Raw genomic sequence first — 56,101 nt, 5'->3', positions numbered from 1 at the left:
CGCAGCTCCTCCACCAGGCGCTCCACCTCGGCGAAGGCCGTGGACTTGTCGTCGGCCGTCACCGGCACATGGTGGTAGGCGATCCCGTGCCACTCCACCAGGCCGCGCATCGCCTCATGGTTGGAGATCACCGCGGCGATATCGCAGTCGAGCTCGCCGGCGGTCCAGCGGTAGAGCAGGTCCACCAGGCAGTGGGACTCCTTGGACACCATCAGCACCACCCGCGGTCGGCTTCGGGTATCGGTGAGCGCCCAGGTCATCTCGAACTCGGCGGCGATGGGGGCGAAGGCCTCGCGCAGCGCCTCGGGGGGCATGCCGATGGAGTCGGCCAGGATCTCGTAGCGCATGAAGAAGCGCCCCGTCTCGAGGTCGGAGTGCTGGCTCGCCTCGGTGATCGAGCCGCCGTGGCCGGCGATGAAGCCGGAGACGCGGGAGACGATCCCCACGCGATCGGGGCAGGAGACCACCAGGCGGTAGTAGTGCGACATGTCGTGCTCCAGGCTCTGCGGGACGGGCGCGACAGTGTAGCGAAAACAGCGGGTTCCGGCATCCGGCGCGGCGCCGCGCGTTGTGGGCGCCGGCGGGCATCCCGTATAGTGAGACCACCATGACCCAGGACGCCCCCGCCGCGATGCACAAGCCCCGAGTCGAGATTCGCCCCCGCCGCCGCCCTCCCCTGCGCTTCCTGCCGCTGGGCGGCTGCGGCGAGATCGGCATGAACCTGAGCCTCTACGGCTTCGGGGCGCGAGAGGAGGACGAGGCCTGGATCGCCGTGGACTGCGGCATGATGATCCGCCAGGACCTGCCCGACACGCCGCTTCAGGTGCCCAACCAGGCCGGCCTGGACGCCCTGGGCATCGTGCCCCGGGCGCTGGTGATCACCCACGGCCATGAGGACCATATCGGCGCGGTCGCCTGGCTGTGGCCGACCTGGGGCTGTCCGATCCACGCCACGCCACTGGCCGCCGGCCTGCTGCGGGCCAAGTTCCAGGAGCGCGGCCTGGCCACCGATGCCATCCGGGTGATCGAGCCCGGCGAGGCGATCGAGGTGGCCCCCTTCACCCTGCGCTTCCTGCCGGTGCCCCACTCCATCCCCGAGAGCTGCGCCCTGCTGATCACCGCTGGCGAGCACCGGGTGCTGCACACCGGCGACTGGAAGCTCGACCCCGACCCGCTGCTGGGGGCGCCGATCGACCCCGCCACCTTCCGCGCCCTGGCCCCGCTGGACCTGGTGGTGGGCGACTCCACCAATGCCCCGCTGCCGGGAGAGTCGCGCAGCGAGGGCGAGGTCGCCGAGGCCCTCGAGCACACCATCGCCCACTGCGAGGGTCGCGTGGTGGTCTCCTGCTTCGCCAGTAACCTGGCGCGGGTGCTCGCCATCGGCCGTGCCGCCGAGCGCTGCGGGCGGCGGGTCAGCCTGATGGGGCGCTCCATGGAGCGCATGGTGGCGGTGGCCCGGGGGCTTGGCTACCTCGACGACTTCCCGCCCCTGGTGCCCAGCAATGACCTGGGCTACCTGCCCCCCGAGGAGGTGCTGGTGATCGCCACCGGCAGCCAGGGCGAGCCCCGCGCAGCACTGCAGCGCCTCGCCCGCGGGCGCCATCGCTCGCTGGAACTGGGACCCGGCGACAGCGTGATCTTCTCGGCCAAGGCGATCCCCGGCAACGAACTGCTGATCGAGCGACTCAAGGCGGGCCTTCGCCACCTGGGAGTCGCTATCCTCGACGAGTTCAACCATCCCGAGCTCCACGCCTCCGGTCACCCCGCCCGGGAGGAGCTGCGCACTCTCTACGGCTGGGTGCGCCCGCGCCACCTGCTGCCGGTGCACGGCGAGCCACGCCACCAGCAGGCCCACCGCGAGATCGCCGAGTCCCTGGGCATCCGGGCCCCGCTCTCCCCCGCCAATGGCGACCTGATCCGCTTCGACGGTGACGGCCTGACCCTCGAGGCCCGCCACCCCCAGCCGCCGGTGATCGTCAGCCAGGACGCGGTGGCCCCGCTGCCGGGGCTGGGCGGACGCCGCGACGTGGGCGGCCGCCACGGCAGCCTCTACCTGGCGGTCTCGGTGGCCGCCACCGAGGCGGGGGGCTGGACGCGCATCGGCCGCCTGATGCTGGATGGCGGCGACGCGCCCCCCTTCGACGAGGACGACTTCGCGGACTGGCTGGACGCGGCGCTCGCCGAACTCAGCGCCGAGACCCTGGCCGACCTGCGCCTGGCCCTGCAGCCGCGGCTGATCGGCTGGTTCGCCGACCACCTGCGTCGCCTGCCCGAGATCCATCTGCAGCTGCTGGCGGTGGAGATGCCGGTGGTCGGCAGCCCGGGATGACCCGCCGATTCGGCGCCTCAAGACACGAAGAAGCCGCTCCGAGGAGCGGCTTCTTCATGGCACCCTTGTTCAAGGTCATGGGTGGCATGGTTGACGCCACCCGGTGCGGCCGGTGTAAGGACAAGGCGCTCGACTTGATAGGCGTCAGGCCTTGCTGGCGTTCTTGGGCGGACGTCCGCGCTTGCGGCGCGGCGGCTCCTCGACCAGGTCATTGACCGAGAGACCCGCCTCGGTGATCGCCTCGAGGATCTCCGAGCGCTTGCGCTCCTTCTCGGCCTCCTCCTCCTGGCGCTGGCGTTCCTCGTCCTTCTTCTGCTCGATGACCTCCTCGACCACCTCGGCGAGCTTGTGCAGCTGCTCCATGCTGAGCTGGCGTGCCGCGGCACGGGCCACGTTCTTGTTGCGAGCGATGCGCTCCAGGGTGTCGCTGGACATCAGTCCCTCCTGAGCCGGATAGTCGAGACGGTTTCGGTGTGGTTGCGTAAGCAAAAGTATATGCTGTTACACCGAATTGGCAAGGAAGTCGGGAACGATTTCTTCACCGAAAACACCGCATAAATCACACCGATAATCCGCCGCCAGGAACGCGAAACGGCGCCCGAAGGCGCCGTCGATGTGGGCGGAAACCGGCGTTCGTCGGGCTCAGCCACCGGTCATGTTCATGAAGCGCACCACCTGCACGTCGCCATCGGTGGAGAAGTGATGGCGCTCGGGCTTGAGCGACATGGCGGCGACGATGGCCCGCTTGAGTGCCTCGATATCCCCGGGGTGGGCACGCAGCACACGGCGCAGGTCCACGGAGTGCTCGTTGCCCAGACACAGCAGCAGGCGCCCCTCCACGGTGACCCGGACCCGGTTGCAGCTGGCGCAGAAGTTGTGGCTGTGGGGCGAGATGAAGCCGATCCGCGAGTCGCTGTCGGCCATGCGGAAATAACGCGAGGGACCCGGCGTGGTTTCGGTGGTGGGGGTCAGCGGATAGCGCGCCTCGATCATCGCTTGCACCTCGTCGCTGGAGCAGTAGGTCTCGGCACGGCTATGGTCAGAGACATCCCCCAGCGGCATCTCCTCGATGAAGCTGATATCGAGCCCCTCCTGCCGGGCGAAATCGACCAGGTCGAGCACCTCGTCGTCGTTGCGGCCCTTGAGGATCACGGCGTTGAGCTTGATGCGCTCGAAGCCCGCCTCGCGGGCCGCGCGGATGCCATCGATGACGCGCGCGAGATCCCCGGTGCGGGTGAGACGACGGAAGCGTTCGGGATCCAAGGAATCGAGGCTGATGTTGAGCCGCTTGAGCCCGCCTTCGCGCAGCCTGTCGGCATACTTCGGCAGGCTGGCGCCATTGGTGGTCATGGCGAAGTCCTTGAGCCCGGAGAGGCCGCCGACCTGCGCCACCAGGCTGTCGATGTCGCGGCGCACCAGCGGCTCGCCGCCGGTGAGGCGTATCTTCTCGACGCCCAGCTCCACGAAGGCACGCGCCACCAGCGCCAGCTCCTCGAGGGTCAGCACCTGGGCCCGGGGCAAGAAGGTCATCTCCTCGCTCATGCAGTAGACGCAGCGGAAGTCGCAGCGGTCGGTGACCGAGATGCGCACATAGTTCACCCGGCGTCCGAAGTCATCGATCAGTTCGCGAGGCAGGGTCGTCATGGGGTCGTCTCCCGTGTCAGGGTTCCCAGCGTCGGGCATCGGCGTGGTCGCTGTCGCGCTCCGACACCCAGTAGTCGCCGTCGCTGGCGTGCTCCTTCTTCCAGAAGGGGGCACGCGTCTTGAGGTAATCCATGATGAAGTCGCAGGCCTCGAAGGCCGCGCGGCGATGCGCGCTCGCGACCACCACCAGTACGATAGGGTCTCCCGGGGCCAGGCGTCCAACCCGGTGGATCACGCTGACGCCGTCGAGGGGCCAGCGCTCCTGCGCTTCCTCGACGATCTCCGCGAGGGCCGCCTCGGTCATCCCCGGGTAGTGCTCCAGGGTCAGGGCCGCCACCTCGGGGCGCTCGTTGAAGTCGCGTACCAGGCCGGTGAAGCTGACCACCGCGCCGATATCGGTGCGTCCGGCGAGCAGCGCACGCTGCTCCTCGCCGGCATCGAAGGGGGCCTGCTGGACGCGGATCATGCCTCAGCCCCCCGTCACCGGCGGGAAGAAGGCGACCTCGTCCTCGTTGGTCACCGGGGTGGTGTCGCCGGCCATCACCTGGTTGACGGCGCACAGCACCCGCCCCTCGTCGAGACGCGAGAAGCGCGGGTCCAGCGCCTTGAGGGCCGCCTTGAGCCCGGCCACGTCCTGGCGCTCAAGGCTGTCCAGGGGCACGCTCACCTCGCCGATGCCGAGGCGCTCGCGCAGCTCGGCCAGGCACTTGACGCGGATGCACGGCGAGGCGATGTCGCAGCGGCTGCCCAGGCTCACCTCCCCCGCCTGTCCCTCGCCGGTGACGATGGGCGCCGGGCGCGGCTCGACGGCCTCGCGGCGATAGTCGCCGGAGCGTCCGCCGCGCTTGGTGTCGAGGTGGATGGCGCCGATCTCCATCGACTTGTCCACCGCCTTGCACATGTCGTAGAGGGTGAGGCAGGCCACCGAGACCGCCGTCAGCGCCTCCATCTCCACACCGGTGCGCCCGTTGAGGCGGCAGCTGGCGGTCACCTCGACGCAGCCCTCGGCCTCGTCGAGGCGGAAGTCGACGGCCACCCTGGAGAGCGCCAGGGCGTGGCACAGCGGGATCAGTTCATGGGTGCGCTTGGCGGCCTGGATGCCGGCGATGCGGGCGGTGGCCAGCACATCGCCCTTGGGCAGGCCACCCTCGGCGAGCAGCGCCAGGGTCTCCGGGCGCATGTGGATGCGGCCCGAGGCGGTCGCCTCGCGCCGGCTCTCGGGCTTGTCGGCGACGTCGACCATGTGGGCCTCGCCGCGGGCGTTGAGATGGGTCAGTGACATGGGAAACGGCACCTCATGGCAGTCGGAACAGGGGTTGGATGGTGACGGCCTCGCCCGCCGCCACCGCGCCGCGGGCGTCGTCGATCTCGATCAGGCAGTTGGCCTGGACCATGGAGGAGAGGATGCCCGAGCCCTGGGCGCCGGTGTCGCGCACCACCAGCCGACCCTCGCCGTCGCTGGCGTAGACGCCGCGCAGATAGTCGACACGCCCCTCGCGGCTGCGCAGCGGGACCTCGGCGATCGCCGAGAGCCGCCGCGGCCAGGCACCGTCGCGCCCCTGCAGCTTGGCCAGCAGCGGCGCGGCGAACTGCAGGAAGGTGACCAGGCTGGCCACCGGGTTGCCGGGCAGGCCCAGGAAGGGCACGCCCCGCTCGCCGAGCCGGCCGCAGGCGAGCGGTCGTCCCGGGCGGATGGCGATCTTCCAGAAGCCCAGCTCGCCGTGCTCGAGCAGCGCCGCCCGGGTATGGTCGGCATCCCCCACCGAGACCCCGCCGCTGGAGAGCACCAGGTCGGCCTCGGCGGCGGCCCGGGCCAGGGCCGCGGCGATGGCGTCGCGACGGTCGGGCAGGATGCCGAGGTCGAGCACCTCGCCGCCGTGCTCCTCCACCAGCGCCATCAGCGCGAAGCGGTTGGCATCAAAGATGCCGGCGGCGGGCAGCGGCTCGCCCGGGGCGGTGACCTCGTCGCCGGTGGAGAACAGCGCCACCCGGGGACGGCGCACCACCGCGGCCCGGGGCGCCCCCAGCGAGGCCAGCAGGCCCAGCTCGGCGGCGCACAGGCGCGTGCCGGCGGGCAGCGCCACCGCGCCGCGGGCGATGTCCTCGCCGGCGCGGCGCACGTTCTGGCCGCGGCGCACCCGCTCGGGATGCTCGACCCGGACCCACACCTCGCCGTCGGCGGCGGTCTCGAGATGCAGCTGCTCGCGCATGATCACGCTGTCGGCACCCTCCGGCAGCGGTGCCCCGGTGGTGATGCCGGCGCACTCGCCGGGGGCCAGGGCGTACCCGGCGCCATGGCCGGCGACGATCTCGGCCACCCGCCGGAAGCCCGCGGCGGGCGGTCCCGCCTCGGGCCAGGCCAGGGCGACGCCGTCCATGGCGGCATTGGTGTTCTGGGGCACGTCGATGGGCGAGAGCACGTCCTCGGCCAGCACCCGCCCGCGCAGCGCGGGCAGCGCCACCCGCTCCGCCGGCAGCGCCCCCGGCACCAGCGCCAGCACCGCGGCACGGGCCTCCTCCACGGGCAGCATGCGCTCCCCCAGTTCGAAGCAGGAGAGGCTCATGACGGGCTCCCCTCCCTCACCGACCGCGGCTGGCGCTCGGCCGGCCAGCGCGCAGGCCAGGCGGCGATCCACTCGGTCAGGCCGGCGTGGTCGTTGAGGTCCAGCCCCTCGACCCCCTCGGGCAGGAAGATGGGGGCATCGCTGGCCACGGCGCGTACCCAGGGGTCCTCGCTCGCCCGCAGGGACTTGCCCAGCGCCGGGCGGTGGAGCTCCAGCTTGGGCAGCGGCCAGGCCTTGAAGCCCTCCACCAGCACCAGGTCGGGCCGCTGGGGCGCCACCATGGCGAGCAGCGCCGCCAGGTCCGCTTCCGGCTGGTCGGGGGTCTCCATCATCAGCGCCAGCCGTGACCGGGAGGCCACCAGCATGGGGCTGGCGCCGGCCTGGCGCAGGCGATGGCTGTCCTTGCCGGGCTGGTCCACATCGAAGCTGTGGTGGGCGTGCTTGATCACCGCCACCCGCAGGCCGCGGGACCGCAGGCGGGGCAGCAGCGCCTCGAGCAGGGTGGTCTTGCCGGTGCCGCTCCAGGCGGCGATGCCCAGCAGCGGCAGGCTCTCGTCCAGGGTCAGGGAGGCGACAGGCTCGCTCATCGGTCGATGGGCTCCTCGGCGAGGGCGCGCTCCAGGCGGCGCTTCTCGTCGTCGGTGTTGAGGTTGGCGAAGGCCGCGGGGCCCGCGGCGAAGTCGACCCGCACCCAGGCGTGGCGGGCGTACCAGCGGTCGATCTTGCGCTCGCCCTCGGCCAGGGCCGCGGCCAGGTCATCCGCCAGGGCGGTACGGATCAGCGCCACCACCGGGTGCAGGCGCTCGCCGTCACCGGCCACCGCGATGTCGGCGTCGCCGATGCCCGCCACCAGGCGGGTGACCAGGTCGGCGGGGAGTGCCGGCGTGTCGCAGGGCACCACCAGCAGCCAGGGGGTGTGGGCCGCGCGCAGGCCACTGTAGATGCCCATCAGCGGACCCTGGTAACCACCCTCGGCGTCCTCGATCACCCGATCGGCATAGGCGGCGTAGGCGTCATGGCTGCGATTGGCGTTGACCAGCAGCTCGCCCACCCGCCCCGCGAGGCGCTCGCGCACATGGGCCACCAGGGGCCTGCCGGCGAAGGGCACCAGCCCCTTGTCGACGCCGCCCATGCGGCGCCCCTGGCCACCGGCCAGGATCAGGCCGGTGAGGTCGTGTTGCGGGATCATGCGGGCCTCCTTCTCGAGCCCTCATGATGCCTGACGCGACGGCCCGGTGCCACGCCAGATGCCAACGCAAGTCATTGTCATGACGCGGGTCAAGCGAGCGCTCCCGTGACCCACCCGCCCTTATCGACGCTGCCGCCAGCGGGTATCATATGTGCAGTTTTCTTGACAGGACGTGCCATGCAAGCGGAAAGCGGATTCGACGTGGGAGGCCGCCTGCGCCAGCTGCGCCTGGCGCGGGGACTTTCCCAGCGCGAGCTGGCCAAGCGCGCCGGCGTGACCAACAGCACCATCTCGCTGATCGAGCAGAACAGCGTCAGCCCCTCGGTGAGCTCGCTGAAGAAGATCCTTGACGCCCTGCCGGTGTCGATCAGCGCCTTCTTCGCCGGCGACGAGCCCAGCGCCCCCAAGGCGTTCTACCGCGCCGAGGAGCTTACCGAGATCGGCGACGGGCGGCTCTCCTTCCGCCTGGTCGCCGCCCGGCGCCCGGAGCGCGGCATGTCGATCATCCATGAGCGCTACCCGCCTGGGGCGGACACCGGCGAGGAGATGCTGGAGCACGAGGGCGAGGAAGGCGGCGTGGTGGTGGCCGGCGAGATCGAGATCACCGTCAACGGCGAGAGCGAGGTGCTCAGGGCGGGCGACGCCTACTACTTCGACTCCCGCCTGCCCCACCGCTTCCGCAACCTCGGCGAGGCGGAGTGCGTCATCGTCAGCGCCAACACCCCCCCCGGCTTCTCCGACGGCGGCCAGGAGCTGCACCACGTCTAAGGTCCCGCCGCACACCTCTCAGGCGGGCTCCGCCGCCGGCCGGCGGCGCGGGCTCGCCAGGATGCGCCGCAGCACGAGCCAGGCGGCGACTCCCGCCAGCAGGTTGCCGACCGCCGCCCCGACGGCGAGCCCGAGGAGCCCACCGAGCCAGGCCCCCAGCGCCAGGCAGGGCAGGTAGAAGGCGAAAAGCCGCGCCCCCGACATCAGCATGGCCCGCAGCGGCCACCCCAGGGCATTGCCCGCCGAGACCACGATCATGCACACCCCCAGCGCCGCGTAGCTCGGCAGCAGGAAGCGGATCAGCAGCGCCAGGTCGTCGCGCACCTCGGGGTTGCCGGCGAGCGCCTGGGCCACCCAGGGCGCGGCCACGGCCATCGCCAGCCCCAGCGCCAGCTGCCAGGCCACGATCACCCTGAGCGCCAGGCGCATCAGACGGTGCACCTGGGCCCAGTCGCCGGCGCCGTAGCAGCGCCCCAGCCACGGCGGCAGCGACATGGTCATCGCCAGCACCACCATCAGCGACAGCGTCTCCAGGCGGCTGGCCAGGCCCCAGGCCGCCACCTGGGCCTCGCCGAGGCTGGCCACCACGGCAATGGCCAGCATCGCCGCCAGCGGCGGCATCAGCTGGCTGACCATGGCGGGCCCGGCAATGCCGGCGAAGGGCCGCGCCGAGGCCTTGAGCTCCTCGGCGAGCCCGCTGCCGGCCAGCCAGTCGGTCTGCCACAGCCGCCGACCCAGCACAGCGAGGCCCACGCCGAAGGCGAGGGTGGTGGCCCAGGCGGCGCCGGGCAGCCCCAGCCCCTCCCAGGGGCCTACCCCGAAGATCAGCAGCGGGTCGAGGACCAGGTTCACCAGGCTGGTCACCACCATCATGGTGCCCGGCAACCGGGTGTTGCCGTGGGCGCGGAAGAGGCTGTAGCCGAAGTAGAGCGCCGCCCCCATCCAGGCGGCCAGCAGCTGGGGCGCCCAATAGCCGCGGATCAGCTCGCGGGCCGACGCATCGGCGCCCAGCGCCGCGAACACCGGCCCCTGCAGCGCCCACAGGGCGAGAGTCAGCAGCGCGATGACGCCGGCCCCCAGCATCAGCACTAGACTGCCCAGGCGGCGCGCCCGGGCCTGCTCCCCGGCCCCCAGCGCCCGGGAGATCAGCGCGGCGATGGCGATGCCCATGCCCACCTGAACGCCGATGATCAGGAAGCTCAGCGGGAAGGTGAAGGACTGGGCGGCCAGCGGCGCGGTGCCCAGGCGCGCAATGAAGGCGCTGTCCACCAGCTGGAAGCCGAGCAGCGCCAGCACGCCGATGGCCATGGGCCAGGTCTGGCGCCACAGGGTCACGCCGAGGGAGTCGGAAGGGTCGGATCGAGTCACGCAGGCTCCGGAAACAGAAGGTAGGGGCGGGATTCTACGCCACTACGCCGCGTCTCTCAGCTGCTGAGCGACGGCGGCGGGGCCGCCGGACCGGCCAGGAGGCGCTCGATCTCCGTCGCCGCCATCGGCGCATAGAAGTAGTAGCCCTGCACCAGGTCGCAACGCATCTCGCGGATCAGCGTCAGCTGCTCGGCATTCTCCACCCCCTCGGCCACCACCTCCAGGCCCAGCCGGTGGCCGATGAAGACGGTCGCCTCCATGATGGCGCGATCCTCGGGGCGCTCCGGCGCGTCACGCACGAAGGTGCGGTCGATCTTCAGCGCGGTCACCGGGAAGTGCTTGAGGTAGCTGAGCGAGGAGTAGCCGGTGCCGAAGTCGTCGATGGCGATCCGGAAGCCACGGTGATGGAGCCGCTCGAGGCCCTCGAGCACGTGGGCGTCGGCCTCGATCAGCACGTTCTCGGTGAGCTCGAGGCCGATGTGGCGGGGCCCCAGGCCGAAGCGCGAGAGGCAATCGTCGAGGCGCGCGAAGAGGTCGGCGCCGTTCATCTGGCTGCCGGAGAAGTTGATGTCGATACGCTCGAGCGCCAGGCCCGCCTCGCGCCAGGCCGCGCGCTGTCGGCAGGCCTCCTCCATCACCCAGTCGCCGATGCGATGGATCAGGCCGGAGCGCTCCGCCAGGGGAATGAACTCGGCCGGCGACACCGGCGCCCCCTCGGCGGGGAACCAGCGGAGCAGCGCCTCGAGGTTCTCCACCCGGCCGCTGACCGCCGAGACCTGGGGCTGGTAATGGAGCATCAGCTCGCCGTTCTCCAGGGCCCGCTCGAGCCGGTCGGAGAGGCGATGCTGGTGGAGCAGCTCGTCGTGCAGGCGCTGGTCGAAGTAGATCACCTGGCCGCGCCCCTTCAGCTTGGCGCGATTCTTGGCGACGTCGGCATTGCGGATCAACTCCCCCGCGCTCTCGCCGTTGGCCGGGAAGACGCTGACGCCCAGGCAGGCGGTGAGCTTGCGGGTGGTCGCCTCCAGGGCGAAGGGGGCCCGCATCACCTCCTGGACCTTGAGCACCAGCCGGGGGATATCCCCCTCGTGGGGCACGCCCGGGAACGCCAGCAGGAACTCGTCGCCGGAGACCCGGGACATCAGGTCCGAGACGCGCAGCCGCTCACCGAGCCGGGTGGCCAGCTGCACCAGCAGCTGATCGCCCTGTCGGTAACCGAAGGCGTCGTTGATCTCCACGAAGCGGTCGACATCCAGGTAGACCAGCACCACCAGGTTGCCCTGCTGACGGGCGTCCGCCAGCGCCTCGCAGAGCTGCGCCTCGAAGGTCTCGCGATTGGGCAGATGGGTCAGGTGGTCGAAACGCCTGGCGAAGTCCAGCTCGCGGTGGGCACGCTTCTGGTCGGACAGGTCGACGTCCACGCAGAACATCAGCGGCTCGTCGCTGTGCTCGTTGAGCATCACGTGGTGGGAGAAGACCGGCACCGACTCGCCGCTGCTATGGCGAAGCTCGAGCTCCTCGGCGGGGATCTCCACCCCCTCCTCGACCCAGGCACGGTGGGCCGCGATCACCCCCTCGCGCATGGCGTCGGGGATGATCAGGTCCTCCAGCAGGCGCCCCTGCACCTCCTCGGTGTCGTACCCATAGAGCCGGGTGCTGGCCTCGTTCCAGTAGATGACCCGGCGATCACGATCGTAGCCCTGCACCGCCACCCTGGGGAGGCTCTCGAGCAGGGCACGGAAGCGCAGCTCGCTCTCGCGGTACTGGCGGCGAACCCGTTCCACCTCCCCCGAGGCGGCAAGATCCGCCTCCTTCCGCCGGGGATCCCGGCGGAACAGTGGGAGACGCGGACGCCTCAGCCAATGCCTGAGGCGGAATCGGGGTCCACGCATTGCGGCTCTCGTCAGGGCGGTGGCCGTATCACGTCATGGCCAGGCGCGAGGTTGTCGTGAATCTCCTACACGCAGTCGAGGGTATCGCATCGGCGCCTTCCCGCCCAACGCCTCTTTCCACGCGCTTTCCTACACTGCTAGCTCGTCGCCGACTCGCCGTCGCCGTGTTACCGGCACGCGCGGGCCGGCGACGACATCCCTCCGGCCTCACGGCCGGCATTCCGGGGCCCGCTGGCCCCCACACGCAGGAGAGTCACCATGAAACTCGATACCCTCAAGCACGGCTATGGCATCAGCTCGCTGCCCTTCGCCCCACCCGCCGACTACTGGCCTGCGCGGGTAGCGGAGGAGCTGGCCCGCCAGCACTGGAGCCTGGCCGATGTCCACGGACGCATCGATCTGGCGGCCTGGCAGGGCTTCCTGGCGGACCTGCCGCGCGACCCCTACGTGAACCGACGCTGGAAGCGCATGTCCTGGCTGGGCCTGACGCCCAACGGTGGGGTCGAAAGCCTGGGCGAGTGCCCCATGGCGCAGGGCGGCGCCTTCAACGATGCCGAGAGCATGGCCGACCGCCTGCGCTACTACGCACCGCTGAACGACGCCTTCCTCGCCCGCCCGGACGTCAAGGCCTTCGTGCAGGGCTGGGCGGCGCTGTGGGGCATCGCCCCGGGGGAGCCGATCCTGATGCAGATCACCGGCGTACGCGGCGAGGGGCAGGTGGACCCGCTGCAGGGTCAGGGCATCCATGCCGACGGCTGCCAGGCGCTGAGCATCATGGTGGTCAACCGCGACAATGTCACCGGCGCCGAGAACCACCTCTACACCGACAAGGCCGGGCGGTCACCGGTCGCCGATGCGACCCTAGCCCCCGGCGAGGTGCTCCACCTGCGTGACGATCGCGTCTTCCACAGCGTGGACGGCATCCGCCAGCTGGACGAGACGCGCCCCTTCGAGCGCTTCATCATCATCATCAACAGCCGCTTCGTGGACGAGTTCCAGAACCGCATCCTGCGGCGACACTTCCCCGACGCGGTACTCTACTCGGGCCACTGAGCCGGGATCGAGGCAGGCGCCGACCTGCCCCGATCGGGCCTTTCCCCCACCGCAAAGAACCGCTCCCGGCCAGGCCGGGAGCGGTTCGTCGTGATGGGCGTTACCCGCAGGGGGACGCTTACTGGCGCACGCCCTCGAAGGTGACGTAGAGCTCGAGCTGGTGCATCACCTCGGGGAAGTCGCTCATGTCGATGCCGTAGTCGGCCAGGGTCAGGGTGGTGCTGCCCTCGAAGCCGGCGCGGTAGCCGCCCCAGGGGTCCTCGCCCTCGCCCAGCAGGGTGACCGGCATCTCGATGGCGTTGGTCTCGCCATGGAGGGTCAGCTCGCCGGAGAGCACGCCCTGGTTCTCGCCGGTCGGCTCGAAGCCGGTGGAGGTAAAGGTGGCGGTGGGGTACTCGCCGGCGTCGAGGAAGTCGCCGCTCAGGAAGTGCTTGTCGCGCTCGGCATGGTTGGTGTTCAGGCTGTCGACCTGGACCTCGACCTCGGCGCTGGACGCCTCGAGGTTCTCGGGGTCGTACTGGAAGCTGCCCTCGAACTCCTCGAAGCTGCCGAGGATGTAGGAGTAGCCCAGGTGGTTGATCTTGAACTGCACGAAGGCGTGCTGGCCGTCGGTATCGATGGCGTACTCGGCGGCCTGGGCCTGGCTCACGCCCACCAGGGCGGTGGCGCTCAGGGCGGCGGCGATGGCGGTCTTCTTGAACATCTCTCTCTCCTTTCGGGTGGTCGGAACGGTGGGTGAACGACGAGGCGGGCCGTCAGCGACGACCCACCCGGGGGTCCAGCATCCGGGTCAGCACCGGATGACGGTCGATGAGATGGTGCTTGAGGGCCGCGGCGGCGTGGCCGGCGGCCAGCACCATCAGCGCCAGGGCGGCATACCAGTGGATCGTGCCGGCCAGGGTCTCCTGGTTGGGCAGCCCGGTGATCAGCGCGGGCACGCTGAAGGCGTCGAAGACGCTGATGCCGCGACCATCGGCGGTGGAGATCAGGTAGCCGCTGACCAGCACCACCAGCATCAGGACATAGAGGGCGAGGTGGCCGAGGTGGGCAGCGAGGCGCTCCAGGCGATGGCCCAGGGCCCGCGGAGTGGGGTTGACCAGCCGCCAGGCAAGCCGCGCCAGGGTGGCGAAGAGCACCAGCATGCCCAGCGAGCGGTGCCACCAGGGCCCCAGGTTGTACCAGGGGTCGTAGTAGCCCAGCCCGGTCATCCACCAGCCCAGCACGAAGAGGCCGACGATCAGTACCGCCAGGATCCAGTGAAGCAGGATGCTGACGAGGCCCCAGCCCTTCTCGGTATTACGCCACATGCTCGTCCCTCTGATGAATCGATGGGCAAAGCCTACCCGAGGCGACCTTTCGAGTCCGCTGAATAATGCCGAACCAACCGTTCGGAAAAACCACATGCGTAGACGACGACGCCCGCCCCGCCGGGGGCGGGACGGGCGTCACGGATCGTGGGCAGCCACACTCAGGCCAGGGCGTCGAGGCCCCGCGCCAGGTCGCCACGGATGTCCTCGAAGGCCTCCAGGCCCACCGCGACCCGGATCAGCCCCTCGGTGATGCCGGCGGCGGCCTTCTGCTCGGCGGAGAGCCGCCCGTGGGTGGTGGTGGCGGGATGGGTGATGGTGCTCTTGACGTCACCCAGGTTGCCGGTGATGGAGAGCAGCCGGGTGGCATCGATCACCGACCAGGCCGCCTGCCGACTGCCCTCGGCGCCGCTGCCTTTGACCTCGAACCCCAGCACCGCCCCGAAGCCCTGCTGCTGGCGGGCGGCCAGGGCGTGCTGGGGATGGCTCTCGAGGCCACTATAGTGCACCCGGGCCACCGCGGGGTGCGCCTCGAGCCACTCGGCCAGGGCGCGGGCGTTGTCACAGTGGGCGCGCATGCGCAGCGCCAGGGTCTCGAGCCCCTTGGTGAAGATCCAGGCGTTGAAGGGGCTCAGGCAGGGCCCGCAGGTGCGTACCACCCCGAACACCTCCTCGAGCTCGCGGTCGCGGCCGACCACGGCGCCGCCGATCGCCCTGCCCTGGCCATCCAGGTACTTGGTGGCGGAGTGGATCACCAGGTCGGCGCCGAGCGCGAGCGGTTGCTGCAACGCCGGGGTCAGGAAGCAGTTGTCGATGGCCAGCAAGGCGTCTTGGCGATGGGCGATCTCGGCGAGCGCCGCGATATCCACCACCTCGGAGAGCGGGTTGGACGGCGTCTCGGCGAACAGCAGCCGGGTGGCCGGCGTCATCGCCGCCTCCCAGGCGTCGAGGTCCGAGAGCTCCACGTAGCGGGTGGTGATGCCGAGCTTGCCCAGGTACTTGTCGAAGAGGCTCACCGTGGAGCCGAACAGCGAGCGCGAGGCGACGATCTCGTCGCCGGCCTTGAGCAGCGCCAGGGCCGTGGAGAGGATCGCCGCCATCCCGGAGCTGGTGGCCACGCAGCGCTCGCCGCCCTCCAGCGCCGCCAGGCGGCGCTCGAAGGTGCGCACCGTGGGGTTGGTGAAGCGCGAGTAGATGTTGCCAGGCTCCTCGCCGGCGAACTTGGCCGCCGCCTCGGCCGCACTGCCGTAGACGAAGCTCGAGGTCGGGAAGATCGGCTCGGCGTGCTCCTGCTCGGCGGTGCGCTCGTGGCCGGCGCGGATCGCCAGGGTCGCCAGCGCCCAGTCCGGCTCGTAGGGTACGTTCGGATCCATGGCGGCCTCAGTCCTCGATGTCGTCGTCGAGATTGTGGGTGCCCACCAGGGCGTGATCCCCGGCGCTCTGCTGCTGCTTGGCGTCGTCGTTGCGCGAGGCCTCCAGTGCCGCCAGGTAGGCGTCGTCGATGTCGCCGGTGACGTAGTCGCCGTCGAAGACCGAGCAGTCGAAGGCGTCCAGGTTGGGATTCACCTCGCGGCAGGCCGCCTTGAGGTCCTCGAGGTCCTGGTAGAAGATCCGGTCGGCGCCGATCAGCTCGCCCACCTCGGCCTCGCTGCGGCCGTGGGCGATCAGCTCGCCGGCCGCCGGCATGTCGATGCCGTAGACGTTGGGGTAGCGCACCGGGGGGGCGGCGGAGGCGAAGTAGACCTTGCGGGCCCCCGCCTCCCGGGCCATCTGGATGATCTGCTTGCAGGTGGTCCCACGCACGATGGAGTCGTCCACCAGCAGCACGTTCTTGCCCTTGAACTCGACGCCGATGGCGTTGAGCTTCTGGCGCACCGACTTCTTGCGCTGGGTCTGGCCCGGCATGATGAAGGTCCGCCCGATGTAGCGGTTCTTCATGAAGCCCTCGCGGTAGGTCACCCCCAGGTGCTGGGCGAGCTCCAGCGCCGAGGTCCGCGAGGTGTCGGGGATCGGGATCACCACGTCGATGTCGTGTTCCGGCCACTCGCTCTGGATGCGGTCGCCCAGCTTGCGGCCCATCTGCATGCGGGTGCCGTAGACGTAGGCACCATCGAGGATGGAGTCGGGGCGAGCCAGGTAGACGTGCTCGAAGATGCATGGCGCCAGGCGCGGCGCATCGGCGCACTGCTGGGTGTGGATCTGGCCATCCATGTCGACGAAGATCGCCTCGCCGGGGGCAAGGTCGCGATGCAGCTCGAAGCCGCCCACGTCCAGCGCCACCGACTCGGAGGCGATCATCACCTCCTGGCCGGCGCCCTCGTCACGGGTGCCGAACACCACCGGACGAATGCCGTGGGGGTCTCGGAAGGCCACCAGGCCCACGCCGTTGATGATCGCCACCGCGGCATAGCCACCCTGGCAGCGACGGTGCACGCGGCGCACCGCGTCGAAGACGTCGCCGGGGGTGAGGTGGAGCCCCTGCTTGCCCAGCTCGTGGGCGAAGACGTTGAGCAGCACCTCGGAGTCCGAGCTGGTGTTGATATGGCGCAGGTCGGAGGAGAACAGCTCCTGCTTGAGGCGGTCCGAGTTGGTCAGGTTGCCGTTGTGGGCCAGCGCGATGCCGTAGGGGGAGTTGACGTAGAAGGGCTGGGACTCCGCCTCGCTGGAGGAGCCGGCGGTGGGATAGCGCACGTGGCCGATGCCGAGGTTGCCCTTCAGGCGTGCCATGTGGCGGGTATGGAAGACGTCCCGCACCAGGCCGTTGCTCTTGCGCAGCAGGAAGCGGCCCTCATGCCAGGTCATCATGCCGGCGGCGTCCTGCCCGCGATGCTGTAGCACCGTCAGGGCGTCATAGATGCCCTGGTTCACCGCCTGCTTGGCCATCAGGCCCACGATACCGCACATTCCACCTTACCTCGCTTGCCTTGAGCTTGCTTTCATGGGGTCGGGCGGCCGGGGCCGCCGCGACGCAATCGTCAGGGGTCGACGGCGGCGTCATCCGCGCCGTCGCCGGGGAGGACCGCCTCCAGGGAGGCGGGCGCCTCGGGGATACGGCCGTCCCAGGCCTCGAACTGGCTCACCGCCCAGTCGCGCAGCTGCTCCAGGTGCGGGCGCGTCACCGCGCCCTGCCACGCCTCGAGCCGGGCCAGGGGCGTGAGGCCGATCACGATGGTCACCAGCACCAGCACCGCCGCCCCCTTGGCCACCCCGAAGGCGGCACCGAGCAGGCGGTTGACCAGGCCCATGCCGACCCACTCCACGGCGGCCTGGAGCAGGCGGATGACGATGCCGCAGGCCAGCACCACGCCGAGGATGACCAGCACGAAGGCCAGCACCAGGCGTCCATCGGGGCTGTCGATCACCCCGGCCAGCAGGTCGGCCAGCGGCTGGGCCAGCACCCTGGCCGCCAGCAGGGCGACGACCCAGGCCGCCAGACCCAGTGCCTCGCGCACCAGGCCGCGCAGCAGCCCGGTGATGCCGGTGACGGCCAGCAGCGCGATGAACAGCCAGTCGAGCCAGGTCAGGGCCATCACTCCCTCACCCGCACCAGCAGGCCCTGCAGGTTGACCCTTGCCTTGACCTCGGCGACGGCACGCTCGCCGGCCTCGGCGCTGGCGTAGGGGCCCACGTAGACGGTGGTGAGCTCATCGCCACGCGGGCGGCTGTAGGCGTCGAAGCCCTCGTCGCGCAGCCGCGCCAGCAGCCGTTCGGCGTTGGCCGGCTCACCGAAGCTGCCGACCTGCACCGCCCACTCGCCCTGGGCGACGGCCTCGGGCACGGCGTTCTCTCCGCCCTGCGACGGCTCACCGCTCGCCTGGGCGAGGCGCTCATCGGCGGCCCGAGCCAGCTCGGCGATGGGGTCGACGCCTTGCGCCTCGGCGGGCTCGGGCGCCGTGGCCTCGGCGGCGGCCGGAGGCTCGGCGGCCTCGTCCTCCGCGCTCGGCTCGGGCCGGCCTGCCTCGGCACCTGTCGCAGGCGAGGGGGCCTCGTCCGGCGCCGTCGCGTCGCCGTCGCCCAGGCTCGCGGGCGGCACCGGCGCCGGCACGTCGTGGCGCTCCACCTCGATGGGGGCCTCGATGCGCTGGCTCGGCTCCGGGCGCTCGCCGCGGGGTGCCGGCTCGTCGAAGAGCATGGGCACGAAGATCACCGCCAGGGCGATCAGGATCACCGCGCCGCTCAGGCGCTCTCGCATGCCGTACTTCACGGGGCTACCTCCCTGGAGCTGGTGTCCGTGTCAGTCTGACCCGCCGGGGTCGACGGCGCCAGCCAGCCCAGCACCTCGCCCACGGTGAAGAAGGAGCCGCACACCAGCACCCGGTCCTCGGGCGCCAGGCGGCCGGCCAGCCAGGCTGCCGCCGCGGCGGGCGAGTCGGCGCGATGCAGCACCACGGCACCCTGCCCCTCGAGGCAGTCGGCGAGCGCCTCGGCGCCGCGCCCCCGCTCGCCGTCCAGGGTCGCGGTGACCCAGGCATCCACCACCGGCGCCAGGGCGGCGATGACGCCCTCGGCATCCTTGTCGGCGAGCATGCCCAGCAGGCCAAGGGTGCGCCCGGCGCTGGGATGCGCCGCCAGGCGGTCGGCCAGGTAGGCGGCGGCATGGGGGTTGTGACCCACATCGAGGCACCACTGGCCGACCCACTGCATGCGCCCGGGCAGGCGGACCTCGTTGAAGGCCCGGCGGCAGGCTTCCGGCCGAAGGGTAACGCCGGCGCACCGCAGGGCCTGGAGCGCCGTGGCGGCGTTGTCCAGCGGCAGCCCGGGGTCGGGTAGGTCGGTGATGCTGCTGGGGTCAGTCCCCAGCAGGGGCTCTTTCGTAGCCTGTGCGCAGGTCGACGCATCTTGCGTCTCAGCCGGGGGCTGATCCCTAAGGCTACGGAAGGTCCATCCCGTGCCGTCGCCGTCGCGCCCGAAGGCCTCGCCCAGGGCATGGACCTCGGCGGCCAATTCATCGGCGACCCGGCGCACGCTGCGTGGCAGGTCTCGGCTGCCCAGCACCGCGGGGCGGCCGGCTCGCAGGATGCCGGCCTTCTCGCGGCCGATTCCCTCCAGGTCCGTACCCAGGAAGGCGGCATGGTCCTGGGCCACGGTGGTGATCACCGCCACGTCGGGGTCGATGACGTTGACCGCATCCAGCCGCCCGCCGAGCCCCACCTCCAGCAGGGCCAGGTCAGGCACCCGCCGGGCGATGGCCCACAGCGCCCCCAGGGTGCCCACCTCGAAGTAGGTGAGGCTGACGGGCTCGCCGTCGAGACGCGCCCGTTCCACGGCGGCGAACCCGGCGATCAGGGTGGCGTCGTCGGCCTCCTCGCCGTCCAGGCGCAGGCGCTCGTTGTAGCGGATCAGGTGCGGGGAGGTGTAGGTCGCCGTGGTCAGGCCGTGGGCGCAGGCCAGCGCCTCCAGCATGGCCACCGTGGACCCCTTGCCGTTGGTGCCGGCCACGGTGATCACCCGCCCGGCCAGGGGCCGGGCGAGCAGTCCCATGCGCCGGGCGACCTCGGCCACGCGCTCGAGGCCGAGGTCGATGCCCAGGGGGTGGGCGGCCTCGAGCCGTGCCAGCCAGGCGTCCAGGGTGGTGGGCAGCGCCTCGCTCATGGGCGCGTCAGCGCCGCTCGTCGTCGGACGGGGCCGGGTCTGCCGCGGCCGCATCGCCCTGGCGGGGTGCCTCGGGCGCCATGGCCTCGTCGGTCGCTTCCGGCGCCTCGACCTCGGCCCGCTCGGCGGCCTCGACCAGGTCCGGCTCGGCCGCCGCGAGCGCGGGCTCGCCGACCGCCGGCTGGCCGGTCAGCTTGCGCAGCACACGACCCAGGGTGTCGCGCATCTCGCGGCGGTGCACGATCATGTCCACCGCGCCATGGTCGAGCAGGAACTCGCTGCGCTGGAAGCCCTCGGGAAGCTTCTCGCGCACCGTCTGCTCGATCACCCGCGGACCGGCGAAGCCGATCAGGGCGTTGGGCTCGGCCACGTTGAGGTCGCCGAGCATCGCCAGCGACGCCGAGACGCCGCCGAACACCGGGTCGGTGAGCACCGAGATATAGGGCACGCCGGCCTGCTTGAGCTTCTCCAGCGCCGCCGAGGTCTTGGCCATCTGCATCAGCGACAAGAGCGCCTCCTGCATGCGTGCCCCGCCGGAAGCGGAGAAGCAGATCAGCGGGATGCCCTCCTCCAGGGCCACGGTGGCGGCGCGCACGAACTTCTCGCCCACCACGGTACCCATGGAGCCGCCCATGAAGGAGAACTCGAAGGCCACCGTGACCACCGGCAGGCCGTCCAGGGTGCCGCGCATGGCGATCAGCGCGTCCTTCTCGCCGGTCTCCTTCTGGGCCGCGGCCAGGCGGTCCTTGTACTTCTTGGAGTCGCGGAACTTGAGGCGGTCGACGGGTTCCACCTCGGCGGCGATCTCCTCGCGGCCCTCGCGGTCGAGGAACCAGTCGAGGCGCTTGCGTGCCGTCAGACGCAGGTGGTGGTCGCACTTGGGGCAGACGTTGTGCTGCTTCTCGAGCTCGGGCAGGTAGAGCACCGCCTCGCACTTGGGACACTTGCGCCACAGGCCGTCGGGCACGCTTGCGCGGCGATCGTGGCGCTGGATACGCCCGATGGAGGGCACGATCTTGTCTAGCCAGCTCATGTCAGAAAGGGTCCGTGTCGGGTCGGCGCCCGGCGCGTGCCGGGCGCATGGAAGATAGCGTGACGAGGCTCAGCCGCTCAGGGCGTCCAAGGCCTGGCGCATCTCGCCGAGGACCGCCTTGAGCTCGGCGGGCACCGCCTCGGGACGCTCGGCGTTCTCGGCGATGCGGCCGACCAGCGCCGAGCCGACGATGACGCCGTCGGCCACCTTGCCCACCTCGGCGGCGGAGGCACCGTCGCGGATGCCGAAGCCGACGCACAGCGGCAGGTCGGTCATGCGCCGCAGCGGCGCCAGGTGGTCGGCCACATCCGCCGCGTTCAGCGTGGCGGAGCCGGTGACCCCCTTGAGCGAGACGTAGTAGAGGTAGCCCTCGCCATGGGCGCATATTGTAGCGGCCCGCTCCTCGGAAGTGGTAGGGGCCACCAGGAAGATCGAGGCGAGTCCATGCGACTTGAGCAGGGGGCCGAGCTCCTCGGCCTCCTCGGGGGGCATGTCCACCGCCAGCACGCCGTCGACGCCGGCCGCGGCGGCCTGCTCGGCGAAGGCGGAGAGGCCCAGGCGCTCCATGGGGTTGAGGTAGCCCATCAGCACCACCGGGGTGGTGGCGTCGGTCTGGCGGAACTCGCGCACCATCTCGAACAGGTGGCTGAGGCGCACGCCGTGCTTGAGCGCGCGCTCACAGGCCTTCTGGATCACCGGGCCGTCGGCCATGGGGTCGGAGAAGGGCACGCCCAGCTCGATGATGTCGGCACCCGCCTCCACCAGGGCGTGCAGGTAGCCCACGGTGTGCTCGGGGGCGGGGTCGCCGGCGGTGATGTAGGGGATGAGGGCGCGGCGGCCCTGGGCCTTGAGCTCGGCGAAGCGTTGGTCGATACGATTCATGGTCTGGGCCGTCATCTAGAATTCGATCCCGTCGAGCTTGGCGACGGTCATGATGTCCTTGTCGCCACGACCGGAGAGGTTGACGACGATGTTCTGGTCGGGGCGCATCGTCGGCGCCAGCACCTTGGCGTAGGCCAGGGCGTGGGCGGACTCCAGCGCCGGCATGATGCCCTCGACGCGGGTCAGCTCGCGGAAGGCCGCGAGCACGGCGTCGTCGTTGGCGGCCACGTAGTTGACCCGGCCGACGTCCTTCCACAGGGCGTGCTCGGGGCCCACACCGGGGTAGTCGAGGCCCGCCGAGATGGAGTGGGTGTCGGAGACCTGGCCGCCCTCGTCGGACATCAGGTAGGTGCGGTTGCCGTGGAGCACGCCGCGGGGCGCCCCGGAGGCGAGCGGCGCGGCGTGGCGGCCGGTCTCGACGCCGTCACCGCCAGCCTCGACCCCGTACATCGCTACCTCGTCATCCTCGACGAAGGGGTAGAAGAGCCCCATGGCGTTGGAGCCGCCGCCCACGCAGGCCACCAGCGCATCCGGCAGCCGGCCGAACTCCTCGACGGACTGGCGACGCGCCTCACGGCCCACCACGGCGTTGAAGTCACGCACCAGCATCGGATAGGGGTGGGGGCCGGCCACGGTACCGATGATGTAGAAGGTGTTGTCGACGTTGGTGACCCAGTCGCGCAGCGCCTCGTTCATGGCGTCCTTGAGGGTGCGGGTGCCGGACTCCACCGGGATGACGTTGGCCCCCAGCAGGCGCATGCGGTAGACGTTGAGCTTCTGGCGCTGCACATCCTCGGCGCCCATGTAGACGTCGCACTCGAGTCCCAGGCGCGCCGCCACGGTGGCGCTCGCCACGCCGTGCTGGCCGGCGCCGGTCTCGGCGATCACCCGCGGCTTGCCGCTCTTCTTGGCCAGCAGCGCCTGGCCGATGGTGTTGTTCACCTTGTGGGCGCCGGTGTGGTTGAGGTCCTCGCGCTTGAGCCAGATCTGTGCCCCGCCGAGCTGCTTCGACCACCGCTCGGCATGATAGAGCGGCGAAGGACGACCCACGTAGTGGGCCAGGTCATAGTCGAATTCCGCCTGGAAGGCCGGGTCGTCGCGAAGACTCAGGTAGGTCTTCTCCAGCTCGTCCAGGGCGAAGCTCAGGGTCTCCGAGACGAACCGGCCGCCATAGGGGCCATAGTGGCCGCGGGCATCCGGCAGTCGGGTCAGGTCACTGAACTTGCTCACGAAAGACACCTCACAGGTCGCCATTGGGGGGCTTGGGGGATGACAGGCAGTGCCGGGCGCGGTGCACCCGCGACGCTCAGGGGCGGCGGGCGTCGCCCTCGCGCACCGCGGCCATGAAGGCCGCCATGCGTTCGGCATCCTTGACGCCGGGGGCCGCCTCGATGCCGCCGGAGACATCCAGCGCGAAGGGCGCCACGGCGGCGATGGCGTCGGCGGCATTCGCCGCGCTCAGGCCTCCGGCGAGGATAACAGGTTTTGCCAGGCTTGCGGGGATTCGCGACCAGTCGAAGGTGGCCCCGGTGCCCCCCGGCACCCCCGGTCGGTAGGCATCGAGCAGCAGCGCCCGGGCGCCGGCATAGGCATCGACGGCCGCCGGCAGGTCGAGGCCATCGCGCATGCGCAGCGCCTTGATCCAGGCTCGCTCGAAGCGAGCACACTCGGCCGGCGCCTCGTCGCCGTGGAACTGCAGCAGGTCGAGGTGCGCGGCACAGCGCTCGACCAGCGCCGGGTCCTGGTCGACGAAGAGCCCCACCCGAGTCACGAAGGCCGGCACGCGTTCGGCCAGCGCGGCCAGACGGGCCTCGTCCACGGCACGCTTGCTGCCGGGCCACAGCACGAAGCCCAGGGCGTCGGCGCCGGCGGCCACCGCGGCATCCACGTCCTCGGGGCGGGTCAGGCCGCAGAACTTCACGCGGGTGCGCCTCATGTGGCCTCCCCTTCCGCCGCCACCGGACGGCCGCGGCGGAACGCGACCCAGGGACAGTCGGGGAGCGGGCGCTCCCCGGTCCACTCGCCGAGGAAGGCGAGCAGGTTGGGGCCCAGCGGCTCGGCGGGCAGGCCCCAGGCGTCGTCGTAGAGGGAGTCGACGAAGTGCAGACCACAGGCCGGCGCGGTGACGTCGGCGCGGGTGCGATCCCTGAGCGCCATCAGCTCGGCCAGGTAGTCGTCGCCGGCCTCGCCACGGCCGACCGTGACCAGGGCGCCGGCGATGTTGCGGATCATGTGGTGCAGGAAGGCGTTGCCCTGGACGTCGATCACCACCAGCGGGCCGTGGCGATGCACCTCGATGAAGTGCAGGTGCCGCCAGGGGGTCTTCGACTGGCAGCCCGCGGCGCGGAAGCTCGAGAAGTCGTGCTCGCCCACCAGCGCCTGGGCGGCGCGGTGCATGGCGTCGGCGTCCAGCGGGTCGCGGCACCAGGTGACGTTGGCGCGCTCCAGCACCGGGCGGCTGGGCTGGTTGAGCAGCACGTAGCGGTAGCGCCGTGCCAGGGCCTTGAAACGGGCGTGGAAGTCGTCGGGCACCTGGGTGACCCAGCGCACGGCGATGTCCCGCGGCAGGTTGGCGTTGACCCCGAACACCCAGGCCTTTTCGGAGCGCGGCGCCGGGACGTCGAAGTGGATGACCTGGCGGGTGGCATGCACGCCGGAGTCGGTGCGTCCGCTGGCATGCACCGTCACCGAGGCGCTGGCCACCCGGGCGAGCGCCGTCTCCAGGGCGCCCTGCACCGAGGCGGCGTGCTTGAGGCGTTGCCAGCCGCAGTAGCCGCTGCCGTCGTATTCGACCGCCATGGCCAGGCGTCCGGCCAGGGGGGTCCTGTCGTCGAGGGGGTGAAACAGGGTCATGAAGGGATCAGGGTTCCAGTCGTCTGCGCAGCGCCAGCGCCTCGTCGCGGATGGCCGGGTCGTCGCTGCGGGAGAGCTCGTCGAGCAGCTCCCGGGCGTGCCCGGCCTCGCCAGCCTCGACCAGCCGATGGGCCTCGGCCAGGCGGTCGGACGGGGTCGCGGCGGAGAAACCGCCATTATCCGGCTCCAGGGGCGGGAAGGAAACCTCCTCGACCTCCCAGGCCTCGGGCAGCGGCCTGTCGGGGGCCGAAGCGCCCTGGTCGCCGCCCTGATCGTCGCCATCGGGCTCGGCATCGGGCCGCGGCAGGCTCTCGCCGGTGTCGAAGCCGGCCCCCTTCTCGGCCAGCCCCAGCCCCTGCGGGGCGAAGTCGACGCTGGGCTGCATCGGCGTCTCCTCCCGCGGGGCCACGGAGGTGTCGAGGCTGGGCGGGCGGTAGTCGATCACCTCGCGACCATCGTCGCCCTGACGTGTAGGCACCTCGGGAAGCGCCTCCTCCTGCTCTTGCCCGGCAGCGGGCGCCTCCGCGGCGGCCGCCTCGCCCTGCCCTGCCGGGGGCGTCACGCCAGGGTCGCCGTCGGCCGTGGTGGCCTCGTCCGCCCGCCGGGTGTAGACGACATCGTCGGGGGCGGCATCATCGGAGGCGGTCTCGTCCGCAACCTCGGGCTCGGGGCGTCGATAGGCAGAGGGATCCGCCGGGGTGACGGGCGGCGCCACGCCCATGGGGTCCTCCGCCGCGGATGCCCTGGGCTCCCCGTCCGGCGTATCGTCACGCGGCTCGGCGCCGCGGGCATTCGCCCCCTGGGCTGACGGGTCCTCGGGGTCGACCTCGGCACCTTGTTGGGCATGCTCCTCGCCGGCCTCGTCGAAACGCCGCGGCGGCAGGGCAGCGGCCTCCACGAAGTGGGCGCGATCCCCGCGCGGCTCGGCCGCGGCCTGGCCGGACGCCGCCACGGAGAGCCCGTGGCGCGCCATCAGGCCCTCGGCCTCCTCGATCACCGCCGGGTTCCCGCCCTCGTGCAGCCGCGCCAGCTCGCGTTCGGCGGCCTCGCGGCTGCCCTGCTCGAGATGCACGCCCAGCAGCTTGAGGCGCAGGTCATCGCGCTCCGGCTCGCGTGCCAGGCTTGCCTCGAGCAGCTCGCGGGCCTGGTCATAGCGGCCGTAGGCGATGAAGATGTCGGCCTCGTTGATCGCCTCCGCCTGGGGCAGGCTGGCGCGGACCGAGCGCTCGACAGGCGCCTGCTCGTCCGCTGCAGCCGGCTCACCGGGCGTCGCCGCGGCGGCGCCCGGGGCGGAGGCCCCGGGCGTGGCCACCCGTACCTGACCGGCCGAAGCCTCCTCGCGCTCCTCGCGACCCCGGCGCCGGCGTACCGCCAGCCACAGCGCCAGCAACGCGGCGAGGCCGGCGCCGCCCAGCATCAGGTTGCGGTCCACCTGCCCCGGGAAGAACGCGCCCCACCAGGCAGCCTCCTGGCCCTCCTCGGCGGGCGCGGCGAGGCCACCGGCCCCGGCACCCTCGGCACCGCCGGCACCGGCACCGAGCCGGGCCAGCTGGTCGCGCAGGGCGTCGAGCTCCTGGCGCATGTCGCCAAGCTCGTCGCGCAACTCATCGCGCTCGGCCTGCACCGCCTCGAGCTCCGCCTGACTCTGCTGCCAGCGGCTCTCGAGACGCAGCAGGCGCTGGTCCTCGGTGAGCTCGCCATCGCCGAACAGCGCCGCCAGGAGCTCGGGGTCGACCTCGACCCTGGCCTCCCCGGCGTCCCCCTCGGCGGCGAGCGTCTCGGTCGCCTCCGACTCGGCGGCAGTCTCGGCATCGCCAGCCCCGGTGCCACTCTCCCCCGCCTCGGCCGACGCCCGGGTCTGCTCCGCCGCCAGCTCGGCATCGGTCAGCAGGGTCAGGCGCGGCTCGGGGCCTTCGGCATCGGTTCCGGCCTCGCCAGGTTCGCTCGCCGTGGCCGGCTCGGCGTCGGTGGCCGATGGAGGCTCGGCATCCGGCGCGGCAGCCTGAGCCACGGAAGTGTCGGTCGACGCCTGCTGGGCGGAGGCCACCGCGGTCGCGGCCGCCTCATCGCCCCCCAGCGGCACCCGCGCGGGAGCACCGCCGCCACGGTTGGCCCAGGCCTGGTTCATGGCAGTGACGATACGATCGGCCTCGGCCTGGGAGCGCGCGGCGATGCGCTCGCGATCCGGCACCGCCAGGGTGAAACCGGCACGCATGGCGTTGATGTTGCCCGAGGGGAAGACCTCGGGGTTGGCCGCCACCAGCGCCACCATCATCTGGTTCATGCTGATGCCGCTGTCCGGCCGCAGGCGTCCGGCCACCGCCCAGAGGGTATCGCCGCTGCGCACCCAGGCGGGGTCGCCGGCGGGCGAGCCGCCACCGGGTGCTGGCGCGCGGGTCGCGGCGGCCCGGCGCGCCTCCCGGGACGGGGTGGGGGCAGGCGCCGCCACCTGACGGGAGGGCGCCACCAGCGCCGGCATCTCGTCGTAGTTGGGCGGGTCGAGCAGCAGGGTCACCTCGCGTACCTGCTGCCCGGTGGGCCAGTCGAAGCGCAGCAGCAGGTCGAGCCAGGGCTCGCGCACCGGCCGTTCGGTGGTGAGGTCCACCACCAGGTCACCCTGGCGACGGGCGACCTCGGCCCGAACGCTGGCGGCCAAGGGGGTGCGAGCCAGGCCGGCGGCGGCATAGGCCCGCTCGTCTGCCACGGTGACGTTGAGCAGGCCGGGCTGGATGCCGCCGGCATCGGTCAGGGGAATCGTGGCGCGCAGGGGCGCATTGAGGGTGGAGCGCACGTCCGTCTCCCCCAGCCCCAGGCCGAGCGCCACGGGGCTGGCGGCGGAGAGCGAGAGCAGCATGGCGAGTGTCAGCTTGCGTTTCATGAGATTCCCTTGCAGACGTCGGCGAAGCCTGACGCGTCGCGTCGGCCGAGGCGGTGCCGTTATGTCATCTTCTTCTTACCGCCTATGTATCATAAATCCGATTCCGCTGCGCTCAGAGGCGTCATGCCGGATCTCCTGACATTCAACGTAAGCCATTGATCCAGAGCAAGCGAATCGGCGACGGAGGCCCCAACGCAAGGCGGGGCGCCTCCCAGGGGAGGCGCCCCGCCGCAACGGCCCGGCGTTCCCGCCGATTACTGCTGCTTGAGGATCGCGATCATGCGCTTGAGCGGCTCGGCGGCCCCCCAAAGCAGCTGGTCGCCGACGCTGAAGGCGGAGAGGTACTCGCCGCCCATGGCCAGCTTGCGCAGGCGACCCACCGGCACGCTGAGGGTACCGGTCGCCGCCGCCGGGGTGAGGTCGGCGATGGTGGCCTCCTTCTCGTTGGGGATCACCTTGACCCAGTCGTTGTGCTTGGCCAGACGGTCCTCGATCTCGTCGATGGGGACGTCCTTCTTCAGCTTGATGGTGAAGGCCTGGCTGTGGGAGCGCATGGCGCCGATGCGTACGCAGAGGCCATCGATGGGGATCGGGTTGTCCTGGAGGCCGAGGATCTTGTTGGTCTCCACGCTGCCCTTCCACTCCTCGCGGCTCTGGCCGTTGTCGAGCTTGGTGTCGATCCACGGCAGCAGGCTGCCGGCCAGGGGGGCACCGAAGTTGTCGGTGGGAAACTCGCCCGAGCGCATCGCCGCGGTGACCTTGCGGTCGATGTCGAGGATGGCGCTGGCGGGATCGGCCAGCTCATCGGCCACGCTGTCGCGCAGGCCGCCCATCTGGTTGAGCAGCTCGCGCATGTGCTTGGCGCCGGAGCCGGAGGCGGCCTGGTAGGTCATGGAGGTCATCCACTCGATCAGGTCCGCCTCGAACAGGCCGCCCAGGCCCATCAGCATCAGGCTGACGGTGCAGTTGCCACCGACGAAGGTCTTCGCCCCTCGGGCCAGCTGGGCATCGATGACGTGGCGGTTGACCGGGTCCAGGATGATGGTGGCGTCATCCTCCATGCGCAGGGTGCTGGCGGCGTCGATCCAGTAGCCCTTCCAGCCCGCCTGGCGCAGGTCGCCATAGACCTTCTTGGTGTAGTCGCCACCCTGGCAGGTGACGATGACATCCAGCGCCTTGAGGGCCTCGAGGTCGAAGGCATCCTTGAGCGGAGGCACGTCCACACCCACGTCGGGACCCGCCTGGCCGACCTGGGAGGTGGTGAAGAAGACCGGCTCGATGCCCTTGAAGTCATCCTCTTCCACCATGCGCTGCATCAGCACCGAACCGACCATGCCGCGCCAACCGACGAAACCGACTTTCAACATGTGAAGTCCTCCAGAAATCGAATGTGAGCCCTATTATACAGAAACCGGGCCCGCCACGCAGGCGAGCCCGGAAACCGCTTTCCCATCAACCAGTTGGGAGTACCGTCAGAGCGCCTCGAAGGCGGCCAGCACGGCGTCGCCCATCTCGCGGGTGGAGACGGTGCGCGTGCCCTCGGAGGCAATATCGGCGGTTCTCAGGCCGTCGTCCAGCACCTTGCCCACCGCCTCCTCGATCTGCCGGGCCAGGGCCGGGGCGTCGAAGGAGTAGCGCAGCATCATCGCCACCGAGAGGATGGTGGCAAGCGGGTTGGCGACGTTCTGCCCGGCGATGTCCGGGGCGCTGCCATGGCAGGGCTCGTACATGCCCTGACCGCTCTCGTTGAGCGAGGCGGAGGGCAGCATGCCGATGGAGCCGGTGAGCATGGCCGCGGCGTCGGAGAGGATGTCGCCGAACATGTTGCCGGTGACCACCACGTCGAACTGCTTGGGCGCGCGAACCAGCTGCATGGCGGCGTTGTCGACGTACATGTGGGAGAGCTCGACGTCCGGGTACTCCGGCGCCAGGCGCTCCATCACCTCGCGCCACAGGATGGTCACCTCCAGCACGTTGGCCTTGTCCACGGAGCAGAGCTTCTTGCCACGCTTCTGCGCCATCTCGAAGGCGACGCGGCCGATGCGCTCGATCTCGCTCTCGGAGTAGACGTAGGTGTTGAAGCCGACCCGCTGGCCGTCGCGCTCCTCGATGCCGCGCGGCTGGCCGAAGTAGATGCCGCCGGTGAGCTCGCGCACGATCATGATGTCGAGGCCGGCCACCAGCTCGCGCTTGAGGCTCGAGGCCTCGGCCAGCTGCGGGTAGGTGATCGCCGGGCGCAGGTTGCCGAACAGGCCCAGCTGCTTGCGCACGCCGAGCAGCCCCTTCTCCGGGCGCTTGGCAAGGTCCTCGATCCTGTCCCACTTGGGACCACCCACCGCACCCAGCAGGATGCCGCGGGCGGCCTTGGCCTTCTCCAGGGTCTCGGCAGGCAGCGGCTCGCCGTGCACATCGTAGGCGGCGCCGCCCAGCAGCCCCTCCTCGACCTCGACATCGAGACCGCGGGCCTGGCAGGCCGCCAGGATGCGGCTGGCCTGGGCGGTGATCTCGGGACCGATGCCATCACCCGGCAGTACCAGTATCTTCTGCGTCATTGCTTCTTCCTTGTATTGCCACCCCATGGTCGGGGCTTTCCCGGCGACAAGCCTGCGAGGAGGCGCTGTGAATACTTCCCTGTACGCTACCGACGCCATCCCTGGCGTAGGACCTCCTCTTCGGCTTGTCCCCGGCGCCCCTCGCCATGGCAAGGGCAGCCAGATCTAAGTCATCAGGCCTGGGCGCTATCGCGGAACAACCAGGGCCGCGCCGCACGGTGCTTGGCCTCGAAGGCGCGAATGGCGTCCTCGTCCTGCAGGGTGATGCCGATATCGTCGAGCCCCTCGAGCAGGCAGTGCTTGCGGAAGGGATCCACCGCGAACTCGATGACCTCACCCGAGGGCGTGGTGATGCGCTGGTTCTCCAGGTCCACGTCCAGAGAATACCCCTCGCTGGCCGCCACCTCCTGGAACAGGCGATCGACGGTCTCCTCGGGCAGGGGCACCAGCAGCAGACCATTCTTGAAGGCGTTGTTGTAGAAGATGTCGGCGAAGCTCGGGGCGATCACCACCCGGAAGCCGAAGTCCTCCAGCGCCCAGGGAGCGTGTTCCCGGGAGCTGCCGCAGCCGAAGTTGCGCCGCGCCAGCAGCACGCTGGCGCCCTGGTAGCGCGGCTGGTTGAGCACGAAGTCGGGATTCAGCGGCCGCTTGGAGCAGTCCTGGCCCGGGTAGCCCTCGTCCAGGTAGCGCAGCTCGTCGAACAGGTTGACGCCGAAGCCGGTGCGCTTGATCGACTTCAGGAACTGCTTGGGGATGATCAGGTCGGTGTCGACGTTGGCCCGGTCGAGGGGGGCGACGAGGCCGTCGATGCGTTCGAACTTCTTCATGGTCAGGCCTCCTGCGCCTGGGCGTCGTCGTTGGCAGCCAGCTGGCGGACATCCACGAAGTGGCCGGCGATGGCGGCGGCGGCGGCCATCGCCGGGCTCACCAGATGGGTACGCCCACCGTAGCCCTGGCGACCCTCGAAGTTGCGGTTGGAGGTGGAGGCACAGTGCTCGCCGGCGCCGAGCTTGTCGGCGTTCATGGCCAGGCACATGGAGCAGCCCGGCTCGCGCCACTCGAAGCCCGCCTCGATGAACACCTTGTCGAGCCCCTCAGCCTCGGCCTGGCGCTTCACCAGGCCCGAGCCTGGCACCACCATGGCCAGCTTGATGGAGTCGGCCACCTTCTTGCCGCGGGCCACCTTGGCCGCCTCGCGCAAGTCCTCGATGCGCGAGTTGGTGCAGGAGCCGATGAAGACCTTGTCGAGGCGGATGTCGGTGATCTTCTGCCTGGGGGCCAGCCCCATGTACTGGAGGGCACGGGTATAGCCGTTGCGCACGGTGTCGTCATCCTGCTCGGCGGGGTCTGGCACCTCGCCGGAGACGCCGGTGACCATCTCGGGGCTGGTGCCCCAGCTCACCTGGGGCTCGATCTCGGCGGCGTCCAGGGTCACCACCTTGTCGAAGTCGGCGTCGGCGTCGGAGACCAGGTTGCGCCAGTCGGCCACCGCGGCCTCCCACTGCTCGCCCGTCGGGGCGTAGTGGCGGTCGCGCAGGTAGTCGATGGTGGTGTCGTCCACGGCGATCAGGCCGACACGGGCGCCGGCCTCGATGGCCATGTTGCATACCGTCATGCGGCCCTCCATGGAGAGGCCCTGGATGGCGCTGCCGGCGAACTCGATGGCGTAGCCGGTGCCGCCGGCGGTGCCGATGCGGCCGATGATGGCCAGCACCACGTCCTTGGCGGTGACGCCGGTGCCGAGCTCGCCCTCGACGCGCACCTGCATGTTCTTCATCTTCTGGGCCAGCAGGCACTGGGTGGCCAGCACGTGCTCCACCTCGGAGGTGCCGATGCCGTGGGCCAGAGCCGCGAAGGCGCCATGGGTGGCGGTGTGGGAATCGCCACAGACCACGGTCATGCCCGGCAGGGTCGCGCCCTGCTCGGGGCCCACCACGTGGACGATGCCCTGGCGCGGGTCGTTGATCTTGAACTCCTCGATGCCGAACTCGACGCAGTTGTCGTCGAGGGTCTGCACCTGGATCAGCGACACCGGGTCCTTGATCCCGGCGTTACCCTCGGCGCGCTCCTTCACGGTGGTGGGCACGTTGTGGTCCGGGGTCGCCAGGTTGGCGTCCAGGCGCCACGGCTTGCGGCCCGCCAGGCGCAGCCCCTCGAAGGCCTGGGGCGAGGTCACCTCGTGGAGCAGCTGACGGTCGATGTAGATCAGCGCGGTGCCGTCGTCGCGCTCCTTGACGAGGTGCTGCGACCACAGCTTGTCGTAGAGTGTCTGGCCTGCCATTGCATTCTCCCGGGCCCTGGGCCCTGCCTGTCATGTGCGGTCTTGGGGTTGCGCCACCGACGCGGCTTTCCCGGCGGCAGACCTCCAAGGAGGCGCTGTGAATACATCCCTGTACGCTACCGATGCCATCCCTGGCATAGGACCTCCTTTGCGGTCTGCCGCCGGCGCCGCTTCTGCGGAACACATCACGAAGTGCTCATCATGGGCGCGATGGCAGCAGTTTCCCGCCCCTCGCCCATAAAATCAATTCATGTTATTTATGGATTGCATTCCATATAAGAATCCAAAAGGGAGGCGACATGGATACCCAGAGCCTGCAGGCCTTCCTGGCGGTGGCGGAGAGCGGCAGCTTCTCCCGGGCGGCGGAGCAGCTGCACCTCACCCAGCCGGCGGTGAGCAAGCGCATCGCCGCCCTCGAGAGCCAGATCGACGCCCGGCTGTTCGATCGCATCGGCCGGCGGGTTGGGCTGACCGAGGCCGGCCGCGTGCTGCTGCCCCGGGCGCGCCAGATCCTGGTGATGGTGGACGACAGCCGCCGCGCCCTGAGCAACCTCGAGGGCAGCGTGGCGGGCAGCCTGACGCTGGCCACCAGCCACCATATCGGCTTGCACCGCCTGCCCCCGCTGCTGCGGCGCTACACCCGGGAGCACCCCGAGGTGCGCCTGGACCTGCACTTCCTCGACTCCGAGGAGGCCTACCAGGGGGTGCTGGACGGGGCGCTGGAGATGGCGGTGGTGACCCTGGCACCCCACCCCGACCCGCAGCTGCTGGCGGTGCCGGTATGGATCGACCGCCTCTGCTTCGTGTGCGCCCCCGACCATCCGCTGGCCCGGCGTGGCCGGCTGGCGCTCGCCGAGCTGTGCGCCTTCGATGCCGTGCTGCCGGGGCCGCTGACCTTCACCCGCGGGCTGATCGAGTCGCGCTTCGCCGCGGCGGGGCTGCGCCTGCCGGTGGCGCTCTCCACCAACTACCTGGAGACGCTGAAGATGATGACCGCCATCGGCCTGGGCTGGAGCCTGCTGCCGGAACGCCTGGTGGCGGGCGAGCTGCATGAGCTTGCCATCGACCACCCGCCGATCCACCGCCCGCTCGGCTATCTGGTACACCGCAGCCGCACCCTCTCCAACGCGGCGCGGGCGATGCTCGAGGCGCTGGAGGCAGCGCGCGAGCCCGCGGCGAAGGCAGCGCCGGGGGATGTTGGTTAGACTGCTTATTTCCCCACCAGGAGGCCGCCCCTTGCCCACCCCGGACGCCACCCCGACACCCCTGCGCCATGCCCTCGCCGGCCCCCTGATCCTGGCCGGCCTGGGGCTGCAGGTGCTGCGGCTGGCGGGGCTGCCGGTGGCGCTGCCCGCGGTGAGCCTGGCCTTCTGGCTGGCCACCCTGCTGCTGTGGCCGGACCTGCGCCGCGGCAACCGTCGCCAGGCGACGCTGCTGGCGGGACTGGGGCTCGGGCTGCTGCTCGTCGCCGCCCTGGCCTTCGATGCCGAGATCGCCTGGGCCCACCTGCTGGACAACAACAGCTACGTGGTGGCCATGCTGGTGGGGGTGAGCTTCATCGGCCTGATCGGCACTCGCCGCGGGCACGCCCCGCCGCCAGGCAGCGCGATCACCGGCCGGCGCGGCACCGCCGGCACCTGGCTGGGGGTTCACCTGCTGGGGGCGATCCTCAACCTCTCCACGGTGTTCATGGTGGGCGACCGCCTGCGCCGCCATGGCGAGCTCTCGCTGCCCCAGCTGCTGACCCTCAACCGCGGCCTCTCCAGCGCCGCGCTGTGGTCGCCCTTCTTCGCCTCCATGGGGGTGGTGATGACCCTGGCGCCGGAGATGGACTACACCCGCATCCTGCTCATCGGCCTGCCGCTGGGCCTCGCCGCCGGCACCCTGTCGCTTCAGGATCTGTCGCGACGCTTCGACCTCGACGCCGTGCCCGGCTACTCGCTGTCGCCGAGGAGCCTGCTGATGCCGGTGGGCATGGCCGCGCTGGTGCTGGGGTTCCATTACGGCCTGACACCGGGACTCTCCATCGTCGGCATCATTACCTTCCTGATGCCCGGCGTGGCGCTGGCCAGCAACCTGCGTCACGGCCCGCGCTGGACCCTGCGACGGGTGCGCGCCCACGCCCTGGAACGGCTGCCGGCGATGCGCGGCGAGATCTCGCTGTTCCTGTGCGCCGGCCTGCTGACCCTGGGGCTCTCCACCTTCATCGACGCCGCCACCGGCGGGCAGTGGCGGCTGTTCGGGCATTTCGGTGCCCCCCAGGCGGCGCTGAGCTTCCTGGCCATCGTCGCCAGCGCCATCGCCGGGCTGCATCCCATCATCGGGGTCTCGGTGCTCGCCTCGATGCTGGAGCTTGCCGGCGACCGCCAGACCCTGTTCGCCTTCGTCGCCCTGGCCGCCTGGGCGGTGGGCACCAGCGTCGGCCCGCTCTCCGGCATCAACCTCTCGCTGCAGGGGCGCTACGGCATCGGCGGCGGACGCATGATGCGCCACAACCTGGGCTATGCCGCGATGCTCTCCACGCTGGTGGTGGCCGGCATCGTGCTGCTGGATGCCTGGCTCTGAAAGGAACAAGGGGGCAAGGGTCAAGGCGCTCCTTGTTCCTTGATGCCTTGTTCCTTGCCCCTGGTCACTACTGCGACACCCGCCGGAAGTAACGGTGGCCGCAGCGGTGGCAGGGCTCGATGCGGGTCAGCTCGGGCAGCTCCACCTCCGCGTCGCAGTGCACGCAGGCCAGGCGGCCGGGCACCGCCATTTCGCCCTCGGTATAGTCGGCGCGGGCCGCCTCGAGATCCTCCTCGAAGCGCTCGCGTTCCACCACGCTGCGGTCGGCGATGGAGAGCAGCGACTCGCTGACCTTGCGCGACAGCGCCGAGAGGTCGATGCCCAGCCAGGCCGCCACTCCCTCGCCACCGGCGCTCAGGTAGCGCCGCATGTCCTTGAGGTCGCGCTCCACCCAGGCGCGCAGCAGGGCCAGCTCGTCCTTGGTGAACTCCTCCAGCTCCGACTCGAACTCCACCGCCTCGTCGAGCTCCTTCTGCAGGTTGTCCCAGGTGAGCTCATTGGCCCCCTCGCGCAGCCTGTCGAGCACGCGCTCGTAGCCCTCGCGCAGCCGGTGCTCCTCGTGTTCCTTGTGCGACTCGCTCATGCTGCCTCCTCGTCCGTTCGATGGGCGGCGGGGCCAGGCGTAGCCGGGTGCCGCCGTGCTGGGGTATCCTCTGCCTACCATTTAGACGACTTCCTGCCGGCAGTTCAACGCCTTGTCGCCCGCATGCGCAGGCCCCTTGACGCCGGACAAGCCATTCCGGCGCGCGCCCGGCCGCGACGCCTCGACCCCCAAGGTACCCGTTGACAGCGATGGACGCACAGTACAAGCCCCAAGAGATCGAACGCGACGCCCAGCAGTTCTGGGAGAAGAACCAGTGCTTCAAGGCGGTGGAGGACGCCAGCCGCGAGAAGTTCTACTGCCTGTCGATGTTCCCCTACCCCAGCGGCAAGCTGCACATGGGGCACGTGCGCAACTACACCATCGGCGACGTGGTCTCCCGCTACCAGCGCATGCAGGGCCGCAACGTGCTGCAGCCCATGGGCTGGGACGCCTTCGGCATGCCGGCCGAGAACGCCGCCATCCAAAACCGGGTGCCGCCCGCCGAGTGGACCTACGCCAACATCGACTACATGCGTCACCAGCTCAAGGCGCTGGGCTTCGCCTACGACTGGAGCCGCGAGTTCGCCACCTGCGACGTCGACTACTACCGCTGGGAGCAGTGGTTCTTCGCCAAACTGGTGGAGAAGGGGCTGGTCTACAAGAAGATGTCCACGGTCAACTGGGACCCGGTGGACCAGACGGTGCTCGCCAACGAGCAGGTGATCGACGGCCGCGGCTGGCGCTCCGGCGCCCTGGTGGAGCGCAAGGAGATCCCGCTGTGGTTCCTGCGCATCACCGACTACGCCGAGGAGCTGCTTGCCGACCTCGAGCGCATCGAGTGGCCCGAGCAGGTCAAGACCATGCAGCGCAACTGGATCGGCAAGTCGCGCGGCGTGGAGCTGACCTTCGACATCAAGGACGCCGACGGCGGCGCCGCCGAGCCGCTCTCGGTCTACACCACCCGCCCCGACACCCTGATGGGGGTCACCTACGTAGCGGTGGCCGCCGACCACCCGCTGGCCCGGCAGGCCGCCGAAGGCAACGCCGAGCTGGCCGCCTTCCGCGAGGAGTGCGCCCAGGGCGGCACCTCGGAGGCGGAGCTCGCCACCCGCGAGAAGAAGGGCATGCCTACCGGCCATGTGGCGGTGCACCCGCTCACCGGGCGTGAGGTGCCGGTCTACGTCGCCAACTTCGTGCTGATGGAGTTCGGCACCGGCGCCGTCATGGCGGTGCCGGCCCACGACCAGCGCGACTGGGAGTTCGCCACCAAGTACGGCCTGCCCATCGAGCCGGTGATCGCCGACGCCAGCGGCCAGGCCCCGGACCTCTCCGCCGGCGCCTTCGACGAGCACGGCACCCTGATCCACTCCGGCGAGTTCGACGGCCTCGAGTTCGAGGCGGCCTTCGATGCCATCGCGGCGAAGCTGGCCGAGCAGGGCCGCGGCGAGGTCAAGACCAACTACCGCCTGCGCGACTGGGGCGTGGCCCGGCAGCGCTACTGGGGCGCGCCGATCCCGGTCAAGTACGGCCCCGAGGGCCAGACCGTGCCGCTCTCCGACGCGGAGCTGCCGGTGGCGCTGCCCATGGAGGTCACCGTGGATGCCACCGGCTCGCCCCTCAAGCGCATGCCGGAGTTCTATGACCTTGGCGATGGCTGGATGCGCGAGACCGACACCTTCGACACCTTCATGGAGTCCTCCTGGTACTTCGCCCGCTTCTGCTGCGCCGACAACCCCGAGGCGATGCTCGACGAGCGGGCCAACCACTGGCTGCCGGTGGACCTCTACATTGGTGGCATCGAGCACGCCATCCTGCACCTGCTCTACGCGCGCTTCTTCACCAAGCTGATGCGCGACCTCGGCCTGGTCGAGGTGGACGAGCCCTTCCAGCGCCTGCTCACCCAGGGCATGGTGATCGCCGAGACCTTCTACCGGGAGCTGCCCAACGGCGCCAAGCAGTGGTTCAACCCCGCCGACGTCGAGGTCAAGCGCGACGACAAGGGCCGCCCGGTGAGCGCCGTGCTGATCGAGGATGGCCAACCGGTGACGATGGGCGGCATCGAGAAGATGTCGAAGTCCAAGAACAACGGCGTCGACCCCCAGTCGATGATCGACCGCTTCGGCGCCGATACCGTGCGCCTGTTCATGATGTTCGCCGCCCCGCCGGAGCAGTCCCTGGAGTGGTCCGACGCCGGCGTCGAGGGCGCCCACCGCTTCCTCAAGCGCCTGTGGCGCCTGGTCGGCGACCATCTGGCCGCCGGCGAGCCCGCCGTGCTGGAGCGCGAGGCGCTCACCGAGCCCCAGCGCGAGCTGCGCCGCAAGACCCACGAGACCATCAGGAAGGCCGGCGACGACATCGGCCGACGCACCACCTTCAACACCGCCATCGCCGCGGTGATGGAGCTGACCAATGCCCTGGGCCGCTTCGACGACGCCTCGCCCCAGGGACTGGCGGTGGCACGCGAGGCGGTGGAGGCCTGCGTGCTGCTGCTCGCCCCCATCACCCCCCACGCCTGCCACGCCCTGTGGGCGGCGCTGGGCCACGCCGAACCGGTGATCGACGCCCGCTGGCCCGCGGTGGACGAGTCCGCCCTGGCCCGGGACACCATCGAGCTGGTAGTGCAGGTCAACGGCAAGTTGCGGGCACGCATCGAGGTCGAGGCGGACGCCGACAAGGCGACCATCGAGGCCCAGGCCTTCGCGGCCGAGAACGTGCAGCGCCACACTGAGGGCAAGACGGTGCGCAAGGTGATCGTGGTGCCCGGCAAGCTGGTCAACATCGTGGTGGGCTGAGCCCTGCCGGCCAAGGAGAGCCAAGATGCAACGGCGTGACTTCCTGCGCTTCACCCTGGCCGGCACCGCCGGCCTCACCCTCGCCGGCTGTGGCTTTCGCCTGCGCGGCCTCGACGCTGCCAGCCCCCCGCTGGCCGAGGTCCGCCTCGCCGGCCCCGACAGCGACCTGGCACGCCGGCTTCGCCACCGCCTGGAGGCCGCCGGCACCCGGGTCCACGAGGGCGCCGCGCTGACGCTGAACCTCGGCGAACCGGCGTTCGAGAACCGTCGGCTGAGCGTGCTCGACTCGGGGCCGCGGGACGAGGAACTGAGCCTCGCCGTCCCCTACTCGGTGCAACGCGACGACGGCGCCTACCTGCTCGACCAGCAGCGCCTCACCGTGAGCCGTCGCGACAGCGTGGACGATGGCGACCTGCTCAATCGCGATACCCGCCGCGAGGAGAGCCGCGACGAGCTGCTCGATGAGGCCGCCGAGCGCCTCCTCGACCGCCTGCGCGCGCTGGGACGCTAGCCGGTGAAGGTCTTTCCCGACAAGCTTCCCGAGACGCTGGCCAGGAAGCTGCCCCCGGTGGTGGTCGTGGCCGGCGAGGAGCCGCTACAGCACATGGAGGCCTGCGATGCCGTGCGCGCCGCGGCACGCGAGCGTGGCATCGAGGAGCGCGAGATCCTCCATGTGGAGGGCAACTTCGCCTGGGGCCGGCTGCACGAGGCCGCCGCCAGCCTGTCGCTGTTCGCCAGCGCCCGGCTGATCGAGCTGCGCCTGGGCGGCAGCAACCTCGGCCAGGAGGGCGCCAAGGCGCTCAAGGCCTACGCCGACGGCATCCGGGAGCGCGACGACGTGCTGCTGCTGGCAATGGGCAAGCTCGACTTCCGCCAGCAGAAGAGCGCCTGGTTCCAGGCCCTCGACAAGGCCGGCCTGTTCGTGCCGGTGTGGCCGGTGGACCTCTCGCGGCTGGGGTTCTGGCTGCGCGACCGGGCGAGCCGCCACGGCCTCAACCTCGATCTCGACGCCGCGCGCCTGCTGGGCGAGCGCACCGAGGGCAACCTGCTGGCCGCCGACCAGGAGCTGCAGAAGCTTGCCCTGCTGCTGCCCCAGGGGGCCCGGGTCACGCCACGCGAGGTGGCCGGCGGCGTGGAGGACAGCGCCCGCTTCGATGTCTTCACCCTGGTGGACGCCTGCCTGAAGGGCGAGCGCTCCCGGGTCTCGCGGATCATGGCGGGCCTCGCCGGCGAGGGCGTGGAGCCGCCCATCGTGCTGTGGGCGCTGACCCGGGAGCTGCGCACCCTGCTCTCGCTGCACCAGCACCTCGACCAGGGGCAGAGCTTCGACCACGCCTGCAAGGCCCAGAAGCCGTCGATCTTCGAGAAGCGCCGCCCCGCCTACCAGCAGGCCATCTCCCGCCTGCCGGTGAAGCGGCTGCACAAGCTGCTGCTCTTCGCCCAGCGCCTCGACCTGGCGATCAAAGGGGCCGCCGCCCTGCCGGTGCAGGATGGCCTGCATGACCTGGCACTGACGCTGGCCGGCGGCCGCGGCCTGCTCGCCGAGCTGCCCGCCTCCTACCGCATTGGCTGATGGCTGCGTTGAGGGCAAGGGCATGAAATCGCACGCCCTTTCGTCCTATACTGGGCATGACTCAGCGCGACGCCACACCATTCGCCGGGATGCGATGCGTGGATCATCAAGGAGCCGGAAGCCCACTCGAAGAAGAAGGAACATCGACATGATCAAACCACTCCGCCGTACCCTCAGCCTGCTGCTGATCGCCGCCCTGGTGCTGGGCAGCCTGCCCGTGGCCGCCGCCCCCGCGCCGGCCGACGGCATGGTGACCACCCAGGACGCCCTGGCCGCCGAGCGCGCCCAGGGGGATCGCGAACGCATCCATGCCGTGCTGGCACGTGAGGATGTCCGCGAGCAGCTGGTCGCCCAGGGGGTCGATCCCGCCGAGGTGGAGGCCCGCGTCGCGGCCCTCTCCGACGCCGAGGCCGCCCAGATGGCCGACCGGCTCGACGAGATGCCCGCCGGGGCCAGCGTGGTCGGCGCCCTCTTCGCCGTCTTCGTGATCCTGCTGGTCACCGATATCCTCGGCCTGACCAACGTCTACCCCTTCACTCGCTGATCGGGGGTGACCATGACCGACTGCCCGAAACGGCAGCGGCCCCCCACCAGGAACGCCCGCCTCGCGGGCGTTCTTGCGTTGGGACTGGCCCTGCTGCTGCTCGCCGGCTGCGCCAGCGCGCCCCGGCTGGACGAGAGTACCCGCCAGGCGGTGGCGCCGCGGGTGCTGCTCGACGAGGTCCCCTTCCACGGCCAGCGCGACTACCAGTGCGGCCCGGCATCGCTGGCCATGGTGCTGCAGCACGACGGCGTCGCCACCGACGTCGACGCCCTGATCCCCCAGGTCTTCACCCCGGGCCGCGAGGGCAGCGTGCAGCCGGAGATGCTCGCCACGGTGCGCCGCCACGACCGCATCCCCTTCGTGATCGAGGGCCGGCTGGACACCCTGCTGCGCGAGCTCGACGCCGGCCATCCGGTGGTGGTGATGCAGAACCTCTCGTTGCCCGCCTGGCCGGTGTGGCACTACGCCGTGGCCATCGGCTACGACCTGGGCGCCGAGCAGATGATCCTGCACAGCGGCATGGAGCCCGCGCGCGTCGAAGCCTTCCGCCCCTTCGACGCCACCTGGGCGCGCAGCGGGCGCTGGGCCTTCGTCGCCTTGTCGCCGGGGGAGCTGCCGGCCACCATCGATGCCGAGGCGGCCCTGCAGGCCATCGGTGACTTCGAGGCGGCGCGCGGCGCCGCGGCGGCGCTGCCCGCCTGGGAGGCCCTGGCCGGCCGTTTCCCCGCCCATGCCATGGTCCAGTTCGCCCTGGGCAATGCCCGCCATGCCCAGGGTGACGGCGAGGGCGCCATCGCCGCCTACCGCGCCGCGGTGAGCGCCGACGACCGGCTGGCGCCGGCCTGGCTCAACCTGGGCCTGGCCCTGGCAGGCGCAGGACGGCGTGACGAGGCCCAGGATGCCCTGTCGCGGGCGGCGGCGCTGCCGGGCCGCTGGCAGGCGCGCAGCCGCGAGGCCCTCGAGCGCCTCGAGGAGGAGCCACGATGAGCTATCGCATCGCGATCAAGGCGATCGGCCAGCCCCCCGAGCCGGAGGATGGCAGCCGGGTGCTGGTCGACCGGCTGTGGCCGCGCGGCCGCTCCCGTGAAGCACTGGCATTAGACGACTGGTATCGCGACGCCTCGCCGAGCCCGACGCTGCATCGCCAGCTTCGCCAGGGCGAGATCAGCGCCGGCGTCTTCACCGTGCGTTACCGCGGTGAGCTGCGTGACCATCCCGAGCGGCTGGTGCCGCTGATGCGCCTGGTGCGCCGCGGGCCGCTCACCCTGCTGACCGCCGCGCGCGACCCCGCGGCCTCCCCGCTTCCCATCCTGCGCGAACGCCTGCTGTTCGCGCTGCGCGAGGAGGACGCCGCGGACCTGGAGCCGGCCTCGCCGCCCTGCTTCGTTCATGAGCTGCGCGACGACCCGGACGCCTGAACCCAGGCGCGTCAGACCCTGACGACACGGCCCCCGTCGGCGATTGCCGGCGGGGGCCGTGGCGTGACGCAGGGACGCGGCTAGCGCCGGGTGGCGTCATACCCCAGATCGGCGCCGCGGGCCTCGTCGCTGCGGCGACGGGCGCTGCCGGCCTTGCGGTTCTCCTCCTCGCACACCTCGTCCTTGCCGCCGCAGATCTCGCAGCCATCCTTGAGGCCGAGCTGGTTGAGGCCGCCGCAGGAGCCGGCGATGGGCTTGCGCCCCATGATCACGCCGACCGCCATGGCGGCCATGATCAGTAGCATGAAGGCGAAGGCGATAAGCCAGATAGTCATCAGGATCTCTCCTTGGGTAGCGGCCCCGGCCGGGGCGACGTCCCGGTTGCGTCTCTCGATCAGGCTGCCCTGTCCACTGCAGACAGTGCAGGACGGCGCGTGTTCCGATCAGGCAGCGACGGATACAGGGAGGGCCGACCCCCGGGGCCGGCCCTCCGCGTCGCCAGTCGGCGAGGAGATCATCCGCCGAAGTCGTCCAGCAGGATGTTCTCCGGCTCCACCCCGAGATCGAGCAGCATCTTGATCACCGAGGCGTTCATCATGGGCGGCCCGCACATGTAGTACTCGCAGTCCTCCGGTGCCGGATGGTCCTTGAGGTACATGTCGTAGAGGACGTTGTGGATGAAGCCGGTGGGGCCATCCCAGTTGTCCTCGGGCTGCGGGTCGGAGAGCGCCAGGTGCCACTCGAAGTTGTCGTGCTCCTCGGCCAGCTTGTCGTACTCCTCGTTGTAGAAGGTCTCGCGCCAGGAGCGCGCACCGTACCAGAAGGAGATCTTGCGCTTGGTGTCGAGGCGCTTGAGCTGGTCGAAGATGTGGCTGCGCATCGGCGCCATGCCGGCACCGCCGCCGACGAAGACCATCTCGGCGTCGGTGTCCTTGGCGAAGAACTCGCCGAAGGGCCCCATCACCGTGACCCTGTCGCCGGGCTTGAGGCTGAAGACGTAGGTCGACATCAGGCCGGGCGGGTGGTTGGTGTTGGGCGGCGGCGTGGCGATACGGATGTTGAACTTGAGGATGCCCTTCTCTTCCGGGTAGTTCGCCATGGAGTAGGCGCGGATGACCTCCTCATCGTTCTTGTGGGAGATGTTGAACAGGCCGAACTTCTCCCAGTCGCCGCGATACTCCTCCTCGATGTCGAAGTCCTTGAAGGAGATATCGTAGGGCGGCGCCACCAGCTGCACGTAGCCACCGGCGCGGAAGGCCACTTCCTCGCCCTCGGGGAGCTTGAGGTTGAGCTCCTTGATGAAGGTGGCGACGTTGGGGTTCTCGATGACCTCGCACTCCCACTTCTTGACGCCGAAGACCTCCTCGGGGACCTCGATCCGCATGTCCTGCTTCACCGGGACCTGGCACGAGAGGCGCCAGCCGTCCTTCTTCTCGCGCAGGGTGAAGTGGGACTCCTCGGTGGGCAGGATGGCGCCACCGCCCTCCTCCACGCGGCACTTGCACTGGGCGCAGGAGCCGCCGCCGCCGCAGGCGGAGGAGAGGAAGATGCCATTGGCGGCCAGGGTGTTGAGCAGCTTGCCGCCGGCCTGGGTGGTGATGGTGTTGTCGGGATCACCGTTGATCTCGATCTGCACGTCGCCGGTGCTGACCAGCCGGCTGCGGGCGGCCAGGATGATCGCCACCAGGCCGATGACGACCACGGTGAACATGACCACGCCGAGCAGGATAAGGGAAATATCAACCATGTCGGTTTCCTATTGCTTGCGTTGCCTGGTACCCGGCGCCACGCGGCGCCGGGCAGGAAGCGTCTGCCTCAAAGCTGGATGCCGGAGAAGGACATGAAGCCCAGCGACATCAGGCCCACGGTGATGAAGGTGATGCCCAGCCCCTGCAGGGAGGCCGGCACGTCGCTGTACTTGAGCTTCTCGCGGATACCCGCCAGCGCGGTGATGGCGAGCGCCCAGCCGACCCCGGACCCGAAGCCGTAGACCACCGACTCGCCGAAGTTGTAGTTACGCTCGACCATGAACAGCACGCCACCCAGGATGGCGCAGTTCACGGTGATCAGCGGCAGGAACACGCCCAGCGCGTTGTAGAGCGCCGGCACGTACTTGTCGAGGAACATCTCCAGGATCTGCACCAGCGCGGCGATGACGCCGATATAGCTGAGCAGGCCCAGGAAGGAGAGGTCGATGTTCTCGGCGCCGCTGATGCCGGTCCAGGAGAGCGCCCCCTCCGCCAGCAGGAAGCTGTAGACCAGGTTGTTGACCGGCACGGAGATGGAGAGCACCACGATCACCGCGATGCCCAGGCCGAAGGCCGCAGAGACCTTCTTGGACACGGCGATGAAGGTGCACATGCCGAGGAAGAATGCCAGGGCCAGGTTCTCGACGAAGACCGAGGCTACGAACAGGCTCAGATAGTGTTCCATGTTACACGGCCTCCTTCGGTTCGGTGTTGGCCTTCATCCTGAATTCGTTCTCCTCGACCTGCTCCGGGTTCAGGCTGCGCAGCACCCAGATGATCATGCCGATGATGAAGAACGCCGAGGGCGGCAGCAGCAGCAGGCCGTTGGGCACGTACCAGCCGCCGTCCTGTACCGGCTGCAGCACGGTGAAGCCGAACACGCTGCCGGAGCCGAACAGCTCGCGGAAGAAGCCCACCGTCATCAGGATGAAGCCGTAACCCAGGCCGTTGCCGATGCCGTCCAGAAAGGAGAGCTTCGGGCCGTTCTGCATGGCGAAGCCTTCGGCGCGCCCCATCACGATGCAGTTGGTGATGATCAGGCCGACGAACACCGAGAGCTGCTTGGACATCTCATAGGCATAGGCCTTGAGGATCTGGTCCACCACAATCACCAGCGAGGCGATGATGGTCATCTGCACGATGATGCGGATGGACGACGGGATGTGGTGACGGATCAGCGACACGAACAGGTTCGAGAAGGCCGTCACGAAGATCACCGCGATCGTCATCACCAGCGACACGCTCATGCTGGTGGTGACCGCCAGGGCCGAGCAGATGCCCAGCACCTGGAGCGCGATGGGATTGTTCTTGAAGACAGGCGTCGTCAGGACGCCCTTTGGAGTTGCTTCCGCCATGATCAGGCTCCTTCCGCTTCGAGTTCGACGTCGGCGTCCTGGGCCGCCTCCTGGCTCACGCCGGCGCGGAACTTGGCCAGGTAGTCACCGAAGCCTTCCGGGCTCAGCCAGAACTGCAGCATGTTGGTGACGCCGTTGCTGGTCAGGGTCGCCCCGGAGAGCGCATCGATCTCGTTCTCGCCGCTGGCGCCGCCCTTGGTCAGGTGGATCGCCGGCTCAAGCGATTCCGCCTCGCCGTAGATCTCCTTGCCATCCCACTGGGCCTGCCAGCGCGGGTTGTTGACCTCGGCGCCCAGCCCCGGGGTCTCGGCGTGCTCGTAGTAGGTGATGCCGACGATGGTGTTGCCGTCGCCCTCCACGGCGAGGAAGCCGCGCATCAGGCCCCACAGGCCCTGGCCGCGGATCGGCAGGATGATCTGCTCGGGATCCTCGGGGTCGCCCACCAGGTAGACGGTAGCGAAGTTCTCGACGCGGGTCAGGCCGGCGGGATCCTTCTCCCCCGACAGCGTGCGCGAGGCCGCGGGATCGCGGCGCGCCTCGAAGCCGTCCCAGGTCGCCGGGTCATGCTCCTCGGAGTACTCGCCGGTGCGCATGTCCACCACTCGCGGTGTGACCGCCGAGGCGAAGGTGTCGTTCACATCCATCCCGGGCTCGTAGAGGTTGGCCACGTTGAGGATGTTGGTCTTGCGATCCAGCTCCTGGTTGAACTGCTGCTTGGAGCGCAGCCCCACGGCGGCGGTGGAGACGATGACCGAACACACGATGCAGAGTGCGAACGCCACCGTCAGGATCTTCTTGATGGAGTTGTTGCTCTGTGCCATCAGGCGGTCTCCTCGGCCGGTACACCGACGCGCTGCTTGCGCCGCTTGATGTTGGCCTGAACAAAGAAGTTGTCGATGAGCGGCGCGAACAGGTTGGCGAACAGGATCGCCAGCATGATGCCCTCGGGGAAGGCCGGGTTCACGACGCGGATCAGCACGGTCATCACGCCGATCAGGGCGCCGAAGATCAGCCGGCCCTGGTTGGTCATGGAGGCGGAGACCGGATCGGTGGCCATGAACACCATGCCGAAGGCGAAGCCGCCCAGCACCAGGTGCCAGTACCAGGACATGGCGAACATCGGGTTGGAGTCGGAGCCCACCAGGTTGAACAGCGCGCTGGTGGCCACCATGCCCAGGAAGACACCCAGCATGATCCGCCAGGAGGCGATCTTGGTCCACAGCAGCACCGCGGCACCGATCAGGATCGCCAGGGTCGAGGTCTCACCCACCGAGCCGGGGATGAAGCCCAGGAAGGCGTCCCACCAGCTGTACTGCTCGGTCAGCGCGGCCATGCCGTCCTGGAAGGCGATGGAGAGCGCGGTGGCCCCGGTATAACCGTCGGCCGCCACCCATACCGCGTCACCCGAGATCTGTGCCGGGTAGGCGAAGTAGAGGAAGGCACGGCCGGTCAGCGCCGGGTTGAGGAAGTTCTTGCCGGTGCCGCCGAAGATCTCCTTGCCGATCACCACGCCGAAGGTGATGCCGAGGGCCACCTGCCACAGCGGGATGGTGGCGGGGAGGATCAGGGCGTAGAGCACCGAGGTGACGAAGAAGCCCTCGTTGACCTCGTGGCCACGCTTGATGGCGAACAGCACCTCCCAGAAGCCGCCCACCACGAAGGTCACCAGGTAGATCGGCAGGAAGTAGGTGGCGCCGAGCACGAAGTTGGCCCACAGGCTGTCCGGATTGTGGCCGGAGGCCAGCACCATCATGATCGCCTCGCGCCAGCCCGCCATGGAGCCGTAGCCCTCGGCGATGGCCACGTTGGCCTGCCAGCCGGCGTTCCACATGCCGAAGAACATCGCCGGGAAGGTGCACATCCAGACGGTGATCATGATGCGCTTGAGGTCGACCCCGTCACGCACGTGGGCAGTGGTCTTGGCCACGCTGGGCGGCGCATAGAAGATGGTGTCCACCGCCTCGAAGAGCGGATAGAACTTCTCGTACTTGCCGCCCTTGTGGAAGTGCGGCTCGAGATTGTCGAGTGTCTGTCGAATACCCATCATCAGGCCTCTTTCTCGATCGTGGTGAGGTTGTCACGCAGGATGGGACCGTACTCGTACTTGCCGGGGCACACGTAGGTGCACAGCGCCAGGTCCTCCTCATCCAGCTCCAGACAGCCGAGATCCATGGCGGTCTCGATGTCACCCACGATCAGCGAGCGCAGCAGCTGGGTGGGCAGGATGTCCAGCGGCATCACCTCCTCGTAGGCGCCCACCGGCACCATGGCGCGCTCGGAGCCGTTGGTGGAGGTGGTCGGGGCGTAGTCCTTGAGGCCGGTGATCTTCGACAGGTAGATGCCGAGCACCGAGTGACGGTTCTTGCCCGGGGAGAGCCAGCCCATGAAGGCACGCTTGTTGCCCTCCTCGAGCAGGCTGACCTGGTTGTGGAAGCGGCCCAGGTAGCGCAGGCTGCCCTCGCAGGCGAAGCCGGAGAAGACCGAGCCCGAGATCACGCGGGTGTCGTCCGGCTCGACCACCTCGCCGGCGAGCAGCTCCTCGGTGCTGGCGCCCACGCGGGTGCGCAGCAGGCGCGGCTTCTCGGCGCGGGGGCCGCCCACGGCGATGACGCGATCCATGTCCAGCTTGCCCTCCACGAAGAGCTTGCCGAAGGCGATGACGTCCTGGTAGCCGATGTGCCAGACACGCTTGTGCAGGGCGACGGGCGAGAGATGATGGATATGGGTGCCCACCAGGCCGGCGGGGTGCGGGCCGGCGAAGGTCTGGGCCTGGACGCCGTCGATGTTGCCACCGGTGATGCTGCTGTCCGGGCCGCTGCACAGGAAGACCTTGCCCTCGGTGAGGCGGGTCAGCACCTTGAGGCCATCCTCGAAGGCCTGGGGCTGCTCGTTGATCACCTTGGCGGGATCGCCGGCCAGCGGATGGGTATCGATGGCGGTGACGAAGATATCGGCGGGCACGCTGTCGATGGCCGGGGTGCGCGAGTAGGGCCGGGTGCGCAGTGCCGTCCACAGCCCCGACTCGACCAGCTGGTCGACCACCACCTGGCGCTCGAGGCCGGCCAGCTTGTCGCGGCCATGGGCGGTGAACTCGACGGCCTCCTCATTCTCGGCGACCTTGATCACCACCGAGAGCAGGCGACGCTTCTCGCCGCGGTTGATGGCCACCACCTCGCCGGCGGCCGGTGCCGTGAAGCGCACGCCGTCGATCTTCTTGTCGGTGAACAGCAGCTGGCCAAGCTTGACGGTATCTCCTTCCTTGACCTCCATGGTCGGCTTCATGCCGACGTAGTCGGTGCCCAGGACCGCCACGTGGCGCACGGGCCGCGCATCCTCGATGCGCTGCTCGGGCGCTCCCGTGATGGGGAGATCCAGGCCTTTCTTGACTTCGATCATAGTCTCGCCCAGTTGATGGATCGGATAAAGAGGAAAAGGGGCCAGAGACACGCCCTGCCCACCCGAAAAATCCACCGTATTATAAAGACCCGGCAGAGGGATGACTACCTGAGCGAAGGTCGCAAGGGGAGGCCCGAGGCAAGGGAAAGATTGTCGCAGGGGGGGGACGGCCAAGCGGCCACAGCAGGGAAGCGATACAAGGTGCCAAAGTAAAAAGTAGCAAGCGGCGATGTGCCACTTGCTACTTTAGCCTTTCTACTCAAGCCGTCACGCGATCCTTAGCGCTTGGCGGCACGTCCCTGGCTTAGGCGTTGGCGCGCGGCAGCTTGAGGAAGTGCACGTTGGACATGTACTGCAGGATGCGGATCACCTGGCAGCTGTAGCCGAACTCGTTGTCGTACCAGACGTAGAGCACGGCGTTCTTGCCGTTGGCGATGGTGGCCTTGGCGTCGACGATGCCGGCGTGGCGGTTGCCGACGAAGTCGGTGGAGACCACCTCCGGGGAGTCGACGTAGTCGATCTGCTTCTGGAAGGGGGAGTCCAGGGACATGCGGCGCAGGAAGTCGTTGAGCGCCTCGGCGTCGGTCTCCTTCTCCAGGCGCAGGTTGAGGATCGCCATGGAGACGTTGGGGGTCGGCACGCGGATGGCATTGCCGGTGAGCTTGCCGGCGAACTCCGGCAGCGCCTTGGCCACCGCCTTGGCGGCGCCGGTCTCGGTGAGCACCATGTTGAGCGGCGCGCTGCGGCCGCGGCGGTCGCCCTTGTGGTAGTTGTCGATCAGGTTCTGGTCGTTGGTGTAGCTGTGCACCGTCTCGACGTGGCCGTGCTCGACCCCGAACTCGTCGTTGAGCACCTTGAGCACCGGCACGATGGCGTTGGTGGTGCAGGAGGCGGCCGAGAGGATGCTGTCGCCCTCGGTGATCGCCTCGTGGTTGATGCCGTAGACGATGTTCTTGATGTCGCCCTTGCCCGGCGCGGTGAGCAGCGCCTTGGCCGCGCCCTTGCACTGGAGGTGCTGGCCGAGACCCGCCTCGTCGCGCCAGATGCCGGTGTTGTCCACCACCACGGCGTTGTCGATGCCGTAGGCGGTGTAGTCGACGTCGGCCGGGGAGTCGGCGTAGATCACCTGGATGACGTTGCCGTTGGCGGTGATGGTGCGCGCCTCGGGGTCGACGCTGATGGTGCCGTCGAAGGGGCCGTGCACGGAGTCACGGCGCAGCAGGCTTGCCCGCTTCTCGAGGTCCTTGGCGATGTCACCGCGGCCGCGCACCACGATGGCGCGCAGGCGCAGCAGGTTGCCGCCGCCGGCCTTCTCCACCAGCACCCGGGCCAGGATGCGACCGATGCGGCCGAAGCCATAGAGCACCACGTCCTTGGGCTCGCCGTTGCCGGCGGCGGGGTCGTGGCCATCGACGATCTCGGCGAGCTGCTCGCGCAGGAAGGCCACGGCATCGCCGCCGCCCTGCTTCTTGTAGGCCACGCCCAGCTTGCCCACGTCGACGTGGGCCGGCCCCAGGTTGAGCTCGGTCATCGCCTTGACCAGGGGGTAGGTATCCTGCACCGAGAGCTCGGTCCCCTCCACCTTCCGCACGAAGCGGTGGTCCTTCAGGATGCGGATCACGCTGCGGTTGAACAGCGAGCGCCCGTAGAGCGTGGTGACCACGTTGTTGTGCCGGTAGAGGCTACCGATCATCGGGATCATCTGCTCGGCAAGCGCCTGGTTGTCGTGCCATTCCTGGAAGACGGTATCGGAGGGTTGCTGACTCACGTGAGGCCTCACTGGTGGGGTTCGGGATTCGGCGACATTATCCCGGGGCCTCGCGCCCGCGGCAATCGCTGGATGGTCGCAGCCGCTGTAGGGGGATTACAGGAACGGCCGTTTGACTACAAGAGCCGGGGCGACTGGTATGATGGCCGCCTGCGAGGCGCCAGCGAGGACCCGCCGGGCCCAGGAACCCGCCGACTGCCGACGACGAGACCATGCCGACATTCTCTCCGCTCGACCCACCGCGCCCCCAGGGGCTGCGTGACACCCTCTACTGGCAGCAGCCCCAGGGCAGCGCCGCCGCCCTGGCCCTGGCCCACCTGGCCGAGGACGCGCCGCTGCTGGTGGTCACCGCCGACACCGCCCAGGCGCTGCGCCTGGAGAGCGAGCTGGCCTTCTTCAGCCGCGTGCCGGTGCTGCCCTTCCCCGACTGGGAGACGCTACCCTACGACAGCTTCTCGCCCCACCAGGACATCGTCTCCGCCCGGCTGCGCACCCTGCGCCGGCTGCAGGACGGCGAGCACGGCATCGTGCTGGTGCCGATCAACACCCTGATGCAGCGCCTGCCCCCGGTGGACTACATCGCCGGGCGGGTGATGACCCTGGAGGTGGGCCAGCGCCTGGACCGCGAGGCCTTCCGCGACTCGCTCTCGCGTGCCGGCTACCGGGCAGTGGAGACGGTCTTCGAGCCCGGCGAGTACGCCCTGCGCGGCGCCATCATCGATCTCTTCCCCATGGGGGTGGAGGCCCCGCTGCGCATCGACCTGTTCGACGACGAGATCGACACCCTGCGCACCTTCGACCCGGACACCCAGCGCAGCGCCGATCGGGTCGAGCGCATCGAGCTGCTGCCGGCCCACGAGTACTCGCTGTCGCGCTCCGCCATCGCCTGCTTCCGCGAGGGCTTCGAGACGCTGTTCGACGTCGACCCGCGCCAGTGCCCGCTCTACGTGGACGCCCTCAAGGGCATCCCCTCCCCCGGCCTCGAGCAGTACCTGCCGCTGTTCTTCGAACAGACCGCCACCCTCTTCGAGCACCTCGCCGAAGCGACCCGGGTGGCGCTGCTGCCCGGCGTCTTCGAAGCCGCCGAACACCATTGGGGAGCGATCGAGAGCCGCTATGAGAACCTCGGCGTCGACCCCACCCGGCCGCTGCTGCCGCCCTATCGCGCCTTCGTGCCGGTGGCCGAGGTGTTCGCCGCCATCAAGCGCCACCCGCGGGTGGAGCTGACCGCCGACGACGCCCGGCGCCACGCCCTGGCACCGGCCACCCAGCCCCCGCCGGAGGTGGCGATCAATGCCCGGGCCAAGGAGCCCCTGGCGGCGCTGTCGCGCTTCCTCGAGGAGCACGCCGAGACCCGGGTGCTGTTCGTGGCCGAGTCCCGCGGGCGGCGCGAGGCGCTGGAGGAGACCCTGGCGCCGCTCAGGCTGAGCGTGCCCCACGTCGAGGACTTCGCTGACTTCCTCGCCGGCGAGGCGCGCATCGCCATCACCGAGGGCGAGCTCACCTCCGGCCTGTGGCTCGCGGAGCCGGCGCTGGCGGTGATCAGCGAGTCGGAGCTCTACGGCGAGGTGGTGCGCCAGAGCCGGCGCCGCGAGAAGGCCACCGACGCCGACGAGCTGGCCATCCGCCACCTCTCGGAGCTCAAGCCCGGGGCCCCGGTGGTCCACCAGGCCCACGGCGTGGGGCGTTACCGGGGGCTCGAGACCCTGGAGGCCGGCGGCCAGGCCGCCGAGTTCGTGACCCTGGAGTACGCCGACGGCGCCAAGCTCTACGTGCCGGTGGAGAGCCTGCACCTGATCTCGCGCTACGCCGGCGCCGACGACGAGCTCGCCCCCCTGCACCGGCTCGGCTCCGACCAGTGGGAGAAGGCCCGCAGGAAGGCCGCCGAGAAGATCCGCGACACCGCCGCCGAGCTGCTCGACATCTACGCCCGCCGCGAGGCCCGCGAGGGCTTCGCCTGCGCCGCGCCGGACGCCGACTACGCCCGCTTCGCCGCCGCCTTCCCCTTCGAGGAGACGCCGGACCAGCGCGCCGCCATCGGCGCGGTGATCGGCGACATGACCGCCCCGCGGCCCATGGACCGCGTGGTGTGCGGCGACGTCGGCTTCGGCAAGACCGAGGTGGCCATGCGCGCCGCCTTCCTCGCCGTACACTCCGGCCGCCAGGTGGTGGTGCTGGTGCCCACCACCCTGCTCGCCCGCCAGCACTACGAGAACTTCCGCGACCGCTTCGCCGACACCGCCGTGAACATCGAGCTCGTCTCGCGCTTCACCGCCGGCAAGGGGCAGGCCGCCGCGCTCAAGCGTATCGAGGAGGGCCAGGCGGACATCGTCATCGGCACCCACAAGCTGCTCTCCAAGTCGATGAAGCTGCCCCGGATGGGGCTGTTGATCATCGACGAGGAGCACCGCTTCGGGGTGACCCAGAAGGAGCGCCTGAAGAGCCTGCGTGCCGAGGTAGACATCCTCACCATGACCGCCACGCCGATCCCGCGCACGCTGAACATGGCGATGAGCGGCATCCGCGACCTCTCCATCATCGCCACCCCGCCGGCGCGGCGGCTGTCGGTGAAGACCTTCGTCCAGCGCCGCGACGAGGCGGTGATCAAGGAGGCGGTCCTGCGCGAGATCCTGCGCGGCGGCCAGGTCTACTTCCTGCACAACGAGGTCAAGACCATCGAGACCGCCGCCGAGACGGTGCGTGAGCTGGTCCCCGAGGCGCGGGTCGGGGTCGCCCATGGCCAGCTGCCGGAACGCGCCCTGGAACGGGTGATGTCGGACTTCTACCACAAGCGCTTCAACGTGCTGGTGTGCTCGACCATCATCGAGACCGGCATCGACGTGCCCAGCGCCAACACCATCCTGATCGAGCGCGCCGACAAGTTCGGCCTCGCCCAGCTGCACCAGCTGCGCGGCCGCGTCGGGCGCAGCCACCACCAGGCCTACGCCTACCTGCTGACGCCGCCACCCAAGGCGATGACCCGCGACGCCATCAAGCGCCTCGAGGCGATCGGTGCCGCCGAGGACCTCGGCGCCGGCTTCACCCTGGCCAGCCACGACATGGAGATCCGCGGCGCCGGCGAGCTACTCGGCGAGGAGCAGAGCGGGCAGATGGAGGCGATCGGCTACGGGCTCTACATGGAGATGCTCGACCGCGCCGTGGCGGCCATCCGTGCCGGCAAGACGCCCAATATCGAGGCGCCACTGGACGAGGGCGTCGAGATCGGCCTCAACCTGCCGGCGCTGATCCCGAGCGACTACCTGCCCGATGTGCAGCAGCGCCTGGTGATGTACAAGCGCATCGCCAGCGCCGAGAACGAGGCCGCCCTCAAGGAGCTGCAGGTGGAGATGGTCGACCGCTTCGGGCTGCTGCCCGCCCCGGTGAAGACCCTGCTGCGCCAGACGAAGCTGCGTCAGCGCGCCGAGCGCCTGGGGATCACCCGCCTCGAGGCCGGACCCGAGCGCGGCCGCATCATCTTCGGCGGCCACACCCGGGTCGACCCGCTGACCCTGGTCAACCTGATCCAGCGCGAACCGGGCCGCTACCGCCTCGACGGCGCCGATACCCTGCGCTTCGAGGCCGCCATGGAGCAGGAGGAGTCCCGCTTCCAGACCGTGGAGCGGCTGCTCGAGACCCTCAACCAGAAGACAGAGGCGGCATAGCAGGGCTAACACAGCTGGCTTGTCACTCGGGGCTGATCTGGCGACAAGCCTTCGAGGAGGCGCTGTGAACCCTTCCCTGGGCGCTACCGACGCCCTGCTTCGCTCTCGCATCCTGCTACGCTTGCAGGTCCGGTGCTGGCCATCCATGGCCAGCCCGTTCGAAGCAGTGCTTCTCACCCCTGGCGTAGGACCTCCTCCACGGCTTGTCCCCAGCGCCCCTTGGTTTCTGTAACTGCGGTTGCCCTGGCGGCATAGCCCCGGGACTGGCGAACCCGCGCCTTTCGCGGCACTCTATAGGATGGATACGACAACATGACACGACGTCTCATCGCCCCATTATCGGCGGCGCCTGCAGGACGCAGCGCCGCCCTCATGATGCCACCAGGAGTCGACTTCCCCTGATGAACACCGCAACCCTGGCCAAACGCGGCGCCCGCCTGGCACTGGTGCTGGGCACCGGCGCCCTGCTCTCGGCCGGCGCCATGGCGGCCGAGCCGACCGCCGACGAGGTGCGCGAGCTGCCGCGCGGTCACTATGCGCTCCCCGAGAGCGGCAGCGTCATCGGCGAGCACTACACCATCACCGTCGAGGAGGGCGACACCCTGATCGACATCGCCCGCGAGCACAACGTCGGCTACGAGGAGATCCGCATGGCCAACCCGGAGGTCAGCCTCTGGGCGCCCTTCGCGGGCACCGAGGTGACGATCCCGGGCCGCCGGATCCTGCCCGACGCCGAGCGCGAGGGGATCGTGGTCAACCTCTCCGAGCTGCGCCTCTACTACTACTCCAAGGAGGGCATCGTCGAGACCTACCCGATCAGCGTGGGACGCGAGGAGTTCTCCACCCCGGTCGGCGTGACCAAGACCACCATCAAGGTCAAGGATCCCGCCTGGTCACCACCCGCCTCCATGCGCCGCGAGGCCGCCGCCCGCGGCGAGCCGGCCCCCTCCGTGGTGCCCCCGGGGCCCGACAACCCCCTCGGCCGTCACGCCATCCTGCTGGGGCTGCCGAGCTACCTGATCCACGGCACCAACAAGCCCGAGGGGGTCGGCATGCGCGTCAGCCGCGGCTGCATCCGCATGTTCCCCGAGGACATCGAGTCGCTCTACCAGCGCGTGCCCAGCGGCACCCGGGTCAACATCATCGACCAGCCCTTCAAGGCCGGCTGGAACGAGGATGGCGAGCTGCTGGCGCAGTCCTTCCCCACCCTGGAGGAGAACCGCGAAGGGTTCGAGCCGCTGATCTTCGCCATCGACAAGGTCAGCAAGGCGTTCGGCGACGAACAGCCGCCGGTGGACTACGCCCAGCTGCGCGAGCTGGTCGAGTCGCCGGACGGCGTCACCGTGTCGCTGATGCGTACCGCCGAGGAGGCGCCTACCCCCGAGGCACCGAAGGCCCCCAGCCTCTACGACGCCATCGCGGTGGCCGTGCGCTGAGCGCCGGCTCGCCCCTCCCACCAACGAGAAGACCCCGCCGAGGCGGGGTCTTCTCTTGCTGCAGAACCGCATCGCCATCAGGCGATGTCGGCGCTCGGCAGAATTACTTCTGCATGGAGCGCTGGAACATGCGGTTCATCTCGTCACGGTTCTGCTCGGACATCTGCAGAGCCGCCTGGGCGTCACGCTGTGCCTGGTTGGCGGTGTTCTGCGCCTGAACCGCGATGCTGCGAGCCTCGGCGGCGTCGGCCTGTGCAGACTCGGCGGTCTGACGAACCTCTTCCAGGGCACTGGTAGAGGCACAGCCAGCCAGAACGGCCAGAGAAGCAGCAGCGGCGGTCAGCTTCAGGGTGGTCTTCAGAGTCATGGTGTTCTCCTTGGGTCTTCCTTGGTACTGCGTTGAAAGAAGCCTGACGTTCAGGCGTCCTGCCTGCGGATGCAGGCGCGTCTGCAGCGACTTGTGCTCGAGGCACAGGAGTCAAACGCTGTTTTATTATACGCAACGGCGCTTGTCCATCGCTTTCAACGTCCCTTGCGCATATACCAGCCTAGCGGATCACGACGCGTGTGCCAATGTCGATCATCGATGCCAGGCGCTCGATCTGCGTATCGGTCACCGCCACGCACCCCTGGGTCCAGTGGAACTGGCGATGGATCTCCGGATCCCCCTTGCCGATGCCATGCAGGCCGATGAAGCCACCCAGCACGGTGTCCTGGGGCGGATGGCCGTTGCGCCGGTAGTAGTCGAAGTAGCGATCGTAGTCCTGCTGGCTGTAGATGCCCTCGTCCAGCGCCACCCGGGCGTGGGTCGGGGTCGGGTAGTCCAGCCCCACGAAGAGGTGCCAGTCGCTCTCGAAGTTGAAGCGGTTGACCCGGAACTCGCCCTTGGGGGTGGCGTTGCTGCCCTTGAGACGCATCGGGCGCGCCCCGCCGCGGCCCAGCGAGATGGGATGGAAGCGCTCGAGCTGGCGATTGCCGCGGTAGACGATGAGCTCGGCCTCGCGGTCATCCACCAGCACCCAGAGCTCGTCGGCGTGGCGCGGCAGATGCGCGCGGGAGAGCTGGGTCTCGACCAGGTT

Annotated in this window: 51 protein-coding genes (2 of these 51 only partly in view); 13 read left to right on the top strand and 38 right to left on the bottom strand. The window is 69.9% G+C overall.

The genetic code is table 11. The features are described 5' to 3' along the window. Positions 1-488 carry the 5' portion of a formyltetrahydrofolate deformylase gene (purU, locus tag BLP95_RS09875; protein ID WP_089678705.1) on the bottom strand. It extends 367 nt beyond the left edge of the window, so the window shows 488 of its 855 coding nt (coding positions 1-488); it begins with the start codon at positions 486-488; the stop codon falls past the left edge of the window. 227 nt (positions 489-715) lie between these two features. On the opposite strand from purU, the gene BLP95_RS09870 reads away from it, so the two are divergent. Then, entirely contained in the window at positions 716-2,329 is a 1,614-nt protein-coding gene (locus BLP95_RS09870; protein ID WP_089678813.1) for a ribonuclease J, read from the top strand. A gap of 144 nt (positions 2,330-2,473) precedes the next feature. On the opposite strand, the gene BLP95_RS09865 is transcribed toward BLP95_RS09870, so the two are convergent. From BLP95_RS09865 to mobA, 7 genes are all read right to left on the bottom strand, one after another. Continuing rightward, entirely contained in the window at positions 2,474-2,764 is a 291-nt protein-coding gene (locus BLP95_RS09865; protein ID WP_089678704.1) for an H-NS family histone-like protein, read from the bottom strand. A 207-nt stretch (positions 2,765-2,971) separates the two neighbouring features. Then, positions 2,972-3,964 (bottom strand): GTP 3',8-cyclase MoaA, encoded by a 993-nt coding sequence (gene moaA / locus BLP95_RS09860; protein ID WP_089678810.1) that lies wholly within the window; start codon positions 3,962-3,964, stop codon positions 2,972-2,974. Positions 3,965-3,989: 25 nt separating this feature from the next. Further along, a complete protein-coding gene (moaE, locus tag BLP95_RS09855; protein WP_089678702.1) occupies positions 3,990-4,439 on the bottom strand; it encodes a molybdopterin synthase catalytic subunit MoaE in 450 nt (149 codons plus the stop codon). A 3-nt stretch (positions 4,440-4,442) separates the two neighbouring features. Beyond that, on the bottom strand, positions 4,443-5,255 hold the full coding sequence (moaC, locus tag BLP95_RS09850; protein ID WP_089678699.1) for a cyclic pyranopterin monophosphate synthase MoaC: 813 nt from the start codon (positions 5,253-5,255) through the stop codon (positions 4,443-4,445). Between the two features lie 13 nt (positions 5,256-5,268). Next, the gene (gene moeA, locus BLP95_RS09845; protein ID WP_089678697.1) at positions 5,269-6,537 is read right to left on the bottom strand and encodes a molybdopterin molybdotransferase MoeA; all 1,269 of its coding nucleotides are present in this window, start codon (positions 6,535-6,537) and stop codon (positions 5,269-5,271) included. After that, positions 6,534-7,124 carry a molybdopterin-guanine dinucleotide biosynthesis protein B gene (gene mobB / locus BLP95_RS09840; RefSeq protein ID WP_089678695.1) on the bottom strand — a complete coding sequence of 197 codons (591 nt, stop codon included), beginning with the start codon at positions 7,122-7,124 and terminating at the stop codon, positions 6,534-6,536. The genes moeA and mobB overlap by 4 nt, the downstream gene beginning before the upstream one ends. Then, positions 7,121-7,726, bottom strand: a complete 606-nt coding sequence (mobA, locus tag BLP95_RS09835; protein ID WP_089678693.1) for a molybdenum cofactor guanylyltransferase MobA — start codon at positions 7,724-7,726, stop codon at positions 7,121-7,123. Before mobA ends, mobB begins: the two co-directional genes overlap by 4 nt. Positions 7,727-7,903: 177 nt before the next feature. On the opposite strand from mobA, the gene BLP95_RS09830 reads away from it, so the two are divergent. Then, complete coding sequence (locus BLP95_RS09830) at positions 7,904-8,494, top strand: cupin domain-containing protein (protein WP_089678690.1); 591 nt, start codon at positions 7,904-7,906, stop codon at positions 8,492-8,494. Between the two features lie 18 nt (positions 8,495-8,512). On the opposite strand, the gene BLP95_RS09825 is transcribed toward BLP95_RS09830, so the two are convergent. Both BLP95_RS09825 and BLP95_RS09820 read right to left on the bottom strand, forming a co-directional pair. After that, positions 8,513-9,802: an MATE family efflux transporter gene (locus BLP95_RS09825; protein ID WP_089678807.1), complete on the bottom strand. Its 1,290-nt coding sequence runs from the start codon at positions 9,800-9,802 to the stop codon at positions 8,513-8,515. A 116-nt stretch (positions 9,803-9,918) separates the two neighbouring features. After that, positions 9,919-11,751: a putative bifunctional diguanylate cyclase/phosphodiesterase gene (locus BLP95_RS09820; RefSeq protein WP_089678687.1), complete on the bottom strand. Its 1,833-nt coding sequence runs from the start codon at positions 11,749-11,751 to the stop codon at positions 9,919-9,921. A 258-nt stretch (positions 11,752-12,009) separates the two neighbouring features. Here BLP95_RS09820 and BLP95_RS09815 point away from each other — a divergent pair, with 258 nt between their 5' ends. Then, positions 12,010-12,804: a 2OG-Fe dioxygenase family protein gene (locus BLP95_RS09815; RefSeq protein WP_089678686.1), complete on the top strand. Its 795-nt coding sequence runs from the start codon at positions 12,010-12,012 to the stop codon at positions 12,802-12,804. A gap of 118 nt (positions 12,805-12,922) precedes the next feature. Here BLP95_RS09815 and BLP95_RS09810 read toward each other — a convergent pair whose 3' ends face one another. The 17 genes from BLP95_RS09810 to leuC all read right to left on the bottom strand — a co-directional run bounded on the left by BLP95_RS09810 (position 12,923) and on the right by leuC (position 32,182). Further along, positions 12,923-13,507 (bottom strand): YceI family protein, encoded by a 585-nt coding sequence (locus tag BLP95_RS09810; RefSeq protein ID WP_089678684.1) that lies wholly within the window; start codon positions 13,505-13,507, stop codon positions 12,923-12,925. Between the two features lie 52 nt (positions 13,508-13,559). Beyond that, positions 13,560-14,111, bottom strand: a complete 552-nt coding sequence (locus tag BLP95_RS09805; protein WP_089678682.1) for a cytochrome b — start codon at positions 14,109-14,111, stop codon at positions 13,560-13,562. 161 nt (positions 14,112-14,272) lie between these two features. Beyond that, complete coding sequence (locus tag BLP95_RS09800; protein ID WP_089678680.1) at positions 14,273-15,484, bottom strand: O-succinylhomoserine sulfhydrylase; 1,212 nt, start codon at positions 15,482-15,484, stop codon at positions 14,273-14,275. Between the two features lie 7 nt (positions 15,485-15,491). Next, complete coding sequence (purF, locus tag BLP95_RS09795) at positions 15,492-17,015, bottom strand: amidophosphoribosyltransferase (RefSeq protein ID WP_089678678.1); 1,524 nt, start codon at positions 17,013-17,015, stop codon at positions 15,492-15,494. A 71-nt stretch (positions 17,016-17,086) separates the two neighbouring features. Beyond that, entirely contained in the window at positions 17,087-17,641 is a 555-nt protein-coding gene (locus BLP95_RS09790; protein WP_089678676.1) for a CvpA family protein, read from the bottom strand. Continuing rightward, on the bottom strand, positions 17,641-18,315 hold the full coding sequence (locus tag BLP95_RS09785) for an SPOR domain-containing protein (protein WP_089678674.1): 675 nt from the start codon (positions 18,313-18,315) through the stop codon (positions 17,641-17,643). The genes BLP95_RS09790 and BLP95_RS09785 overlap by 1 nt, the downstream gene beginning before the upstream one ends. Beyond that, positions 18,312-19,703 (bottom strand): bifunctional tetrahydrofolate synthase/dihydrofolate synthase, encoded by a 1,392-nt coding sequence (gene folC, locus BLP95_RS09780; RefSeq protein WP_089678672.1) that lies wholly within the window; start codon positions 19,701-19,703, stop codon positions 18,312-18,314. Before folC ends, BLP95_RS09785 begins: the two co-directional genes overlap by 4 nt. A 7-nt stretch (positions 19,704-19,710) precedes the next feature. Beyond that, on the bottom strand, positions 19,711-20,736 hold the full coding sequence (accD, locus tag BLP95_RS09775) for an acetyl-CoA carboxylase, carboxyltransferase subunit beta (protein WP_089678670.1): 1,026 nt from the start codon (positions 20,734-20,736) through the stop codon (positions 19,711-19,713). A gap of 69 nt (positions 20,737-20,805) precedes the next feature. Continuing rightward, a complete protein-coding gene (trpA, locus tag BLP95_RS09770) occupies positions 20,806-21,618 on the bottom strand; it encodes a tryptophan synthase subunit alpha (RefSeq protein WP_089678804.1) in 813 nt (270 codons plus the stop codon). A gap of 15 nt (positions 21,619-21,633) precedes the next feature. Then, complete coding sequence (gene trpB, locus BLP95_RS09765) at positions 21,634-22,872, bottom strand: tryptophan synthase subunit beta (RefSeq protein ID WP_089678668.1); 1,239 nt, start codon at positions 22,870-22,872, stop codon at positions 21,634-21,636. A gap of 52 nt (positions 22,873-22,924) precedes the next feature. After that, positions 22,925-23,554 (bottom strand): phosphoribosylanthranilate isomerase, encoded by a 630-nt coding sequence (locus BLP95_RS09760; protein WP_089678666.1) that lies wholly within the window; start codon positions 23,552-23,554, stop codon positions 22,925-22,927. Beyond that, entirely contained in the window at positions 23,551-24,471 is a 921-nt protein-coding gene (gene truA / locus BLP95_RS09755; RefSeq protein WP_089678664.1) for a tRNA pseudouridine(38-40) synthase TruA, read from the bottom strand. The genes BLP95_RS09760 and truA overlap by 4 nt, the downstream gene beginning before the upstream one ends. Positions 24,472-24,478: 7 nt before the next feature. Then, the gene (locus BLP95_RS09750) at positions 24,479-27,349 is read right to left on the bottom strand and encodes a FimV/HubP family polar landmark protein (protein ID WP_089678662.1); all 2,871 of its coding nucleotides are present in this window, start codon (positions 27,347-27,349) and stop codon (positions 24,479-24,481) included. A 254-nt stretch (positions 27,350-27,603) separates the two neighbouring features. Next, a complete protein-coding gene (gene asd, locus BLP95_RS09745) occupies positions 27,604-28,716 on the bottom strand; it encodes an aspartate-semialdehyde dehydrogenase (protein WP_089678660.1) in 1,113 nt (370 codons plus the stop codon). Positions 28,717-28,821: 105 nt separating this feature from the next. After that, positions 28,822-29,901 carry a 3-isopropylmalate dehydrogenase gene (leuB, locus tag BLP95_RS09740; protein ID WP_089678659.1) on the bottom strand — a complete coding sequence of 360 codons (1,080 nt, stop codon included), beginning with the start codon at positions 29,899-29,901 and terminating at the stop codon, positions 28,822-28,824. Between the two features lie 173 nt (positions 29,902-30,074). Next, positions 30,075-30,728 (bottom strand): 3-isopropylmalate dehydratase small subunit, encoded by a 654-nt coding sequence (leuD, locus tag BLP95_RS09735; protein ID WP_089678657.1) that lies wholly within the window; start codon positions 30,726-30,728, stop codon positions 30,075-30,077. A gap of 2 nt (positions 30,729-30,730) precedes the next feature. Beyond that, the gene (gene leuC, locus BLP95_RS09730) at positions 30,731-32,182 is read right to left on the bottom strand and encodes a 3-isopropylmalate dehydratase large subunit (RefSeq protein ID WP_089678655.1); all 1,452 of its coding nucleotides are present in this window, start codon (positions 32,180-32,182) and stop codon (positions 30,731-30,733) included. A gap of 299 nt (positions 32,183-32,481) precedes the next feature. Between leuC and BLP95_RS09725 the strand changes: the two genes are divergently transcribed. Further along, complete coding sequence (locus BLP95_RS09725; RefSeq protein ID WP_089678652.1) at positions 32,482-33,387, top strand: LysR family transcriptional regulator; 906 nt, start codon at positions 32,482-32,484, stop codon at positions 33,385-33,387. A gap of 31 nt (positions 33,388-33,418) precedes the next feature. Next, a complete protein-coding gene (locus tag BLP95_RS09720) occupies positions 33,419-34,747 on the top strand; it encodes a hypothetical protein (RefSeq protein ID WP_245678727.1) in 1,329 nt (442 codons plus the stop codon). 67 nt (positions 34,748-34,814) lie between these two features. Here BLP95_RS09720 and BLP95_RS09715 read toward each other — a convergent pair whose 3' ends face one another. Beyond that, complete coding sequence (locus tag BLP95_RS09715) at positions 34,815-35,330, bottom strand: zinc ribbon-containing protein (RefSeq protein ID WP_089678650.1); 516 nt, start codon at positions 35,328-35,330, stop codon at positions 34,815-34,817. A 209-nt stretch (positions 35,331-35,539) separates the two neighbouring features. Here BLP95_RS09715 and leuS point away from each other — a divergent pair, with 209 nt between their 5' ends. The 6 genes from leuS (at position 35,540) to BLP95_RS09685 (ending at position 41,657) form a co-directional block, all read left to right on the top strand. Next, positions 35,540-38,122 (top strand): leucine--tRNA ligase, encoded by a 2,583-nt coding sequence (leuS, locus tag BLP95_RS09710; RefSeq protein ID WP_089678648.1) that lies wholly within the window; start codon positions 35,540-35,542, stop codon positions 38,120-38,122. A gap of 25 nt (positions 38,123-38,147) precedes the next feature. After that, positions 38,148-38,633, top strand: coding sequence for an LPS-assembly lipoprotein LptE (locus BLP95_RS09705; protein WP_089678646.1), 486 nt, complete (start codon positions 38,148-38,150; stop codon positions 38,631-38,633). A gap of 3 nt (positions 38,634-38,636) precedes the next feature. Then, a complete protein-coding gene (gene holA, locus BLP95_RS09700; RefSeq protein WP_089678644.1) occupies positions 38,637-39,695 on the top strand; it encodes a DNA polymerase III subunit delta in 1,059 nt (352 codons plus the stop codon). Between the two features lie 151 nt (positions 39,696-39,846). Further along, positions 39,847-40,239 carry a PA2779 family protein gene (locus BLP95_RS09695; RefSeq protein WP_089678798.1) on the top strand — a complete coding sequence of 131 codons (393 nt, stop codon included), beginning with the start codon at positions 39,847-39,849 and terminating at the stop codon, positions 40,237-40,239. A gap of 78 nt (positions 40,240-40,317) precedes the next feature. Beyond that, positions 40,318-41,226: a PA2778 family cysteine peptidase gene (locus BLP95_RS09690; protein WP_245678726.1), complete on the top strand. Its 909-nt coding sequence runs from the start codon at positions 40,318-40,320 to the stop codon at positions 41,224-41,226. After that, complete coding sequence (locus BLP95_RS09685) at positions 41,223-41,657, top strand: DUF488 domain-containing protein (protein ID WP_089678640.1); 435 nt, start codon at positions 41,223-41,225, stop codon at positions 41,655-41,657. The genes BLP95_RS09690 and BLP95_RS09685 overlap by 4 nt, the downstream gene beginning before the upstream one ends. A gap of 80 nt (positions 41,658-41,737) precedes the next feature. On the opposite strand, the gene nqrM is transcribed toward BLP95_RS09685, so the two are convergent. The 8 genes from nqrM to BLP95_RS09645 all read right to left on the bottom strand — a co-directional run bounded on the left by nqrM (position 41,738) and on the right by BLP95_RS09645 (position 49,924). Further along, a complete protein-coding gene (gene nqrM, locus BLP95_RS09680; RefSeq protein WP_023007208.1) occupies positions 41,738-41,992 on the bottom strand; it encodes a (Na+)-NQR maturation NqrM in 255 nt (84 codons plus the stop codon). A 179-nt stretch (positions 41,993-42,171) separates the two neighbouring features. Beyond that, positions 42,172-43,404: an NADH:ubiquinone reductase (Na(+)-transporting) subunit F gene (nqrF, locus tag BLP95_RS09675; protein WP_089678637.1), complete on the bottom strand. Its 1,233-nt coding sequence runs from the start codon at positions 43,402-43,404 to the stop codon at positions 42,172-42,174. Between the two features lie 68 nt (positions 43,405-43,472). Next, the gene (gene nqrE, locus BLP95_RS09670; protein WP_089678635.1) at positions 43,473-44,090 is read right to left on the bottom strand and encodes an NADH:ubiquinone reductase (Na(+)-transporting) subunit E; all 618 of its coding nucleotides are present in this window, start codon (positions 44,088-44,090) and stop codon (positions 43,473-43,475) included. Position 44,091: 1 nt separating this feature from the next. Continuing rightward, a complete protein-coding gene (locus BLP95_RS09665; RefSeq protein WP_089678633.1) occupies positions 44,092-44,760 on the bottom strand; it encodes an NADH:ubiquinone reductase (Na(+)-transporting) subunit D in 669 nt (222 codons plus the stop codon). A gap of 2 nt (positions 44,761-44,762) precedes the next feature. Further along, positions 44,763-45,581 carry a Na(+)-translocating NADH-quinone reductase subunit C gene (locus BLP95_RS09660; RefSeq protein WP_089678631.1) on the bottom strand — a complete coding sequence of 273 codons (819 nt, stop codon included), beginning with the start codon at positions 45,579-45,581 and terminating at the stop codon, positions 44,763-44,765. Beyond that, positions 45,581-46,807, bottom strand: coding sequence for an NADH:ubiquinone reductase (Na(+)-transporting) subunit B (locus BLP95_RS09655; protein WP_089678630.1), 1,227 nt, complete (start codon positions 46,805-46,807; stop codon positions 45,581-45,583). Before BLP95_RS09655 ends, BLP95_RS09660 begins: the two co-directional genes overlap by 1 nt. After that, the gene (locus tag BLP95_RS09650; protein ID WP_089678628.1) at positions 46,807-48,156 is read right to left on the bottom strand and encodes a Na(+)-translocating NADH-quinone reductase subunit A; all 1,350 of its coding nucleotides are present in this window, start codon (positions 48,154-48,156) and stop codon (positions 46,807-46,809) included. The genes BLP95_RS09655 and BLP95_RS09650 overlap by 1 nt, the downstream gene beginning before the upstream one ends. Before the next feature lie 304 nt (positions 48,157-48,460). Further along, positions 48,461-49,924, bottom strand: a complete 1,464-nt coding sequence (locus tag BLP95_RS09645) for a glyceraldehyde-3-phosphate dehydrogenase (protein WP_089678626.1) — start codon at positions 49,922-49,924, stop codon at positions 48,461-48,463. 212 nt (positions 49,925-50,136) lie between these two features. Here BLP95_RS09645 and mfd point away from each other — a divergent pair, with 212 nt between their 5' ends. Together mfd and BLP95_RS09635 are read left to right on the top strand one after the other, a co-directional pair. Continuing rightward, positions 50,137-53,586 carry a transcription-repair coupling factor gene (gene mfd, locus BLP95_RS09640; RefSeq protein ID WP_089678624.1) on the top strand — a complete coding sequence of 1,150 codons (3,450 nt, stop codon included), beginning with the start codon at positions 50,137-50,139 and terminating at the stop codon, positions 53,584-53,586. 401 nt (positions 53,587-53,987) lie between these two features. Beyond that, a complete protein-coding gene (locus tag BLP95_RS09635; protein WP_089678622.1) occupies positions 53,988-55,022 on the top strand; it encodes a L,D-transpeptidase family protein in 1,035 nt (344 codons plus the stop codon). A gap of 103 nt (positions 55,023-55,125) precedes the next feature. On the opposite strand, the gene BLP95_RS09630 is transcribed toward BLP95_RS09635, so the two are convergent. Further along, positions 55,126-55,389, bottom strand: a complete 264-nt coding sequence (locus BLP95_RS09630; protein WP_023007348.1) for an Lpp/OprI family alanine-zipper lipoprotein — start codon at positions 55,387-55,389, stop codon at positions 55,126-55,128. Positions 55,390-55,570: 181 nt separating this feature from the next. Continuing rightward, positions 55,571-56,101, bottom strand: partial view of a L,D-transpeptidase family protein gene (locus tag BLP95_RS09625; protein ID WP_089678621.1) — the 3' portion only. Its footprint extends 84 nt past the window's final position; the window shows 531 of its 615 coding nt (coding positions 85-615); its start codon lies beyond the right edge, outside the window; its stop codon occupies positions 55,571-55,573.

Origin of the sequence: Halomonas shengliensis, from assembly GCF_900104135.1 — a bacterium.
In the GTDB taxonomy this organism is placed as follows: domain Bacteria; phylum Pseudomonadota; class Gammaproteobacteria; order Pseudomonadales; family Halomonadaceae; genus Halomonas; species Halomonas shengliensis.
This window is presented reverse-complemented; position numbering and strand designations above follow the sequence as displayed.

What these genes read in the sequence shown, in the direction of transcription:
- BLP95_RS09870 (WP_089678813.1), top strand. Translation starts at nt 716, where the DNA reads ATGAACCTGAGCCTCTACGGCTTCGGGGCGCGAGAGGAGGACGAGGCC.
- BLP95_RS09865 (WP_089678704.1), bottom strand. Translation starts at nt 2,764, where the DNA reads ATGTCCAGCGACACCCTGGAGCGCATCGCTCGCAACAAGAACGTGGCC.
- moaE (WP_089678702.1), bottom strand. Translation starts at nt 4,439, where the DNA reads ATGATCCGCGTCCAGCAGGCCCCCTTCGATGCCGGCGAGGAGCAGCGT.
- moaC (WP_089678699.1), bottom strand. Translation starts at nt 5,255, where the DNA reads ATGTCACTGACCCATCTCAACGCCCGCGGCGAGGCCCACATGGTCGAC.
- moeA (WP_089678697.1), bottom strand. Translation starts at nt 6,537, where the DNA reads ATGAGCCTCTCCTGCTTCGAACTGGGGGAGCGCATGCTGCCCGTGGAG.
- mobB (WP_089678695.1), bottom strand. Translation starts at nt 7,124, where the DNA reads ATGAGCGAGCCTGTCGCCTCCCTGACCCTGGACGAGAGCCTGCCGCTG.
- mobA (WP_089678693.1), bottom strand. Translation starts at nt 7,726, where the DNA reads ATGATCCCGCAACACGACCTCACCGGCCTGATCCTGGCCGGTGGCCAG.
- BLP95_RS09830 (WP_089678690.1), top strand. Translation starts at nt 7,904, where the DNA reads ATGCAAGCGGAAAGCGGATTCGACGTGGGAGGCCGCCTGCGCCAGCTG.
- BLP95_RS09825 (WP_089678807.1), bottom strand. Translation starts at nt 9,802, where the DNA reads ATGGCCATCGGCGTGCTGGCGCTGCTCGGCTTCCAGCTGGTGGACAGC.
- BLP95_RS09820 (WP_089678687.1), bottom strand. Translation starts at nt 11,751, where the DNA reads ATGCGTGGACCCCGATTCCGCCTCAGGCATTGGCTGAGGCGTCCGCGT.
- BLP95_RS09815 (WP_089678686.1), top strand. Translation starts at nt 12,010, where the DNA reads ATGAAACTCGATACCCTCAAGCACGGCTATGGCATCAGCTCGCTGCCC.
- BLP95_RS09810 (WP_089678684.1), bottom strand. Translation starts at nt 13,507, where the DNA reads ATGTTCAAGAAGACCGCCATCGCCGCCGCCCTGAGCGCCACCGCCCTG.
- BLP95_RS09805 (WP_089678682.1), bottom strand. Translation starts at nt 14,111, where the DNA reads ATGTGGCGTAATACCGAGAAGGGCTGGGGCCTCGTCAGCATCCTGCTT.
- BLP95_RS09800 (WP_089678680.1), bottom strand. Translation starts at nt 15,484, where the DNA reads ATGGATCCGAACGTACCCTACGAGCCGGACTGGGCGCTGGCGACCCTG.
- purF (WP_089678678.1), bottom strand. Translation starts at nt 17,015, where the DNA reads ATGTGCGGTATCGTGGGCCTGATGGCCAAGCAGGCGGTGAACCAGGGC.
- BLP95_RS09790 (WP_089678676.1), bottom strand. Translation starts at nt 17,641, where the DNA reads ATGGCCCTGACCTGGCTCGACTGGCTGTTCATCGCGCTGCTGGCCGTC.
- folC (WP_089678672.1), bottom strand. Translation starts at nt 19,703, where the DNA reads ATGAGCGAGGCGCTGCCCACCACCCTGGACGCCTGGCTGGCACGGCTC.
- accD (WP_089678670.1), bottom strand. Translation starts at nt 20,736, where the DNA reads ATGAGCTGGCTAGACAAGATCGTGCCCTCCATCGGGCGTATCCAGCGC.
- trpA (WP_089678804.1), bottom strand. Translation starts at nt 21,618, where the DNA reads ATGAATCGTATCGACCAACGCTTCGCCGAGCTCAAGGCCCAGGGCCGC.
- trpB (WP_089678668.1), bottom strand. Translation starts at nt 22,872, where the DNA reads ATGGCGACCTGTGAGGTGTCTTTCGTGAGCAAGTTCAGTGACCTGACC.
- BLP95_RS09760 (WP_089678666.1), bottom strand. Translation starts at nt 23,554, where the DNA reads ATGAGGCGCACCCGCGTGAAGTTCTGCGGCCTGACCCGCCCCGAGGAC.
- truA (WP_089678664.1), bottom strand. Translation starts at nt 24,471, where the DNA reads ATGACCCTGTTTCACCCCCTCGACGACAGGACCCCCCTGGCCGGACGC.
- BLP95_RS09750 (WP_089678662.1), bottom strand. Translation starts at nt 27,349, where the DNA reads ATGAAACGCAAGCTGACACTCGCCATGCTGCTCTCGCTCTCCGCCGCC.
- asd (WP_089678660.1), bottom strand. Translation starts at nt 28,716, where the DNA reads ATGTTGAAAGTCGGTTTCGTCGGTTGGCGCGGCATGGTCGGTTCGGTG.
- leuB (WP_089678659.1), bottom strand. Translation starts at nt 29,901, where the DNA reads ATGACGCAGAAGATACTGGTACTGCCGGGTGATGGCATCGGTCCCGAG.
- leuD (WP_089678657.1), bottom strand. Translation starts at nt 30,728, where the DNA reads ATGAAGAAGTTCGAACGCATCGACGGCCTCGTCGCCCCCCTCGACCGG.
- leuC (WP_089678655.1), bottom strand. Translation starts at nt 32,182, where the DNA reads ATGGCAGGCCAGACACTCTACGACAAGCTGTGGTCGCAGCACCTCGTC.
- BLP95_RS09725 (WP_089678652.1), top strand. Translation starts at nt 32,482, where the DNA reads ATGGATACCCAGAGCCTGCAGGCCTTCCTGGCGGTGGCGGAGAGCGGC.
- BLP95_RS09715 (WP_089678650.1), bottom strand. Translation starts at nt 35,330, where the DNA reads ATGAGCGAGTCGCACAAGGAACACGAGGAGCACCGGCTGCGCGAGGGC.
- leuS (WP_089678648.1), top strand. Translation starts at nt 35,540, where the DNA reads ATGGACGCACAGTACAAGCCCCAAGAGATCGAACGCGACGCCCAGCAG.
- BLP95_RS09705 (WP_089678646.1), top strand. Translation starts at nt 38,148, where the DNA reads ATGCAACGGCGTGACTTCCTGCGCTTCACCCTGGCCGGCACCGCCGGC.
- BLP95_RS09685 (WP_089678640.1), top strand. Translation starts at nt 41,223, where the DNA reads ATGAGCTATCGCATCGCGATCAAGGCGATCGGCCAGCCCCCCGAGCCG.
- nqrM (WP_023007208.1), bottom strand. Translation starts at nt 41,992, where the DNA reads ATGACTATCTGGCTTATCGCCTTCGCCTTCATGCTACTGATCATGGCC.
- nqrF (WP_089678637.1), bottom strand. Translation starts at nt 43,404, where the DNA reads ATGGTTGATATTTCCCTTATCCTGCTCGGCGTGGTCATGTTCACCGTG.
- nqrE (WP_089678635.1), bottom strand. Translation starts at nt 44,090, where the DNA reads ATGGAACACTATCTGAGCCTGTTCGTAGCCTCGGTCTTCGTCGAGAAC.
- BLP95_RS09665 (WP_089678633.1), bottom strand. Translation starts at nt 44,760, where the DNA reads ATGGCGGAAGCAACTCCAAAGGGCGTCCTGACGACGCCTGTCTTCAAG.
- BLP95_RS09660 (WP_089678631.1), bottom strand. Translation starts at nt 45,581, where the DNA reads ATGGCACAGAGCAACAACTCCATCAAGAAGATCCTGACGGTGGCGTTC.
- BLP95_RS09655 (WP_089678630.1), bottom strand. Translation starts at nt 46,807, where the DNA reads ATGATGGGTATTCGACAGACACTCGACAATCTCGAGCCGCACTTCCAC.
- BLP95_RS09650 (WP_089678628.1), bottom strand. Translation starts at nt 48,156, where the DNA reads ATGATCGAAGTCAAGAAAGGCCTGGATCTCCCCATCACGGGAGCGCCC.
- mfd (WP_089678624.1), top strand. Translation starts at nt 50,137, where the DNA reads ATGCCGACATTCTCTCCGCTCGACCCACCGCGCCCCCAGGGGCTGCGT.
- BLP95_RS09635 (WP_089678622.1), top strand. Translation starts at nt 53,988, where the DNA reads ATGAACACCGCAACCCTGGCCAAACGCGGCGCCCGCCTGGCACTGGTG.
- BLP95_RS09630 (WP_023007348.1), bottom strand. Translation starts at nt 55,389, where the DNA reads ATGACTCTGAAGACCACCCTGAAGCTGACCGCCGCTGCTGCTTCTCTG.